Source organism: Actinoplanes sp. TFC3, from assembly GCF_001553785.1.
GTDB lineage: Bacteria > Actinomycetota > Actinomycetes > Mycobacteriales > Micromonosporaceae > Actinoplanes.
Genome location: NZ_LOJP01000001.1, coordinates 5,348,449 through 5,404,627, shown reverse-complemented (window position 1 = coordinate 5,404,627; position 56,179 = coordinate 5,348,449). Strand labels below are relative to the sequence as shown.

The following is a 56,179-nucleotide window of genomic DNA, read 5'->3' as shown; positions in this document are numbered from 1 at the left end:
GGCACGCCTGCGCATCGGGGTGGTCGACCTCCAGCAACAGGGTCTTGTCGGACTGCACGATCAGGGGTCCGCCGCTCACCAAGATGCCCTTCCACGAATTTGAGAAGACCCTCCAGTCTGACACGCCCCGGCGAACCCGCCCTATTCCTCCAGCACAGCCGCGGTCACCCGGTGCAGGGCGAACGTGTGCGAGGTCTCAGTGCGTTCGTCCTCGGCGCGCAGATAGCCGGCGCTCAGCGACACCGGGCGCACCAGCCGCGACAGGGTGGCGCCGTGCGAGTCCACGTAGCCGATCCAGACCCGCGCCTTGTCGCGCACAGCCTGCTGCAACACCGCCATGGCCTGCGTATGAGCTTGCACGGAGGTCAGCCCGGGGACGCTCTGCCCGTTGGCCGCACGCACGGTGACCGGGGCACGCCGGGCCGCGCGGGTGGCCAGATCGCCACGGCGGATCTGTTCAACCACCCCGGCCAGTCGTGGTCCAGCCAGCAAGGGGGGTCCGCCCTGGTCGCCCAGCCGAGCCGATACGGGGGTACGGGTGGGAGCGCGCCGAACCTTCGGCCGGCTGAGCACCGCCGCGCCCACCGCGTCCTCGGCCACCGGGGCGTACCCGCAATCGCGCAGGACCCCCAGCAACCGGGACAGCTGCAGCGGGCTGACCAGCACTGTAGGGGCCAGTCGGCGCAGGACCAGCGACTGCAGACGCTTGTCGACCAGCACCTCGGCGACCAGGGCCTCGTCGTCGCTGCGCAGGTAGGAACCGGCCGAACCGGTGCGCAGACCGCCGTGCTTACGGGCGGCGTCGTCGATCAGGTAGGTCAGCGCCTGCGGGATCGGGGTGCGCGAACGGCGCTGGAACAGGGCGTGCAGGTCGGCGGCGGCGTACCCGACGTCGAGCGCCCGGCGCACGCTGGCCGCGGTGACCCGGTGCACGCTGGCCCCGCCGGCGGACTCCAGCTCGGCGACAGCCTCCAGCTCGGCGGCGAGTTCGGGCTCCGGAGGACCGGGCACCACCACTGACAGGTCGGCCTGCACGAGCACGTGGTCGACGGGAGCGGGCAGCAGCGCGTCGAGGGCGCGCACGGCTTCGGAGGCGCCGGGCACGCGGCCGCCGTCCGGCCCGGTGCCGAGCGGGTCCTGGTCGTCGGGTTCGGTGCCGGTTTGCAGCAATTTCCCGTACGAGGTAAGCGCCCCCAATCCCGTCACGCCCAACGTCGCGGCCCCGCTCAGAGCGTCACGATGCGCCTGCTCGCGACCTCGCGCGCGGCGCGGCGCCTGCCACGACAGCAGCCCGAGTACGTCATCGGTCTTCGGCGCGGTGCCCGGAGGCAAATCGGTCAGCACCGCCAGCACCTCCCGCCGGGCCTGCGGCGCGCCGGCACGTTCGGCATCGGGAGCCAGCACGTTGACCGGGCGGTCCCGGTCGTCGCGCTGGCCGATCAAGCTGGGCTGACGGGTCATGGCCAGCCACGAGTTGGCCAGGGCTTCCCAGCGCTGGGCGATGCTCAGCGCCCGCCACAGGTCATAAGCTCCGGTGGGCAGAAAAATCTCGTCCGCGGCGCCACCGGCCCGGCTGGTCGTCACACCCCGGCCGGTGCCGCTGACATCGGTCTCGCCCAGCAGCCCGGACGCATGCGCAACCTCGATCAGCAGCGCGGTCGACGGTTCGTCGAGGTTCACGGCACGGCTGAGACGCTTGAGATCCCGTACGCCCAAACCTCCGGTCTTCAACCCGATGGCCGGCTCTACCGCGAGCGCGTCCAGCAGCATCTCGGTGTTGCGCACGGCCTCCATGACCTGACCGGCCCCGGCCGAGTCGACCGGCTTGGGATCGCGCTGCACGCCCGGCGGTGCGGGCGGGTGCGGGCGCAACTCACCCAGCGGACCCTCGTCGCGGCGCAGCAGCAGACCGATCTCACGCGGCAGCTCGACCAGCTCACCGTCGGCGCGGGGCGCACGGCCCACCTCGGAAACCGGGACCAGCATGTGGTTGTCGATCAGCCACTGCACCGGCTCGGCGACTTTGCCGCCGGCGGCGAGCGCGCCGACCGGGGGACCTGCGGCGAGCCGGTCCAGGATTGCGCGGGCGCCGGCGGGGGCAGCCATGACCGTACGGCGAAGCTTGGCCTTGTCCGCACAAAGAGCTGCCGCCTGGGCATCCAGGTAGTCCGCGGGGCGCCCGAGACCGGCCGGGTAGGGGGAGGTGACCTCGTCGACCGTGCCCACCACGTGCAACGCGTCGTCGGGGCCGTACAGCAGGAAACGGGCGCGTAGGCGGCCGAGCCCTGTTCGTACCTCTTCGGGGTCAATGCCCGCGGTGAGCTCGATAATCGCGGAGAGCGAGGTCAACGCGGTTTGCTCCGACCGGCTCAGCCGGGCGGCATCGAGCACGGCGAGGGTGAACTCGTCCAGGGCATCGAGGCAGCGAGCTACCGAGCCGCGGGATTGAGCCCGCACGGCGAGAGCGGACACGTCGGCGGGTACGGGCACGACAAGATCGGGGCGCAACTGGATGAGCGCGCCCAGAGCCTCGTCGGAGAGAGCCCTCAACTGATCGGCGAATGCGGTGGCCATCGCATCCAACGCTAACCGCCGTGGGAGCATGGTGAGGGGTCCGGGGCGTGGCCGGACCGTGGAAAATCCTGAGGAGTCACCCGTGGCCGCCAACAAGAAGATGCCCGGCACGTCCGTCGACGTCGGTGAAGCACGCGCTTCCCGCCCGGGACAGGTGCCGGAGTCGCCGCTCAAGGACGGGCACCTGTCGGTGTCGGAAATCGTGTCCGACCGGGCGGCCGCCCCGTCGCCGTTCGGTGACGACCAGACCTTCCCGCTGCCGGTGGAGAGCTTGACCTACACCCCGGCCACCACTCCGTGACAGCTGCCGCTCCCGCGGTCGGCTTCGATCTGGACATGACCCTGATCGACTCTCGGCCCGGCATCCGGGAGGCCTACCGGGCGCTCACCGCTGCGACCGGCGTGTATGTCGACGCCGATCTAGCGGTCACCAGGCTTGGGCCGCCGCTGCGCACCGAGCTGCGCAACTGGTTCCCGGAAGCCGACGTGGAGCAGGCGGTCACCACCTACCGCACGCTGTACGCCGAGCACGCCATCGCGCCCACGGCTCCGATGCCCGGGGCGGTTGACGCGCTGGCTGCCGTACGCGGGCGCGGGCTGCGGGTCGTCGTGGTGACCTCGAAGCTGGGCCGGCTGGCCGCGCTGCACCTCGAACATCTCGGCTTGCCGTACGACGAGCTGGCCGGTGACCTGTTCGCCGAGGGCAAGGCCACGGCGCTGGCCGGGCACCGGGTGCGCTGGTATGTCGGGGATCACGTGGCCGACATGGTGGCGGCCCGTACCGCCGAGATCCCGGGCATCGGCGTGGCCACCGGGCCGTGCTCGATCGACGACCTTACTTCCGCCGGAGCCGCACGCGTTTTGTCTGACTTGACCGGGTTCCCCGCACTCCTGGCTGAGATTACGGTTGGGACCTGAGCGTCACGCTCGATAACCTAGCCGTGAGCAATCGAGTCCATTGAGTGAAGTTGAGGTCAGCGGTGCCCACGGGTCGAGTGAAGTGGTACGACGCGACGAAGGGATTCGGTTTCGTCACCAGCGACGAGGGCGGAGACGTGTTCCTGCCCAAGACATCCCTGCCGTCCGGGGTCGAGGACCTGCGGGCCGGCCAGCGGATCGAGTTCGGCGTGATGGACGGCCGCAAGGGCGCCCAGGCCCACGGTGTCAAGGTCCTCGACGCCCCGCCCTCGGTGGCCGAGCTGCGCCGCCGCCCCGCCGACGAGCTCCACGGCATGGTCGAGGACATGATCAAGGTCCTCGAGGCGAAGGTGCAGCCCGACTTGCGGCGCGGTCGCTATCCGGACAAGCGGACGTCCCAGAAGGTCGCGCAGCTTGTTCACGCGGTGGCACGTGAGCTGGAGGTTTAGGGGTTTATCAGCTTGAGGGCCGTCCTTGGGGGCGGCCCTCTCGCTTCGCCCGGCTTTGGCCGGCTCGCCGGGCCTTGTCAGGCGAGCAGGCTGCGGACGGGCGGGGTGATGCCGGCGGCGGCGGACCGGCTGAGCAGGGCGTCGGCGGCGGCCAGGCCCTCCTTGCCCAGGTCGAGGGTGAACTCGTTGACGTACAGCTTGATGTGCTGCTGCACGACGTCGGGTTCCATCTCCTGGGCGTTGGCCAGCACGAACTCGCGGCTCGCGTCGGGGTCGGCCCAGGCCATGCTCACCGAGGTGCGGATCCACTCCGCGGCCTCCTGCGGGTCAACCTTGCCCTTGCGGGCCAGAATCGCGCCGAGCGGAATCGGCAACCCGGTGTCCGACTCCCACCATTCGCCCAGGTCGACCAGCGAGGTCAGGCCGTACCTCGGGTAGGTGAACCGAGCCTCGTGGATGACCAGGCCGGCGTCGAAGCGTCCCTCGGCCACCCCCGGCATGATCTCGTGGAACGGCACCACCTCGATGGCGGCGGGCGGGTTGCCTGCCGACCAGAGGCGGAACAGCAGGTACGCCGTGGTCCGGTCGCCGGGGACGGCAACCGTGGCGCCGCTGAGGTCGTCGTTGTGGCCCGCCTTGGTGAGCACCAGCGGACCGCAGCCCCGGCCCAGAGCGCCGCCGCAGGGGATCAGCTCGTAGTCGTCCAGCAGCCAGGGCAGCGCGGCGTAGCTGACCTTGACCAGGTCGAACTCGCCCCGCTCGGCAGCGGTGTTGGTGACATCGACGTCGGCGAACGTCAGCTCGACCGGCTCGGCGCCCGGGATGAGACCGTGCACGAGCGCATGGAAGACGAACGTGTCATTGGGGCAGGGCGAAACCGCCAGGGAAAGTGCCACGTCCCTCACCGTATCGACGGGGAGGCCCGCTGACCCGCACCGAACGGTGTCTGACTTGCCACACGTTGTCTGGGCCACATTCCGCCGCCAACTGGTTGTCCACAAAGTTATCCACAGGCTCAGTGGAGAACTTTGCCGGCTCTCTGCCACCCTCCAGTGAGGGCCCCGAAAGCTTCTTGTAGCCGCCAACTAGCCCGGTCACGGGGGCCGATGGGGTTGGAGATCGCGCGCAGTTCGAGGAAGGGCAGGCCCAGCGCTCGGGCCGCGCTGGCTACGCCGAAGCCCTCCATCGCCTCGGCCACGGCGTGCGGGTACTGAGCTTCGAGGCGAGCGGTGGTGCCGGCCGTGCCGGTGACCGTGGCCAGGGTGAGGATGTCGCCGCGGATGGCCTCGGGCAGGGCGGAGGTCACGGCGTCGAGGAGGTCGGGATCGGCGGCGATGACACTTGTGCCGAAGCCGAGTTCCTCGATGGGGAGGAAGGCGTGGCTGGAGGGGTCCTGGGTGGGGGTCTCGGCGCCGAGATCCGCGGCCAGGGAACGTACGCCGAGGACGGTGCCGCCGACTGCGGCTCGGCCGGCGAATCCGCCGGCGATGCCGGTGCTGATCACGGCGGTGCAGGGCTCGCCGCGAGCTTCGGCGAGGGCGAGCAGGCGCGCGGTGCCGGCGGCCGCAGCGGCAGGGCCGACGCCGACAGCCGCAACAGCGAAGATCGCTGCGCCGGTGCGGCCGACCTGCGAGGCGGCGGTCACAGGCTCGATCCCGCTTGCGGAGAGGCCGGCTCGGACTGCTTGGGCTTCCGGTTCTACCGCGGTGACGATGAGCAGGCGGGGGGTGGTCATCTGGGGTCGGCCTCGTCGGTGGGGGTGCCGGGGCCGTTGGTGGTTGAGGACCACCGTCGAGCCGCCGACCACCGGCAACTGCTCGACCGCACCGGAATGGTCCTTCGGGACCGTCTACACCGGCGGCTCGACGGTGGTGCACGAGAAGAGCAAGTACGGCGACCCGAGCGGCCCGGCTTCCGGTCAGGGCAAGCACCTCTGGCGGGCCCGCTACTGGACGCAGGGCTCCGAGCCCGGCTGGACGCAACAGTGGGAGGACCTCGGCCGCTGCTGAGGTCGTAGCTCCCGGCCCGTCTCCACCCTGGGTTCCTGTCTCCACCCCTGGGTTCCCGTCTCCACCCCCGGGTGGAGGCGGGAACTCCATCTGTGCGCCGATTCGTGATCGACGGTTCTGCCGGATCGTTTGACACATGACGAACTACCTGATCAGCATCGGCATCCTGGTTCTCGTTCTGACCACCGGCCTTGGCACCCACGAATACGCCAAGCACCGCCTCATCCGCCCGGTGCTCATCGTGCTCGGCGTCGCGGCGTACTACCTGCACTCGTTCCCGACCGGCGGCAATGACATCCCCCTGGTGCTGGCGTTCGCCGGTTTCGGCCTCGCCCTCGGCATCGGTTCCGGCCTGTTGGTCAAGGTCCACCGCGACACCTCCACCGGCAAGATCCTGACCACCGCCGGGCTCGGCTTCGCCACGATCTGGGCCGGCGTCACCGTGGCGCGCATGCTGTTCATCTACGGCGCCGACCACTGGTTCACCGAGGCCCTGATCACGTTCTCCCGCGACAACCTGATCACCGGCGCCGACGCCTGGACCGCCGCGTTCGTGCTGATGGCGCTGACCATGGTGCTCGCCCGGCTCGCCGTCACCGTGATCGCCGCGTCCCGCGTCCGCCGCCCCGAGTTGTCCGGGACAATGGCGCGGTGAACTCCAGCGTCGGGTACCGGCCCCTGGTCTGGGCCAGCGCGGCAGTCATCGCGGTCGACGCGATCCTGGCCGGGCTGCCCGAGCCGGGGGCCGCCCGCATCCTGCTACCGGTGCTGGTCGTGGCCGGGCTGGCATTGTGGCTCGCCGGCACCTCGCTGTGGATCCGGGCCGCCGGGCTGTCCGGGCAGGCGATCGCACTGACCGGCGCCGGGCTGTGCGGGGCGGGCATCGACCTGGTCCGCCCGGACGGCCCCGGCTATGTGCTGGGGTTCATGGCGGTGGCGGGGATGGGGTTGCGCCTGCCGCGCCGGATCGCCCTGATCTGCGGCGGGCTGGTGGTCGCCTGCACGGCCTTGGTCGAGGCGTACAACGCCCAGCACGGCATCACCGCGTTTCTCAACCTGGCCATCGGCGGCTTCTTCCTGTTCATGGCGTCGGCCTTCGCGCAAGCCAACCGGGCCGCCCGCGACGCCGCCGAGGAACGCCTCGCCCAGGAGGCTGAGACCCGCGCGGCCCGAGAGGAGTCGGCCCGGCTGGCCGAGCGCTCCCGCATCGCCCGCGAACTGCACGACGTCCTCGCGCACACGCTGGCCGGGCTGACAGTCAAGTTGGAAGGGGCACGCCTGCTGGCCACGAAGACGTCGGCCGACCCGCGGGTGATCGAGCAGATCTCCGGGGCGCACAGCCTGGCCCGTGACGGCTTGAGCGGGGCTCGCCAGGTAGTCGAGACGCTGCGCGGCGACCGGGTGCCGGGGCCGTCGCTGATCCCCGAGCTCGTGCAGAATTCCGGGGCGACGCTGACCGTCACCGGCACGCCGCGCCCGATGCCACCCGAGGACGGGCTGGCGTTGTACCGCACGGTGCAGGAAGCGCTGACCAACGCGGCCAAGCACGCCGGTCCGTCCGCTACCGTCGCGGTGTCGTTGACGTGGACCGATGCGGCTGTCGAAGTTTCGGTCACCGACAGCGGCGGCTCGCCGGTCCCGCAGTTGCCCTCGGGTGGGTTCGGGTTGACCGGGCTGGCCGAGCGCGCGGCGCTGGCCGGTGGGCAGTTGACGGCCGGTCCCGAGGGGGCAGGCTGGCGGGTGTGGTTGTCCCTTCCCTTGAAAGGCGCACAGTGACTGTCACCGTGCTAGTGGCCGACGACCAGAAGGTGGTCCGGGACGGCTTGGCGATGATGCTCGGGCTGCTCGACGACATCACCGTGGTCGGCACGGCCATCGACGGCGGCGACGCGATCCGCCAGGCCGGCGAGCACGACCCGGACGTGATTCTGATGGACCTCAACATGCCCGGCGTGGATGGGATCGAGGCAACGTCACGACTGGTGGCCTCGGGGGCGCGGGCGCGGGTTGTGGTGCTCACGACGTACGCGGATGATCGGTCGGTTTTCCAGGCTTTGCAGGCCGGGGCGAAGGGTTACCTGACCAAGGATGCGGGAGCCGAGGAGATCCGGCAGGCCGTGCTGACGGTGGCGGCGGGGGAGGCCCAACTCGACCCGTCGGTGCAGCGGCGGTTGCTGGAGGCGCTGGCCGCGGGGGCGCCGTTCGGGGTGGCTCCGGAGTCACCGTCGGGGTTGCTGACCGCGCGCGAGGAGGACGTGCTGCGCGAGATCGCCCACGGGCACAGCAACGCGGAGATCGCGGGGCGGCTGCACGTGTCCGAGGCGACGGTGAAGACGCACATCAACCATCTGCTGGCCAAGACGGCGTGCCGGGATCGGGCCGCCCTTGTCGCCTACGCGTTCCGGACCGGGCGGGCACGCTGAGCTGTCTTGCCGGCCGGCCTGTCCTACCTGCTGGCCTGTCTGCGCTGAGGTCAGCTCAGGGTTTGCGGGCCACGCCGCCATAGCCGGTGCGGGCCAGCTCCGGATCCACCCCGGCCGGCAACGCCTCGTGCGGCCAGATGTTCACCAGCCCCGGCGCCTCGAAGACGAAGTCGCCAAAGAAGGCCTCGATGCTCGGGCGGTCGCGCGGCGTGAACGGGGTGTTGGCGCGCTCGTAGATGTCGGAGATGCGGGCCATGTAGTCGGGCCGGGCGTCGTTCGCCGCGTGCGAGATGGCCAAGTAGCTGCCCGGGGCGAGGGCCTTGCGGTACTCGGCCACCGCGTCGTGCGGGTGGGCGCTGTCCGGAACCAGGTGCAGCAGGAACATCATCAGCACGGCGACCGGCTGGTCGAAGTCGAGCAGGCCGGTGACCTCGGGGTCCTGCAGGATGGTCTCGGGTTCCAGGAAGTCGCGGTGCACGATGCGCGCGCGGCCCGGGTCGGTCAGCAGGAACCGGCCGTGGGTGCAGACCACGTCGTCGTAGTCGACGTAGACCACGCGGGCGTCCGGGTGGGCCGCCTGGGCGAACTCGTGCACGTTCTTGGCCGCGGGCAGCCCCGAGCCCAGGTCGAGGATCTGACGGATGCCGCGTTCGCGGACCAGGTGGTTGACGACCCGCTCGATCAGCGCCCGGCCCGAGGCGGCGGCCGCGCGCATCTCGGGGGCCACGGCCAGGACGGCTTCGGCGGCGGCCCGGTCGGCTGCGAAGTTGTCCTTGCCGCCCAGGTAGTAGTCGTACATCCGGGCGGCGTTCGGCACATTGACATCGATGCCAGCGGGGACCGTCATGGACATCAACGTACCTTCCCCGCCGGAGGATGAGTAGCCCGGCTCTGTCGACGTAGGACACAGCCGCCGCGGAGTTCGAAACCCGGATACCGGGGTACTCGGGCGCCATGGCTTTCGGAAAGAAGCAGACCGTTGCCGATCAGCTCGTCGAGGTGCTGGTGCAGGCCGGCGTCGAGCGGATCTACGGCATTGTCGGGGACAGCCTCAACGCGCTCAGCGACGCGATCCGGCGCAACGACGCGATCGACTGGGTGCATGTGCACAACGAGGAGGCAGCGGCGTTCGCGGCGGCGGCCGAGGCCCAGCTCACGGGCAAGCTGGCGGTCTGCGCGGGCAGCGCCGGGCCGGGCAACACCCACCTGATCCAGGGCGTCTTCGATGCGCACCGCTCGGGCGCGCCGGTGCTGGCGATCGCCTCGCACATCACCTCGACCGAGATCGGCACCGGTTTCTTCCAGGAGACCGACCCGAAGCGGCTGTTCGAGCAGGCCAGCCACTGGGCCGAGCTGCTGTCCACGCCGGCGCAGATGCCCCGGATGGCCCGCGTCGCGATCCAGAACGCGGTCGGGTTGCAGGGCGCTGCGGTGCTGGTGGCGCCGGGGGACCTGCTGGAGGCGGACGCGGTCAACGAGACCGGATCGTCGGCGCCGGCCGCTCGCCGCCCCCTGCCCGCTCCGGCGCCCGAGGTGCTCGAGGACCTGGCGGCCCGGCTCAACGGCGCGGCCAAGGTGGCGATCTTTGCCGGCATCGGGTGTGCGGACGCGCGCGAGGAGGTGCTCGCGCTGGCTGCGGCGCTGAATGCCCCGGTGGGTCACAGCCTCAGGGGCAAGGACATCCTGCAGTACGACAACCCGTACGACGTGGGTATGTCAGGTTTGCTGGGCTATGGCGCGTGTTACGACGCCTGCCACGAAGCCGACGTGTTGTTGCTGCTCGGCACCGACTTCCCCTACCGCGCTTTCCTGCCGCAGAAGAACACCATCCAGGTCGACATCGACCCGTCGCGTCTGGGCCGGCGTTCCGAGCTGGAACTGGGCGTGGCCGGCGATGTGGGGGCGACGATCCGGGGGCTGCTGCCGCTGCTGACCGCGCGCGACGACCGCTCGTTCCTGGACAAGACGCTCAGGGAGCACAGCAAGAAGCTGGACAGCACGGTCGAGGCGTACACCCACGACGTCGAGCACCTGACCCCGATCCACCCCGAGTACGTGGCGTCGATCCTCGACGAGGAGGCCGCCGGCGACGCGGTGTTCACTGCCGACACCGGCATGTGCTGCACCTGGATTGCCCGCTACATCACGCCGAACGGCCGGCGGCGGCTGATGGGTTCGTGGGTGCACGGCACGATGGCCAACGCGTTGCCGCATGCGATCGGCGCCCAGCTCGTCGACCGCAACCGCCAGGTCATCTCGATGTCCGGCGACGGTGGCCTGGCCATGCTGCTCGGCGAGTTGCTGACCGTGCGCACCCACCGGCTGCCCGTCAAGGTGGTCGTGTTCAACAACTCGAGCTTGGGCATGGTCCGGCTGGAGATGATGGTCGACGGCGCTCCGCCGTACGAGACGGATCATGATGCGGTTGATTTTGCCGCTATTGCCCGGGCGGCGGGTTTCCATGCGGTGCGCGTCGAGAAGCCGGACGAGGTGCGCAGTGCCCTGCGGGCGGTCCTCGACCATGACGGCCCGGCCCTGCTGGACGTGGTGACAGATCCGGACGCGCTGTCCATGCCGCCGCACATCACGGCCGCCGAGGCGAAGGGCTTTGCGCTGTCGACGAGTAAGACGGTGCTGGGTGGCGGGGTCGGGTCGATGCTGCACCTGGCTCGGACGAACTTGCGGAACCTGGGCGGCTAGACACCGCCACGCCCGCGAACCCGGGCACCAGCCCCGGCTTCCCGCCCCCGCAGCTTGCGCAGGCTCCTGCGGGCGGCGGCCACCGGGACCACCACCATCGGCGACAGGTCCTGCATGGCGACCTCGATGGGGTGCCGAGTCGCAGGCCCCGGTGTCGAACCGGGCCTTCCGCCGTTATGAGCGGCGGCCGGGCAGCCAACGCCCCGCCTGCGGTGATGAATTTCCAAGGAAAGTGCGCCGCCGGGGAATCGAACCCCGAACCGATTGATTAAGAGTCAATTGCTCTGCCAGTTGAGCTAGCGGCGCCCGGTTTACTGCTGCGCACCCCCAGCAGGATTCGAACCTGCGGCCTCGACGTTCGTAGCGTCGCGCGCTGTCCCACTGCGCCATGGGGGTAGGAAAAGAAAAAGCCGCCGGGCAGGCCGGCGGCGGACGGAGGAGGCTGATTGTCAGCCGCTTCGCCGTGCCGGGGTGGTGCGCATTCGCTTCGTCATGGGAAAACCATAGAACAGGCCGGCGGCGTTCTTCAACGCATTTAATCGCGCCTTCTCTGCGGCCGGACCTCTCTTTTCGGCCGTGACTTCTTCTCCGGTCGGGCTGTGGCCCTCTCGCTGGCTGCTTCCCTCTGCGAGCGCACCTTGAGGCGCCCGCGAACGCGACGAACGCGACACCCTGTCCGATCGGACTGCGTAAAGTGCGCCAGGGTATTTCACGGGCATCGAAGTGAACGATCGGCGAGCCGGGGATGTCCGCCAGGGGAGATATATGGCATGCTGCCGCCGGGCTGCTCTGGGGATTCCAATGGCTCGGAACTCGGCGCCGCTCTGAGGGCTCCTCGGGCTCGAGCTACCGGACCGCTCCGAGGGCTTCTTGGCGGCCTGGAAGCACCTCGACCTGCCGGACAGCTCCGGGCGATCCGGGGAACTCTCGACCGAAGAGGACCGCCCCTCGGCGGCCGCCAAGCTCAGGCACCTTTGTAACGTGACAATTTCACGATCACCTAGACAGAGGTGGTCGCTAGGCTAACAAAACGGACATAAGACGTTTCCGGTGCGGGGCCGGGGCGTTGATTGGGGTTATGGTGCGACGCTCATCCCTGCGCGAGATCCGCGAGCAGACCTACAAAGCCAAGGACGCCTGGTGGACTGTGCTGCTGGTGGACCCGGTGGCGGCCCGGTTGGTGTGGCTCGTCTCGCCGTACCGGTGGATCACGCCGAATTTTCTCACCGGAATCGCAACCATCCTCGGCCTGGGAGCCGCCGCGGCGTTCGCCACGGGTGAGCGCTGGTGGGTCGTGGCCGGGGCGCTGCTGTTCCACGTCAGCTTCATCGTCGACTGCATGGACGGCAAGATCGCCCGGCTCAATGGAACCGGGTCGATGTTCGGGACCTGGCTCGACTTCATGTTCGACCGGGTTCGCGTGTTCATCTGTGCCCTGGCGCTCTTCGGTGGCCAGTACGAACGGACGGGCTCTGACACGTACCTCTGGGTCATGATCGCCGTGGTCTTCCTGGACCTGTTCCGCTATCTCAACGGCCAGCAGATGGCCAAGGTCCGCCAGACCATGCGCGACCAGATCGCCGAAGCGCGCGGCCCGATCCTCCCGCCGCCGCCCGAAGCTCCCGCTGCGGCCGCCGCCGTCGCTCACGGCCCGCGCGCGAAGGTTCGCCACCTGCTGCTGTCGCGGCGCATCCGCACACACCTGTTCAGCGGCATCGAGTACGAGATGACGGTCTTCATCATCGGCCCCCTGACCGGCCTGATCATTCCCTTCGCGGTGCTGGCCGGGGCCCTGATGCTGGTCTTCGAACTGCGCCTGATCTACCGCCTCTGGCAGTCCACCCGCGCCTTCCCGGTGGCCCTGGCCAAGGCCCGCGCCGCTGCGGCAGTGCTCGCCGTGCCCGAGCAGTCCCACGAGGTGGCACCCACCCCCACCCGGGGGTAGTGCCGACCGGCGGCCCGGCGCAAGCTGATCAGCATGGGTACTGCAGCTTTCCGGGCCGCCCGCGATTTCCTCATCGAGCGTCGCGAGAACTACGCCGACGCCTACGCGACCTTCGCCTGGCCCCAGCTCGGCGAGTTCAACTGGGCCCTCGACTGGTTCGACGTAATCGCCCAGGGTAACGATGCACCTGCGCTCTGGATCGTCGAAGAGGACGGCTCGGAGCAGAAGCTGTCCTACGAGCAGATGTCCCAGCGCTCAAACCAGGTGGCCAATTGGCTGCGCGCGCAAGGCGTCAAACGCGGCGACCGGCTGGTCCTCATGCTGGGCAACCAGGTCGAACTGTGGGAAACTATCCTGGCCGCGATGAAGCTGGGCGCAGTGCTCATCCCGGCCACTCCGCTGCTGGGCCCGGCCGACGTCCGCACCCGTGTCGCGCGCGGCGGCGCCCAGCATGTGGTCGCGCTTTCGAGCGCCGCGCCACGCTTCGAAGGCATCGACGAAAACGTGACGAGGGTCGCGGTGGGAGAACCGGTCGAGGGATGGAAAACCTTCTCCGACGGGTACGACCAGAGCACCACGTTCCAGCCGGACGGCCCGACCCACGCCGACGACACGCTGCTGCTCTACTTCACATCCGGCACCACAGCCCAACCCAAGCTGGTGGAACACACGCACGCCTCGTACCCGGCCGGCCACCTGTCGACCATGTACTGGATCGGCCTGCAGCCCGGAGACATCCACCTCAACATCTCGTCCCCCGGCTGGGCCAAGCACGCCTGGAGCAACGTTTTTGCCCCGTGGAACGCCCAGGCTTGCGTGTTCATCTACAACTACACCCGCTTCGACGCCGCGCGGCTGCTGGCCGAGATGCAGCGCTGCGAGGTGACCAGCTTCTGTGCGCCGCCCACCGTATGGCGCATGCTGATCCAATCGGACCTGAGCACCCTGCGCACCCCGCCCCGCCTGGTGGTGGGGGCCGGAGAGCCACTCAACCCCGAGGTCATCGAGCGGGTACGCGAGGCCTGGGGCGTGACCATCCGCGACGGCTTCGGCCAGACCGAGACGTCGGTCCAGATCGCCAACACACCTGGTCAGCCGGTACGTCCGGGCTCGATGGGCCGCCCGGTGCCTGGGTTCCGCGTAGCCCTGATCGACCCGCTGACGGGGAAGCCGGCCACCGAGGGCGAGATCTGCCTGCAGCTCGACCCGCGCCCCGTCGGGCTCATGGTCGGCTACCACGGTGACGAAGACCTAACCGCCGCAGTAATGGCCGACGGCTACTACCACACCGGCGACGTGGGCTCGCAAGACAAGGACGGATACATCACCTACATAGGCCGCACCGACGACGTGTTCAAAGCCTCGGATTACCGAATCTCCCCCTTCGAACTCGAAAGCGTCCTGATCAAGCATGAAGCGGTGGTGGAAGCGGCCGTGGTGCCATCACCCGACGCGCTGCGCCTCAACGTGCCCAAGGCGTACGTGGTGCTAGCTGCCGGCTGGGAACCGACCGAGGAAACGGCAAAAGCCATCTTCGAGCATTCCCTGACGCATTTGTCGCCTTACCAGAGGATTCGGCGTCTGGAATTCACTGACCTGCCGAAGACCATTTCGGGGAAGATCCGGCGGGTGGAGCTTCGGGAGGCTGAGCAGGCGAAGAACGGTGAGGGGAAGGAAACGCCGCCGGGTGAGTTCCGCGGGTGAGCCTGGGTTTGATGCGTTCGCTTCCACGGCGGCGCGCAACCGACTTCCTGTTCTGCTGACACCTGATTCGTCTTGCGCCTGAACCGTCCGTCTCGGTGCGGAACTCTCGATCTTGGTCCTTGTTCTGATTTCGTGCGCCCGGAGTCAATGTCCTGGATCTGGAGGCGAGGCTTCACCCCTGGAAGCCCGGCTCGGCGCGCCGCAACCAGGTAATCATGGCGTCTTGGCAGGAGGCGAAGATCTGCCACACCTCGTTGTACCGATCCAGCGCAGCCTCCTTGGTTCCCAGCGCCGCATCCTGACTCCAGCGCTCGGTGAGTTCGTGCAGCCGAGTAGCAACCCGGTCAAGCTCGGTGCTGAACTGCCGATCCTGAGCAGCCACCACCGCCGCGGCGATGCGGAAGCGGAGATCAAGGACCGCAACGTCCTCAATGTCCGCCCGCAACGAACGCTCGTCCGGCACGCCAACAAACGTCCGCATGCCGGACTCAAGAGCGTCAACAACCTTGTCGCGAGCCTGTTGCTGCAAAGCCAGCTTGCGCAGCGACGAGTCGGTAAGCCTCACCACCGTAAGGCTGACCAGAGCCGCCACCAGACCAGTGATCACAGCACTGACAAGCCCCTGCAACAAGTTCGGCCAGCCGGCGGTGACCGACTGAAACCAACTCGCCGACGTGGTCATACCGCCAAATTAGCCCGCGACCCGATCCAGGCACATATAAAGTCGCTTGCCCGACGGTCGATACCCAACCCGCTCATAGATTCGCCACGAATCCGGCCCCGAAGCCTCCAGCCAAGCAACCTCAACCCCCGCACCAAAAAGCTGCACCGTAATGGCCCCGGTGATCGCCGCAGCAAGCCCCCGCCGCCGGTACGCCGTCACAACCGCAATCCCCGTCACTTCACTGACCCCGCCATTCGCCAGCTCGCTCCCTTGCTGGCCGTCCGCTGGCTCGCTCGCTTGCCGGCCTTCCGGGCGCTCGCTTTCGCGCGAGCCGCCCAAGGGCTTGCTCTCAGCGGGCGTACCCCCTCCGCCTCCGTTAGGTGGTGTCGCCATACCACCGCCCACGCACACGCCGACCGCATCAATGGCCATGAACGCAACGCCGCCGCGGTCCTGCAAGTGCGCGATGCGTTCGGCGTCTTGCTCGGTGGCCGTAGGTTCACCCCCGAACGCCTCGTTCTGGGCATTGACCATGGCGATGCGCTGCTCGGAGTTGGCCGGCGACAGTACCCGGAAGCCGTCGGGTATCGGTGGAACCCGCAGCGAACCAGGTGAGCAGACGAGGTAGTCGTGCCGTTCCTCGACGGCGAATCCGGCGTTCAGAAGCAGGTGTTCGAGGTCGGGGGCAGTGCTGGTGACGTACTCCAATCGGGGTTTGCGTTCTGCCGTTCGGAACGCCGTCACCAGTGCGGTGATGTCGGCTGGGGTGATGGTGTGGCCCGGTCGCGGTGTGGCGTAGTTGATGCCGGGGCTGTCGGTGCCGGGGTCGACGCCGATGATGAACGGTCCGACGGCGACGGGTGCGGGCCGGGCGGCCAGGTTGTCGACCACGGACTCTTGAATGCGGGCATCCAAGCTCAAGGTGAACCTCTGCATGGTGAAGGAAGACGTGCACGGACGACGAAGAAAGCGCGGCCGCCACGCAAAGGCGCTGGAAACGAGTTCGTAGCGCGGAACGCTCAGGCGGCTTCTTGGCTCACCGAGATCACAGGCGTCATTCCTTCAAGCAGAGGGTCCATCTGCTCGCGCCGATCAGACCTTGCACCGATCGGCGGGCGGGCTCACCCCATCACGGCGACCGGCAGCCGGTCAACCACATTTTGATCAGCCGGGGCACCGCAGTTTTCGATGACTGCGGAACCGGCGCGCTTCTCCGTGCCCCTGGGTATGTCATCGCAGGGGTTCTCCCACCTCGTGCAGGTGCTTCAACGCGATGCCGTAGGACTCGATCAGGCCTGTCTCCTCGTAGGTCACGCCGATCTCCCGGCAGTAGGCCCGCACGATCGGTTGGGCGCGGCGCAGGTTGCGCGTCGGCATGGCCGGGAAGAGGTGGTGTTCGATCTGGTAGTTGAGGCCGCCCAGGGCGATGTCGGTAAGCCGGCCGCCGCGGACGTTGCGGGACGTCAGAACCTGTTTGCGGAGGAAGTCCTCGTCGCCGGTGGGGTGCGGCATGCCCTTGTGGTTCGGTGCGAAGGTCAGGCCGAGGTATACCCCGAACAGTCCTTGGTGGATCACGAAGAAAGTCAACGCCTGCAATGGTTGCAACACGGTCACCAAGGCGGTTACATAGAAGATCAAGTGAGCGGCCAGCAGCACCGACTCCCACCCGCGGCGCTTGATCGAACCGTTGAGCAGCGCCTTGATGCTGTCCTTGTGCAAACTCAGGCCGAGCAGAGTGAGCAGTGGGAAGAACAGCCAGGCCTGGTTGCGTGTGAGCCAGCGCTGCATCCGTCCGCGCCGGGTGCGCGCCGCGTCCTGCGACCAGACGAGCACCGCCGGCGCCACGTCGGGATCGAGATCGTCGTGGTTGGGATTGGCGTGGTGCCTGGTGTGCTTGTCCTGCCAGTAGCCATAGCTCATGCCGATGGCCAGGTTGCCCGCGATCATGCCTGCCCGAGCGCTCGGTGCTTGAGTCCGGAAAACCTGACGGTGTGCGAGATCGTGGGCCACGAGCGCCACCTGGGCGAACGTGACAGCCAGGAACGCCGCCACCGCCGACGTCCACCAGGACGCGCCTATGAGGAAGAAGGCCACCCAACCACCGACCAGCATCAGGGCCACGACACTCAAGCGCACTGTGTAGTAGCCCGGTTTGCGCGTCAGCAGGCCCGCGCCGGTTATCCGCCGGCCGAGCTCGGCGAAGTCCGTGGACCGTGGCCGCTGCGTGGTTGTTGTTGTCATGCGTCCACCGTCTCGCGGTTTCCGCTCATCGTCAGGAGGGCTAGCTCCCGAGTTCTGGGTAACGCTAGCCCTACCCTTGAGCGGGCTGAACCGGAGTACACATACGGGAGCCAGCACTACTGTGCCCAGCCCGGCCCGGGGCAACAATGAAACCCATGGGGATCGAGACATGGGTACGCAACGGGCTGCGCGCCGTCGGTCTCGGCTGGGCCGGGATTGCGCTGTCGGTGCTCAACCTGCCGCTGCTCGTGCTCTGGATCGTTGCTCTGGCTTTGACCCCGGCGGCCGGCATCGGCATGGTCGCGTTGCCCTTCGCCACCTCACTCGTGCGCGCTCGCGCCGACCTGGCCCGGCGGCTCGCCGCGGGTTGGTGCGTGACGATCGAGCGTCCTTATGCGCCGCGCCCGAAGGGATCCCTGCCCGTCGGCTGGCGCCGCTACAAGTGGATTCTGACCGACCCGGCGACCTGGCGCGACCTGGCCTGGCTGCTACCCGGCGCGATCATCGGTATCGCGCTGGGCGCGGTGTCGATCGCCATTCCGCTGTACGGTCTCGAAGGCGTCACCCTCCTGCCGCTGTGGCTCTATCTCGGCGTGGACTGGTACGGCTACGGACTTTTCTGGCCGATCGGAAGTTTCAGCCAAGGAGTGCTTTCCTTCCCGCAAGGTGTCCTGTTCCTGATGACCGGCCTGATCGCGGCACCCCAACTGCGCAGGGTGGAAGCGCTGTTCGCCTGGACACTTCTGGCACCTACGAAGAACGCCCAGCTACGGTTGCGCGTCGCCCAGCTGACCGAGACGCGCTCGGACACCGTGGACGCGCAAGCCGCCGAGTTACGCCGCATCGAGCGTGACCTGCACGACGGCGCGCAGGCTCGCCTGGTGTCGCTGGGCATGACCATCGGCCTGGCTGAGGAGCTACTCGACCGGGATCCGGAGATGGTCCGGAAACTGCTGGCAGAGGCGCGAGAGACGAGCGGGTCGGCGTTGGTGGAGCTGCGCGACCTGGTGCGAGGCATTCATCCGCCGGTGCTGGCCGAACGAGGCCTCGACGGTGCCGTCCGGGCGCTGGCGCTCAGCCTGCCGATGCCCATCAGCGTGGACATCGAGCTGCCGGGCCGCCCGGAAACCCCCGTGGAGTCGGCGGCGTACTTCGCGACCGCTGAGGCGTTGACCAACGTTGTGCGGCACAGCGGCGCCAACACGGCTGCGGTGTCCATCCGGCACACCGACGCCTTGCTGACTATGGTGATTCTCGATGACGGTCGTGGAGGCGCGGACCCCTCAGCGGGGACCGGGCTGAGTGGTGTGAGACGTCGCCTCGCCGTATTTGATGGGACGATGTCGCTGTCCTCGCCGCCGGGCGGACCGACAGTTGTCACCATGGAGCTACCGTGCGCGTTGTCATCGCCGAAGACCTCGCCCTTCTCCGGGACGGGTTGACCCGCCTGTTGGAGGCGTTCGACTTCGGGGTCGTCGAGGCAGTGGGCAACGGCCCGGCATTGCTACCGGCGCTGCTGAAACACCGGCCGGACGTGGCCGTAGTCGACGTACGGCTGCCCCCGACGTTCACCGACGAAGGCCTGCAAGCCGCGATCGATGCCCGCACCGAGGTTCCAGGCCTGCCGGTGCTGGTGCTTTCCCAACATGTCGAGCCTCTGTACGCTCGCGAGCTGCTGACCGGCTCCGGTGGCGGAGTGGGCTACCTGCTCAAGGACCGCGTCGCCAATGTGGCCCAGTTCGTGGACGCAGTCAGACGCGTGGCAGACGGCGGCACAGCCATGGACCCCGAAGTAGTGTCCCAGCTCCTGGCCCGCCGCGAACCCTTGGCAGCGCTCACCGCCCGCGAACGCGAAGTGCTGGCCGAAATGGCCGAGGGCCGCTCCAACGGCGCAATCGCCGCCAAGCTCTTCATCACCGAAAAGGCAATCAGCAAGCACATCACCAACATCTTCACCAAGCTCGCCATGCCACCATCCGACGACGACAACCGCCGGGTGCTCGCCGTGCTCGCTTACTTGAACGCATGACGGCAGAGGCGCAAACGCTTTGCAGTGGCGCGCTTGTGATCGGCGCTTGAGTGGCGGAAGGCGGAACGGCGTTCGGCGGGGGTCGCCCGGCCAGCCTCAGTGACTCGAGGTGGAGAGCGGGCAGCATTTGAAGCGCGGCCAGCGGTCGGGGAGCGGCCAGCGGTCGGGGAGCGGCCAGCGGTCGACCCTGGCTCAAGTGGGGCGGCCCTGGGGCTTGTTGGGTTCGGTGAGCAGGAGTTGGGCCACCCAAGCCAGACGTTGAGCTGCGTCGCGGATGTGCCGGGGGCGGGCGGGTTCGCGCAGGGGGACGAAGGCGAAGAGTTCGTTGTCCAGGAGCGTCCAGGTCGGAACTGTGCCGTCGATGTGCACGATGCGCAGGACCTGGCCGATTCGCTCGGGAGCTTCGGCGCCCAGCACGGTAAAGCGGTCCTGGAACTCTTTGCCGGCAGCCTGTCCGCGTAGGTGTACGGCCATCGGTGGCAGCGGGCGGGGAAGGGATACGCAGGCGAATACGCCGGCACCGTCAGCCTTGCCGGTCATGCGGACCAGCGACGTACTCGACCACGAGAGTTCGCCGGCTCGGACCGGCAGGCCGTCTACCCAGCCCGACCAGGCGGACAGCACCGTGATGGGGCCATGGTCCGGAACGAGGTCGACGTTTCCGGGAGCCATTGCGGGCAGGGACTTCTCCCAGGGCCAAGGACCGTCAGTGCCGACGCGCTGCCAGTCCGTCCAGGCCTCGATCTCGCGCCGGGCGCGGCGAGCACGCAACCAGGTCCACGCCGAGGCGACAGCAGCCGCCACAGCGACGGCCGCTGCTACTGCAAGCCAGATGTGCGGCGTCTCGTCGAACATCACATCGAGGTTGGATGCGACGTTGGACAGGCAGCACGAAATCACCACGAGCCCCGCGATGCCAGCGACGACCCACGCCTTGTTTTGCCACCAGCTTCCCTTCTCCGCCAAGGTCAGCGCTTCCAGCTCAACGTCGCCACGCGGCCCTGCTCACCGGAAGCCCAGCAGGCACCGCTGACGCATTGCACCGCGTCGAAGCTGCCGGCGGTGAACTTCAACCACGTGCGCCCGCCGGTGTAGGAGATGTCACTGCCTGTAGGGCCGACTGCCAACGCCGTGGAGGCGCCAATCCAGGCTGCGCCCGACCGGTACTCGCCCGGCTCGGTGCGGGCAGGTGTCCAGGTTCGGCCGCCGTCGTGGGATGTCGCTGCCGCGTCCGGGGCGGCCTCCGGCGTGGCGTAGTCGCCGCCGACTGCAAGGCCGTGCCGAGGATCGCGGAAGGCCAGGCTGTAGATGCCCGCGCTCGGACCGCTGGGGATGGCAGTGCCGGTGACGGTCCAGGACCGGCCCGCATTGACCGTACGGAAAACACGAGCTTCTTCTCCGCCGCCCGTGGCGAACCAAGCCTGGCCGGAGCCATGGTGGTCGGCAGTGACGAGGCACGTGCCGCTGGCGGCGAACGCGAACTCGCCGGTCAATGCGTCCGGCATTCCGGCGGCGGGCTGCACCGCCCAGCTGCGGCCGCCATCCGACGTGGCGAGAATGCGAAATTTGCCGCCGACCGGATCGGACAACGCCAAGCCGTGGCGGCGGTCGAGGAAGGTGACGCAGTCGTAGAACGCTGCCGGATCGGTGTTGCGGAACGTTTCCGTCCAGGTGCGGCCGCCGTTGGCCGTGGCATAGAGCCGGGACTGTTCGCCCTCGCCGATCGTCAGCGCCACTGCGTGGTCGGCGTCGAAGGCTTCGATGTCGCGGAACTGCAATTCGGCTGCGCCCGGCGGGCCGACTCGCTGCCAGGAACGCGCGCCATCGACCGTACGGAGAATGGTGCCTTCGGATCCGGCCACCCACGCGACCTTTGCGCTGACCGGGGCGAGCCCACGGAACCTGGCCGTGACGCCCGTGTCCGAGAGTTGCCACGACGGCGCTGGGGTATGTGCGGTGAAGCCGCCTGTCGCGGCGACGATGACAAGGCCGATAGCAGCCATGGATGTCTTTCGAAGCGCCGTCATGGTCGAGAACCTACCTCAGCTGTACGACCGAAGCGCGCACGCTGGTAACACGAGCAACGCAGGATAGGGGCCATGCACACCGCACCACACGAACTTGCCGTCACCGTGGCAATCACCCGTCGAGCAGATCCGTCACGTAACGCGGAGATGCTCGCCTGGGTCCGCGCCGGCGCAGCTCTGGCCGAGCACTTTCCGGGCTTCCTCGGGGTCGGCTGGATGCGCCCGCAGCTGGGCTCGATCGATTGGCACATGCTGTACCGCTTCGCCGATGCGGCTGCCCTGCACTCCTGGGAGGAGTCAGCACAACGGCAGTGGTGGCTGTCCTCGGCGCAGGGCATGGTCGAGCACACCCGCGTCGAACGACGCACCGGTATCGAGGGGTGGTTCGACCCGCCACGCGAGCACTCGATCGACGACCTGACCGTCGCCCCGGCGCCTCCACCACGCTGGAAGCAGGCGGTGACGATCTGGATCGGCTTCTTCCCGCTCAGCCTGCTCGCGGCGGTAACCATCGGCTCTCTCCTGGCGGACGTCAACGTCGTCGTGCGTACCCTGGCCACCACGATCTGCCTCACTCCCTTGATGACCTATCTGGTTCTGCCCCGGGTCACCCAGGCCCTGCAGTGGTGGCTGCATGGTGAGCGGCCGCCGTGGCGGAAGTAGTGGCCTGGAGCGCTTCGAGGAACCATTCGAGCGCCGGCCCCAACGGTTCCGACTCGGTCCATCCGTTGATCACCGACAGATGGTGCAGGTAGCGCTCCCGTCGAGGATCCTTCGCCGCCTCCAACCTGCTGATCAGCCGCTGCTGCAGTTCGTCTCCCGGCTCGAGCCCGCAAACGTCGCCGTAGTCCGCCAGCACCATGGACACGACCTGGGCCGCCTGGGGCGAGGCTGGAGGCGCGTACATCACCGGACTGGCCATGTCGCGCACGGTAGCCACAACGTCCCGCCGGAGACGCCCTCGCTGGTCGGCGGCGTGCTGTGCGGCGAGGCGGCTCAGGGAGCCGCGGAAATCGGGGTCCCGGGCGAGCTGGGCCCATTCGACCCACGCGTCGACCTGCTCGGCGGTGGGGGCGTCGGGAAGCTCAGGGGTCAGCGAGCGAGCGATTCCGTCGAAGGCCGGGTGCTCGCTGTGGTCACCGAAGACGGAGTCGAGAAACTCGTCGGCCAGGCGCCGTCGCTCATCTGTGGAGAAGGCGGTCACCTCCGACAACAGACGCGCTGATCCGCGCTGAGCGACCGCCAGCAGCGCCGCTCTCCGGAACCGTAGTGTCTTTATCTGCACGGACAGCGCCTCCGCATGGGCGGCGGCAACGTCGGCAAGAGCTAGCTCCCGATCCACGACCTGACGGATCGTGGGCAGGTTCAAGCCGAGCTCGCGCAATGTCCGGATCAAGTCGAGCCGGGCGACGGCCTCCGCGTCATAGCGTCGGTAACCAGCGGGGGTGCGCTCAGCAACAGGCACCAGTCCCCGGTCGGAATAGAACCTGATGGCCCTGACCGTCATTCCTGTTCGCTGCGCCAGCTCGCCGATTGGGATGTTCATGGGTGTCACCCTGCACCCTGCCCTTAGGGGAGACACAAATCCGATTTCCGGATTTGACCCTCGACCAAGTCGAGGCTCCACGGTGACGAGGTGCGCAGATTCGGATGGTGGCTCGGTGCAGCCACGCTGTCATCAACAGGTACGCAGGTGATGGGCTTCGCCATGGCCTGGTCAGCGGCTGGCTGGGGCGGAGCCTGGGCTGGTCTGGTGCTCACCGCCATCGTGGTGCCACGCGGGCTCCTGCTACTGGTCGGTGGCGCGGTAGCGGACCGCATCGGCGCCTGGCAGGTCATGATCGCAGCCGACGTGGCGATGGCCGGGGTGACCCTGTCCCTTGCGCTGGTCGCGTGGCGGATCACGGACCATCCCGCGGTGCTGGTGGCGGCGGCACTGGTCATCGGCATCGCCGATGCGTTCTACCTGCCGTCGACCGGGTCCATGCCTCGTCGGCTGGTGACGCCGGCGCACCTTACCCGGGCAGCATCGGCTCGTCAGCTGGCCGGTCAGCTGGCAGCTTTCGCCGGTCCGGCGCTGGGCGGTGTGCTGGTCTCGGCTGACGGTCTCCCTCTGGCAGCCGTCATCAACGCTGCAACCTTCGTGGGCATGGCCGCAGTTCTCCTGCTGATCAGGCCTCGGTCATCAATAGTGGCTCCGGAGGCTCGAAGACGTCAGCGCGTGCGCCTCGCCTCAGCTTTGGTATCACAGCGGGCAAGTTTCTCAATGCAAGATGCATCGATGCTGAAGGAGAAGGCGGAGGGGCAGGGGCAGGGGAGGTCCTCGGCAGAGGTAGAGGAGAAATCTTCTGAGGGAAGACGGGAAATCCGAGATGGCTTGCGAGTGGCGTTCTCGGACCTGGTGATGCGGCGAGCCCTCCTGCTGACCGCTGTAGCCGCGTTCTTTCTGCTCCCGGTCACCAGCTCGCTGATCCCGATCCTTGCCCACCAGCGCCACTGGCCGGCCACTGAAGCTGGGCTGATTGCGGGCATGATTGCCCTCGTCTCGGCGTTCATCGCGCTACTCGTCCTGAAAACCGGTAAACGCCCGAATCTGACCCACGGTCTCCTTCTAGCGGCTGCCGGCGCACTCGGCCTCGGCCTGGCCCGGCATCCCTTTCCGGCCATTGCCGCCGCCGTGATCATCGGTGCAGGGGTGGGGATGTTCGCCACCGGCATCGCTCCGCTTCTGCTGGCCCGGGCACCTGAAACCCATCTCGCTCGCATGCAAGCAATCGTGGTGTGGGTTCAGAGCGTTCCTCTTCTGCTTGCTCACACGGTGCTCGGGTCGCTGACCGATGTTGTCGGTGCTGGGGCCGTGCTCGTGGGATGTGCCGTACTGCTGACCATCTCGATCTTCACGGTTGGACCGGTGTAAGGGCTGTTTCCTTCAGATCGGCTCGGGTGCGCCCGATGGTGGCGGTGAGGAGGGTATCCATGCGGCTGCGTAATTGGATCGCCGTGGTCGTCAGCGTTCTGCTGCTGGTGGCTGTCGGCATCGTCGGCGTGCTCGTCAACCGGTCCGCGCTGCGGGCCGCTGACACGGTGCACCGTGCCGACACGCAGGCACTTGCGGTGAACAACGCCACCCTGGCCGGGTCCCTGCAACTGCTGTGGGCCAAGGAGCTGGCGGCGTATGCCGGAAGCTACCCTTTCAACCTCGGCGCCGGGAACGCCGGTGACTCCGCCGCCCTCACTGACTTCGTGCGCAAGTCCGACGTGTTCTCGTACGGGGCGGCCATCACGACCCCGGCCGGTTCGCCGCTGAACGCGACCACGGTGAACGCGCTGCCGCCTGCCTCCGATGCCGGCTACCAGACCATGAGCAGCACCGGATTTTCCGGCGTGATGCTGGTGCCGAGCAGCGACGGCAAGCCGGTCGGCGTGCAGGCCGTCGCGGTTCCTGTTCGCGTCAACGGCGCCACTGCCGCTGTGCTCGTGGGATACACCGAGCTGGCCAGCACGACCCTGCAGGCATACACCGCCAAGCTGAAAAGTTCCGCGCACGTCACCTTGCTGGTCGACAGCAGCGGCGTGGTCGGCTTCAGCAGCGACGCCAACGCCATCGGCACGGTGATCGACCCTCAGATCAGCGCGGCCATCCGGGCGCGAGCTTCGGGGCCCACGTTCGTCGAGTACAAGTCCGAGGGCGTCGACCGGATCGCCAGCGTGGTGAGCGGGGACGTGCTGCCGGGTGGCTGGGCGTACGTGCGCACGCAGACCATGGCCTCGTTTGACGGCGCGGTGCACAGCCGCAGCCAGACCATCAACGTCACGCTGCTCGCGATGCTGCTGATCGGCGCGGTGGGCATCTCCATCCTCGGGTACCGCACTCAGGTGCAGCGCCGTCAGGCCGACGAACGGTTCCAGGCGCTGTTCCAGCACGCCCCCGACATGGTGGCGGTGCTCGACGGTGACGGCCGGGTGGCGTTCTCCAGCCCGAGCGCGGCGAGCGTGCTGCACTTCCCGGCCGGGTCGCTGCAGGGCAGCAACGTCTTCGAGCTGGTGCATCCCGACGACCGGGCGCAGATGGTTGCGGTCTTCGAGGACCTCAAAACCAAGCACGCCGGTGTCATGCGCCTGCAGACCCGCATTCTCAACGCCGGCGGGGTGGCGACGTGGTTCGAGTTCACCGCGTCGAATCAGATGCACAACCCGGCGCTCAACGGCATCGTCATCAACGCCCGCGACATCTCGGATAACCGAGCCTTCCAGGAACGGTTGACGTACGAGGCGCAGCACGACGCCCTGACCGGTCTACCCAACCGCCGCCGCCTGCAGGACGCCCTCGACTCCTCACTTCGGCGCGACTCGGTGGCAGTCCTGTTCGTCGACCTCGACGGCTTCAAGCCGGTGAACGACGCGTACGGCCACGAGGCCGGCGACGAACTGCTGCGTCAGGTAGCTGCCCGGCTCAGTTCCTGCGTCCGCGAGCAAGACGTGCTCGCCCGCGTCGGCGGTGACGAGTTCGTGGTCCTCATGCCAGGCATCGTCGCCCCCGACGACGCCGAGTCCATGAGCGGCCGCGTCCGGCACGCCCTGAGCCGTCCGTTCCCGGTGCTCGGCCACGAGGTCACCATCGGTGCCAGCGTCGGCATACACCTGGCCGCCCCGGCCGACGACCCCGACGCAGCCCTGCGCGCCGCCGACCACGCCATGTACGCCGTCAAGCGCCGCGGCGGCGAGAAGCGACACCTTGAACCGGTCAGGACCGGCAGGCACCGCGCTGCGGACTGAGACCCGCCGGGTGCCTCGAAAGCCATGACGCACGGAAGGGCGAAGGCGCACGATGCTGAGCGAGGTGCGCGGTGGGTGGAGGCGCGCGGTGGGGTGGAGGTGCGCGGTGGGGAGGAGGCGCGCGGCGGACAAAGCACACCTGGGGGCGTGTTTGCCACTACGTTGTGATCCATGGCCACTAAGCCGCCGGCTGCTGAGGTTGAGGCGGGGGGGGTCACGGTTCGGGTTTCTCATCCGGATCGGGTGTACTTTCCCGAGCTCGGCCTGACCAAGTTGGACCTTGCGAAGTATTACCTGAGCGTGGGCGATGGGATTGTTCGCGCGTTGCGGGAGCGGCCTTGCATGCTGCATCGGTTTCCCGAGGGGCTGGCCGGTGACAAGGTGCATCAGAAGCGGGTGCCGCATGGGGCTCCGCCGTGGTTGGAGACTGTCCGGATCAAGTTTCCGCGGTACAACCGGTATGCCGATGAATTGTGTGTGACCAAGATCGGCGACGTTGTTTGGGCCGTTCAGATGTCGACTGTTGAGTTTCATCCGTGGAATTCCCGGCGAGCTGATACCGAAAAGCCGGATGAGTGGCGGATCGACCTCGATCCTATGCCGGAATGCGATTTCGCTACGGTTCGGCGGGTTGCTCAGGTGGCTCACGAGGTGCTCGATGAGCTGGGCATCACCGGTTATCCGAAGACCTCAGGCGGCCGGGGTCTGCACATCTACGTCCGGGTCAAGCCCGACCATGGCTTTTCGGACGTACGGCGGGCCGCCCTGGCATTTGCTCGTGAGGTTGAGCGGCGGGCCCCCGATGATGTGACGACGACCTGGTGGCGGCGGGACCGGGATCCGCGGGCATTATTCGTCGACTATAACCAGAATGCGCGCGATCACACCATTGCCAGTGCTTATTCGGTACGTGGAAATCAGCGCGGCACCGTCTCAGCACCCATTTCATGGAAAGAGGTGGACGACGCCGAGCCGGACGATTTCACCATTCTCACGATGCCTGCGCGATTCGCCGAGCTGGGTGATCTGCACGCGGGTATTGACAATTCAGAATACGATCTGCAGCCCCTGCTCGCCTGGGCCGAGCGCGACGAGAAGGACGGGCTGGAGGGTCCCGCCGACGCCGGCTCCGACTGACGCTGGGCGGGAAGACCGGACCGGAGGTTGACTGAGGGAACCGCTGGGCGGCTGAGCCCGGTTGACGCCGACGATCAAGCCACCCGCAGGGAAACCCAGGCGGCGGTGTCCACTTGATGCCATGGCGAGATGGCGGCAGGGGTTGGAAACACCGGGGTGAACATCGGGACTCGATGATGCGTGCAGCGAAGCAACGCAAGAAGGAGTCCCCATGTTCGGTCGTCTGCTCCTCGGCGTCCTGCTCGGTGTTACGGGCACAGCCACGGCCGTGGCTGGTCCGGCTGCCGCGCGGGAACCACAACTTCACGCTCGGCAACCACAACCTCAGCAGAGCACGCTCACCCTCGTCACCGGTGACATCGTCAATCTGACTCAGGCCGCGCCCGGGCGGTACGCCGCCACCGTCACTCCGGCCGCGGGGCGGGAGCGCATCAGCTTTCATACCTTTGAGACCGACGGCGGGTTGCGGGTGGTGCCGGCTGATGCGGTGCCTCTGATCGAGTCCGGGCGGGTGGATGCCGATCTGTTCAATGTGCAGCGCCTGGTTGCCGACGGGTATGGCGACGCGGACTCCGCCTCGCTGCCGCTGATCGTTCAGGGGGCTGCCTCAGGCCTGCGGACTACGGGGGAGGTGCTGAGCAGCATCGGTGCTACGGCGGTCAAACCCGGCAAGACTTCCCTCGCCGGTTTCTGGCAGCAGCAAACAGCCGCAATCCGCCAGCAGCAAGCAGCCGCAGAACGAACAGCGCAGCAGCCGGCCAAACACCAACGACAGCCGCAGGAAGGCACCCGGATCTTCCTCGACGCGAAGGTCAAGCCGGCTCTCGACCGCAGCACCGCCCAGATCGGTGCCCCCACCGCCTGGCAGCGCGGTTTCACCGGCAAAGGCGTCAAGGTCGCCGTGCTCGACACCGGCGTCGACGCCGCGCATCCCGACCTGGCCGGCCGGATCTCCGGCACCGCGAACTTCAGCAGCAGCCCCGATGCCGTGGACAGGTTCGGGCACGGCACGCATGTGGCATCGACCGTGGCGGGGTCCGGGGCGGCGTCCGGGGGTAGCCGCAAGGGCGTTGCCTATGGCGCCGACCTGCTCATCGGCAAGGTGCTCGGGGATGACGGTACCGGCTACGAGTCCGAGATCATCGCGGGTATGCAGTGGGCCGCCGAGCAGGGTGCCAAGGTTGTCAACGTCAGTCTCGGCGGGGAGGCGACCGATGGGCTTGATCCGATGAGCCTTGCCGTTGATGATCTCAGCGAGTCAACCGGCATGCTGTTCGTCATCGCCGCCGGTAATGAGGGCGCGGATTCCACGGTGGGCACGCCCGGTGCCGCCGCCGATGCTCTCACGGTGGGCGCCGTGGATCGGCAGGACCAGCTTGCGCCCTTCTCCAGCCGGGGCCCGCGCGTGGGCAACCTGGGTCTCAAGCCCGAGATCACCGCGCCGGGCGTCGACATCGTGGCGGCTCGCGCGGCTGGGACCAGCATGGGGGAGCCGCTGGATGCCTTCTACACCGCGGCCTCGGGCACGTCGATGGCGACGCCGCATGTGGCCGGGGCTGCCGCGATTCTCGCGCAAGAACACCCCGACTGGTCCGGGCAGCGGATCAAGGAAGCGCTGGTGAGCACGGCCAGGACCACACCCGGATCCGACGTGTACGCCCAAGGCGCCGGCCGCGTCGACGTGGCTCGCGCGGTCACGCAGCCGGTCACGGGGACGCCGATCGCCGACTACGGACAACACAAGACCGGCGATCCGAGTCAAGCCAAGACCCTCACGTACACGAACGACGGCGCAGCACCGGTGACGCTGAACCTGCAGAAGCCTGCGGCGGTGCAGCTCAGCGCGTCCACGATCACCGTTCCTGCGAACGGCTCGGCCACCGTCTCGGCGACGGTGGCGTTCGGTGGGCTCAAGCCGGGCAAATTCAGTGGCTGGATCACCGCAGCCGCCCCGGGCATCACCGTCACCACCGCGGTCGGCGCGGTCGTCACGGGGCCGACCCACAAGGTCACCGTCAAGGCCGTGGACCGTTCGGGACGACCCACCGGGGTTCCGGTGCTCAACCTGCGCGGCGATGACAGCCGGTTCGACACCCTCAGCTGGCTGGGCTCCGAGGGCAACACCTACGAGCTGCAGGAGGGTGCTTACTTCTTGGACGCGCTCGTCGAGGACAACACCCCGGACCGCGAGCAGGCCACGTTCGTAACGATCCCGGAGCTGAAGGTCGACCACGACATCACCGTGCTGGTCGATGCGCGCCGGGGCAACCCGATCCGGATCGTGACGCCGCGCCCGGCCGAGCAGCAGAACGTGATCAGCTACTACGTGCACCGCGTCACCGGCACCGGACGCAGCATCTCGCACGGTGTCATGCATTTCAGCACCATCAAGCAGGTCAACGTGACGCCGACGAAGAAGGTCGCCGAGGGCTCCTTCGAGTTCTCGTCGCGCTGGCAGCTCGTGGCGCCTATGGTGCAGCTGAAGGTTCCCGGCGTCGGTGCGGCACTCACCTCGTACCTGATGAATCTGTCTCCGGTCTTTGCCGGCACGCGGCGTTATCCGTTGGTGAAGTGGGGTGCCGGGGATGTGCGGGGCAAGGCGGTGCTCATTGCGCCGACCGATGCGGACGAGTCTGCCCAGATCGCTGCCGCGGGTAAGGCCGGAGCGGCTGTCGCGCTGCTGGTGCGCCCGGCTGGGTGGTCGGCGTGGACGGTGTGGAACCCGCAGGCCGGGGCCGCCGACCGGTACCCGGTGGTCGGTCTCACCGTCGCGCATGACGACGGCGAGCGGCTGCTGAGCAAGGCGCCCTCGATGCTGGACCTCACGCTGACGACCTCCAGCCCCTTCCTTTACGACGTGCAGCAGGTGTCCTCCGGCCGCATTCCCGATCGCATCGTCCACCACGTCACGGCGGGTAACAGCCAGCGCATCACGTCGCGCTACGCACACAACGGCGGTCTGGATTGGGTACGCGAGCAGCGCTTCACCTGGCGACCCTGGCAGACGTTCGCGTGGAACGACACGTCACGGCCGGTGAAGACGCCATCGGCACGCGAGGAGTGGGTGTCGGCCGGGGATTCGTTGTGGCAGCACGAGGTGGCCCATGTCTACCCGTCGAACACCATGGGACAGCTGCAGGACGGCTTCTTCGGGCCGGTGACCAGCTACCGCCCCGGCCGCAGCGCCGAGACGTGGGTGGGTCCGGTGGTGCGACCGTCGAACCGTGGTTCGTATCGGGCCGGCGACGTGCTGCATCTGCAGGTGCCGGAGTTCGTGGACGGCGACGGGCACTACCAGACCGCGGTGGGCGGGGACCGGGTTTCGGCCGCGTTGTGGCGCGACGGCAAGCTGATCGGGGAATTCCCCAGCGGCGAGCAGAACGTGACAACCACGCCGGGCATGGCGAGCTACCGGTTCAAGGTGAGCACGGCGCGCAGCAACGAGGACTGGATCTACGGCACCCACACGGACACCGAGTGGACGTTCACGTCGAACGGCGAGGGCAAGCTGCCGCTGCTGGGGGTGGATTACGACGTACGGCCGTACGGGCTGAATCTGTCCTTCACGGCCAAGCTGAAATCCCGCAGAGCCGAGATCTCCACCGATGACGGCCGGTCGTGGAAGCCTGCAGTACTCGCCGGCTCGACCGTCTTGGTGCCGCCGGGGCGCACCCCGGTGTCCATCCGGGTGACCGCCCAGGACACCGCGGGTAACACTCTCCAGCAAACGGTGATCCGGGCCTACGGGCGGGGCTGAGCGAGCCAGCCGCGACGGGCCGCCTGAAACGCCAGGCCGGTGCGGGTGTCCACGCCGGCCAGGTCCATCAGGCGGTCCAGCCGGCGCTGCACGGTTCGCTTGCTCACTCCCAGGTGGGTGGCGATCGACTTGTCCGGCATGCCCGAGACGAACAGTGACAACAGCAGCACCTCGGACTGCTGCAGATCCGCGCGCGACGCCTCGGCCACCAGCGGCGTCGCGCGCTCCCAATAGCTCTCGAAAAGCGCCACCATGGCGTCAAGCAACTCGCTCGACCGGATGAGCGCGGCCGTGGGTTCCCCCAGCCCACGAGATTCATCCGGTACGAGCGGGCAAATGGCCAGCGACCGGTCGGCGATCGCCAGGCGCACCGGCAGCTCCGGCAACGTCCGGGCCTCCTCGCCGTGCGCCACCGAGTCGAGGATGCTCTCCAACTCGCCGGGCAATTCCAGCAGCTCCCGCTCGTAGATGGCGCGGTAGCTCACCCCCCGATCCAGCGCCGAACCCTCCTCGGCATTCTCCGGACCGGCCATCGCCAGCGGGTTCGCCCGGCAGAACCAGAGGATCTCCCCGCGCGCCGAGTCCTGCATCTCGCGCAGCCGCTGGCGCAGCGCCGTGGCGCCCACCACGATCTCCACCAGATGCTCCGAGCTGCGCCGCCGGGTGTGGCTGCGGTAGTCCTCGCTCAGCGCAGCCACCGTACGCCGTTCGTTCTCCAGAGCCTGTTGCCGTCGCAGCAGTACGTCGCCAAGTGCCACATCCGGCGGCAGCGGGTGGAACACCGGCCCCGGACCGGCCAATCCCTTGGCCCGCAACCCTTCCAGCGCCGTCGCCGCCTCGCCGGCCGACATCGCGTCGTGCGCGGCGAGATCCTCGGGTTGGGCGCCGCCGAGGCGAACGAGCAACCGGTATGCGTGCTGCTCAGTCGCCGACAGCAGGCCCAGATCAGGCTCCATGGCAGCCACTGTACGAACCCCCCGCTCCGCGCGGATAGTCACGAGCCCCGGCACCGGCTCCCCGAACCGCCTGCTCTGCGCCAGCGCTCTTTAACCCGAACGGGTTACCTCGCGTGCTCACCGGACCGGGAGATCTTGCAGGTCACACGGGGTTTCCCGGGTCCGGTGGGGTGCTCGGGCGGTAGCCGCGCACGGACGGGCGGTGACAGCATGTGTCGATGCCCGCACAGCCGCAGTCCTGGTTCGAGCCCAGCGGCTCGTCCCCCGTGCACCGGCGCTTCCAGCTACCCGACCGCCCGCAGCAGCGCCGGGTCTCCGAATGGGCGGCGGCCCGCTGCGACGAGATAGCCGGGGACGTTGCGCGCGGCGGGCTGTGGCGCTTCACCGAGGTGGTCGCGGCCATCCTGTTCCCCGGCTTGGGGATCGCGGTCGCCGCGGCGCAGCGGGCGGCCAAGTGGGGGCCACAGCTCGTCGGGCTCAACGACGAGCGGGGCAGCGACGTCAAGATCGGGGTGGTGGGCTCGGAGCATCTGGGGCTGTGGACGGTGTTCCGGACCCGGCTCGGGCAGTCCGATCCCGGCCCCCGCCCGGCATGGTGCGCCGACCTGCCGGTCTCGCCGCTCGGCCCGGAGGGCGTACGCCGCGACGCCCGGATGATCTCGGGTCTCGAGGACGTCAAACCCGCCGACGTGTCCGCTCTGCTGCTGATCCCGCCGGCGGCCGGCGCCGACACCCGCGTGATGGCCCGCCTCGACGTGCACACCCGCGCGGGCATCCTCGCGGTCGACCCGGGAGACGGGCTGTGGCAGCGCCGGCTGTACTTCACCGTGGTGGCGGCCTCCACCCTCGGCGCCGGGCATCCCGAGCGCTACCACGTGGCCTGCCCGGTCTGCACCCGCCGCCGGCTCGCCCAGTTCCGAGGCTTCGACGTCTGCTCCGACTGCGGCTGGCTGGACTCCTGAACGCAGCTTCCCAAGAGCCCAAAGGCCGCAGAAGCGCTGAAGAAGCAATGACACGTGCAAATCGTCGGCAGTCAACCCCTGATCTGCGGCGAGCAGAGCGCCCAGCTCCGCCTGATCAACCGAGCCGACGCCCAGCGGGAGAAACGCGGCCGGGTCGGCGCCGTACGCACCGGTGGGCGGGTGGCGCCGGGGGATAGATGCGGCCCAGGCAGTCGAACTTGATCTCGTTGTCGTCCTCGTCCCAGCCGTCCTCCAGGTAGGACTGGTCGCTGAGGTAGTCGTGGTACGCCCGGCCCTCGCGGACGGTCGTCAGGATCGTCTGATAGCTGGCGCCCATCTCTCAGCGAGCCTTGCCGCTGGCCAGCAGCGTGATCGACTTGTCGAGGCGGCGGGCCCGGGTCTCCGCGGTCTTCGCGCCGGTGAGCTGCAGAACATGCCAGCTCTTGTTGCTGTACGACAACGTGTTCCAGAACGGCTCCTGCGGGATGCGGCCCATCCGGTTGGGCCACCACATCCACCGGCCCACGTCGAGGGTGAGCGCGGTGACCAGCACCGAGCGGACCACGGGCGTGTCGAGCAGCACGCCGAAGGCCACCGCGAAGCCGATCTCGGCGTTACTTCACGCGGCTGAGGGTGGTGCCGACCAGCTTCTGCCAGTCGTTGGTGAACTGGGGGTTCGCGCTGGCGCCGGACGTGCCGAGCCGATAGATCGCGTACTGGTCGACAAGGACGACGTTGGCGCGGCTGAGCGCCACGACTGCGGTGTCGGCGGTGGCGGGATGCGCCTTCTCGTACTGCTTGTTGCGCACGGTGACGAAGCCACTCCAGGAGCCCTGTTCCAGTGTGGTGGTTCGCGAAGTCTCGGTGTATGCGGGCTCATCCCGGTCGCCGGTCTTCGCGGGCCGCTGCACACTGGCCGGGCACGCCTCACCGAGCGTGCGTAGCGTGGCGACAGCCGTGTCCGCCGACACCGCATCGTCGTAGATCAACGCGTACTGCGTCAGGCTCTGCGCCCCCTTCGTGCCCTCATCGGACAGCGGCGAAGCAATGACAGACGGTTTCCCCGGTACGACCGCAGCAGCGCTGTCAGCCCCGCAGATGCTCACCAGCTCGGTGGGCGCAGCCGACTCCTGCGGCGCCTTCCAGGTCGGCCCGATCTCGGTGGCCTGCAGCAATGCCGCCCGCATGGTGTCGGCGGTGATCTTGCCGGTGTCCGGTTCGGGCGAGTCGTCGCCGGAGCACCCCGCGAACGAGGCGACGGCGACAACGGCGACAACACTGCGCAGCATCCGGGCACTCACAAGCATCCGGCCATGATGGCAGACGCTTGACTCGAACCGTACGCAATCACCACACAGTGCCGCCGCCGTCACCGCTCGTGTCAGGCCGCCGGTGCCGCGTCCCCCAGCGGCGCAAGCAGCTCCTTGCGACCCTCGAACGCGATCAGCAGCAGGTCGACCAGGCGGAACGTGTGGTCGTCGGGTCGGATCGCCGACGATGCGGCCGTGGGCCTCAGTCACCCTTGACGCGGTTGCGCCCGGCTCGCTTCGCCTCGTACAACCGGCGGTCGGCCAGCACCATGGCGGCCGGAAGATCGCCGGCGGCGGGCACGACGGCCAGGCCGAAACTGATGGTCACGCGCAGACCGGGCTGCAGACCTTCCCACGGGTACGAAGCCACCTGCGCCCGCAAGATCTCACAGCGTGCCCGGGCCTCGCCGGCATCCACCCCGTCCAGGGCAACCATGAACTCCTCGCCGCCCATGCGGGCCACCAGGTCGGTGTCGCGCACGTTGTCGCGCAGTACCGCCGCGATCTGGCGCAGCACCTCATCGCCGACGAAGTGCCCGAACCGGTCGTTCACCCCCTTGAACAGGTCCACGTCGGCCATCGCCACGCTCAGCGAACCGCCGGAGACCAGCATCTCGGGCAACCGGGCCTCGGCGTAGCGCCGGTTGGGCAGCCCGGTCAGCGGGTCCTCGGTGGCCTGACGCTGCCATGCCAGGGTTGCGACTTCCAGCTCGGCGCTGCGCACCTGGGCCAGCTCGGCTTCGAGCCGGGCGTTGTCCAGTTCGAAACGGTGCACGGCCATCCGGGCACGGGCGGCGGCGACGTGGTTGTGGGCGGTGCGTTCCAACGCGTGGAAGGCTTTGTAGTGCAGCAAGGCGGCGGGAAAGTCGGCGACTTGTTCGTACGCGTCGGACAGCTCCCGATGAATTTCCATCATCATCGGGGTCTCCCCGGCGTCGGCGGCCCGGACCAGAGCCTCGAGCAGTCCCTCGATGGCCTTGGCGCACTCGCCGCGCATCAACCGGACATGCGCCTGATGCTGCAGCGCGGCCGACTCCAGCGAGCGGTAGCCGTGAATCACCGCGATGGCCCGCGAATCCTCGATCATCCGGTCGGCACTCTCGAAGTCGCCGTCCAGCGCGCGCAGCATCCCGTAGTTGTCCAGGCAGATCGATTCCCGGTACGGGTGCCGGGCATCCCGGGCAAGCTGCAGAGCCTCATCCACGTACGTCAGCGCGTTGTCCAGCGTCTCCCGCGCCCCCGCGTGGTTGCCGTCGGCGCGCAGCAGCGGAATCTGGTAGACGGCGTTGTCGCCCAGGTTGTTGAGGATGCAGAAGCGAGCCTCGTCATCCATGCCCTCAACGATGGTCAGCGCCTTCATCAGACACGCGGTGCTGCGGTCCCGGTCGCCCATGCTGCCGTGCACCACACCCGTGCGGTTGTGCACCCAGTACAACAGGGTCCGGTCGCCCAGCTTCTGCGCGATCTCGTACGCCCGGGCCAGCGCCTCCAGGGCCTCCTCGTGCATGCCGAGGTCGGTCAGCGGCATCGCCTGCGCGGTGAGCACCTCGCAGATCGCCGGGTCGTCCTGCAGCGTTTCCAGCACCGCGACGGCCTCCCGGCACGCGGTGACCGCGGCCTCTTGCTCACCCAGGCGCAGCAACTGGTTGGCCATGGACCGCAGTGCACGGGCTTCCCCAGCGCCGTCCCCGGCGGACGCGGCGAGCGCAGCGGACTGGCGGGCCAGGGACGACCCGGCGCGGTAGTCGCCGCGCAGCCGCGCCTCTTCCGCCTGGTCGAGCAGGGCGGTGACTTGCACCGCGGCCGCCGTAACCGGGGACCGCGGCGACTCGGCGAGGCTCGTGCCGCTCATGTCGCACACCATCGCCCGGCGTACCCCGAGCCTGAGCGTTTTCGGCCGCATCGATCAGATTCTTGCAGACCGCTGCGGCTGAGGGCGGTTAGCTGCAGCTCAGCAGGCCTGCTCGGGCTTTGGCGGTCAGGACGTGGCGGGCTGCGTCGCTCACCCGGGCGGCAAAGCCGGGTGACTTTTTTGCCTCGGCGATCAGAGCTTCAGCCATCGGTTCGGCGTCCTCAGGCCGGATGGTCAGCGTCAGGTCGCCTCCCGCGGCCACGAAGCGCACCGCTCGTTCGCCCACCGCGACGATGGCTGCTGCGTCGGCTGCGCCCAGGTCGTCGGAGACCACCATGCCCTGGAAGCCCAGTTTGTCGCGCAGCAGGCCGGTGATGATCGGCTTGGAGTAGGCGGCGATTGTTGAGCGGTCGAGGCGGGGGTACCGGGCTGAGGCGATCATGACCGCCGTGGAGCCTGCTTCGATGCCGGCGGCGAAGGGTTCGAGATAGGGATCCGTGGCGCTGGCCTGGGCGTCGACCACGTTGGCGGAGACGTCGGTGTTGGCTCGCACGCGGCCCAGGCCGGGGAAGTGCTTGAGCACCGTGAGCACGCCCTCGTCCTGGAACGCGGGCACGACAGTGGTCATGGCGGCCGCCACCTTCTTGGGGTCCGATCCGTACTGGCGGCGGAACGCTCCGATCGGCGGGTTGGCCAGGCCGAGGTCGTCGGGGACCGTGTCGGCGACGGGGGCCAGGTTGAGCGTGATCCCGATGGTGCTGAGGCCGCGTGCGCTTTGTCGTACCGTATCGCGCAGTTTGTCCGAAGGCCCGTCGCCCAGGCGCTGTGCGGACGGCAGCAGCGGGAAGTCCTTGCCCTTGAGCGTCTGGACGCTGCCGCCCTCTTGATCCAGCGCGACCAGCGGCGGAACCGTGCCCGCCTTGGTGAGCGTGGCGATATCCGCCTTGAGTTCCGCAGCCGGCCTCGTGCTTCGCCCGGCGAGGAAGATCCCACCCAAGTGCAATTGCTTCACGGTACGTCCAAGGCCCAGCGGCGACCCGACCGGCGTACCGATCATCAGTAGCTGCCCGGCTCGCTCCGGCAGCGACATCCCCGCCACCGTGCGGGTCACGCAGTCAACCGCCGACGGGGACGCGCCCGGCACCGGCACAGCGCTGGGGGTGAACGCCTCCGGAGCCGGTGAGGAAGCCCGGGGCGAGCACGCCGCCAGACCCAGCACCATCGTCGCGATCAGCCATCGGGCACGCCTGGGATTCCGCACCGGCCTCACGCTAGCCGGTCCCGCTTCCTCTGGTTCACCTCAGGTTCGGCTCAACCGAGCCGATGGGGCGGGCCTTGTCAGACCTTGAGGAAGGACTCACGGATGCGCCTGCTACCCCGCGCGCTACGCCGGAGCCGATTGGTGCTGGCCGCGGTCGTCCTGACCGCGCTGCCCGTCTCGATTGCCGCCACCCCCGCTCAGGCCGCTACGGCCCTTCCCCACGCCGTCGGTGGCCTGCTGACCACCGGTGGCCGCAAAGTTGCCAGCGCCGGGATCCGCGCCCAGGAGGTGCTGCCCGCCAGCGTCGACCTGCGCGAGTATGCCCCCGCGGTCAGCGACCAGGGGCAGATCGGCGCCTGCGTGGCCTGGAGCATCGGCTACAGCATCATGGGCTACTGGGCGAACCGGACCAACGGCGCCGGCGCCCCGTACGCCCCCCTGTTCCTCTACATGCGCAACGTGGCCAAGGGCGGTGCACCGACGGCCGGGCTGGTTGCCGACTGGGTGCTCGCCAACGCGCAGTCCGCCGGCATCGACACCCAGGACGATTACTGGCAGGGCGCCACGAACTGGCAGGCCGCCCCCACCCAGGCCGAGATCGACAACGCCAAGAACTACCGGGTCAGCGGGTGGACCCGGCTGTTCAACGGGGCCAACCAGGGCTCCGGCGCGCAGACCGCGATCATGCAGGCGCTCGCTTCGGGCACCCCGGTGGCGCTGGGCATGCCGGTGTTCCGGGACTTCATGTACCTGGGCAAGCACAGCCTTTACAGCACCACGACCGGCTCGAACCTGGGCGGGCACATGGTGGCCGTCTACGGCTACGACGCCCAGGGCGTCTTCATCCGCAACTCGTGGGGTCCGAACTGGGGCAACAGCGGCGACGCCCACCTGTCGTGGGGGTTCGTGGCCAAGCAGGCGACCAGCGCGTTCACGGTCAGCGGCATCACCACCCCGGCCGAGCCGGTCGCGATCCCCCCGAGCGTGGCCGCGCTGTCGGTGCTCAAGGCAACCAGCGGCACCCCGGTGACCATCACCGGATCGGGCCTGTCCAGCGCCACCTCGGTCGCGTTCGGTGACACCCCGGCGTCGTTCACGCCAACCGTCACCGGGGGTGTGACAAAGCTGGTGGCCGTGGCCCCGGCGCACGCCGCCGGCATCGTCGACGTCACGGTCGGCAGCGCCGCAGGCACCAGCGCGGTCAGCACGGCCAGCAAGTTCACCTACATCCCGCCCGCCCCGGGGGTCGTGGCGCTGAGCCCGTCGTCCGTCACGGTCCTGGGTGGTCAATCGGTGACGCTGACGGGTACGGACCTCGGCGGCGTCACCAGCGTCAAGATCGGTACGGTCGCCGCGCCGGCCAAGTCGGTGACCGCGACGTCGCTGACGTTCACCACGCCGGGGCGCCCGGTGGGCACCTACCCGGTCACGGTCACCAACACGTACGGCACCAGCAACCCGGCCGGTCAGCTCACCTACGTGCTGCCCCCGGCGCCGGTGATCACCTCGCTGAGCCCGGCGGGCGGTCTGACGTACAAGAGCACCCCGGTGGTCATCACCGGCACCGATTTCGCCGGCGCCACCAAGATGACGCTGGACGGCAAGACGGTCGGCTTCACCAAGGTTTCGGCGACGCAGCTCAAGGCCACGCTCCCGGCGCACGCGGCAGGTTCGGTCAGCCTGGTGCTGACCACGCCGGGTGGCACGAGCACGGGTGGGGATTTCACCTATGCCGCCCCGCCGGTCCCCGAGATCACGACCCTCACGCCGAGCAGCGGAGCCACCAATGTCCGTACGGCCATCGTGGTCACCGGTACCGGCTTCACCGACTCGACCCGGGTGACGGTCGGTGGCGTGGTCACCTCGTACACCAAGGTTTCCGGCACCCAGCTCAAGCTGACCCTGCCGGTGCACGCCGCCGGCTCGGCTGACATTCAGGTCACCACGCCGGGTGGCACATCGGCCGCGGGCTCGTCGTACACCTGGATCGCTCCGCCGCCGCCGGGCATCACCGCGCTGAGCGTGGCCAAGGGCTCCACCAGGACCTCGACCTCGGTCACGATCACCGGCACCGGGTTGGCCGGCGTGACCAAGGCGCTGCTGGGCACCTCGGTCATCGGCTTCACGAAGGTCTCGGACACCCAGCTCAAGGTCGTCATCCCGGCCCGCCCGGCCGGCTCGCTGGACCTCACCCTCGTGGGCCCGGGCGGTACGAGCGAAGCCAGCACCATCACCTTCGCTTAGCCCTTCACGCCGGGCCTGGTCGCCACCGAGCGGCCAGGCCCGATCACCCCTTTGGCGGAGGTCCAGGGCCGCAGCCGTCTCGTACGGTTGCACCCGATTCGCACCACAACCGCACCCCCGGAGTTCCCATGCGTCTGCACCACGTCGCCGCCGTTGCTGTGGCGCTGCCGGCTGCCCTCGGGCTGCTGGCCGCCCCGGCCTCGGCCTCCGCTGCCTCGCCTCTGCTGGATGCTGCGCCGTACTCGTTGGCCTCCTCGGTCAGCCCGGCACCGATGACTGCGGCGGAGTGCGCGGCCGAGGCGACGTGTGTGGCGGCTCCCGCACCCAAGGGCGGCGAAGCCGACGACTATGCGGCGCTGACGCAGGCGATTACGGCGGCTGCGACGCGGACCCAGCCGACGGCGACGGTGTTGCTGCAGCCGGGGACGTACCGGCTGAGCAACAGCCTGAAACTGCCGGCGAACGTCAGCGTGCGCGGCGCGGGAATGACCGCCACGAGCCTGGTCATGGATTCTCCGAAGAATTTCGGTTACGGCTTTCTGATTCGACCGGCGGACGCGAAAGAGGCCGGCAGTCAGAACCTGGTCTCCGATCTGACCGTGAACGGCAATTGCCGCACGGACGCGGGTTCGCCTGTTGCTTCTTCCTTGCCGGGTCGCCCGGGGCAGGACTGCGATTTCCAGGCGTCGGCAAACACCGGCGGCGGGATCAAAGCCGGGGACCGCTGGACCGTGCGGCAGGTGCGTTTCACCAACCTCGGCTACTTCAAGATGTGGGTGTCGCAAACCGTCGGCGTGCGCGTGCTCGACAACCGTTTCGACAATTGGGGCGGCGCGGAATCCGGCGACGAGGACAACATCGGTGGCGGGCGCAATGACGACACCGTGATCGAGGGCAACCAGTTCGATGCCACGATCCGGGGCAACAGCTTCGACTTCGTCAACGCGGTACGCACAATCGTCCGCAACAACGTCGTGCACACCAATCCGGACGTCGCAGCCGCGCGCGGCGTCAACGAGTACGGCAACATGTACTTCGAAGGCGTGCAGAGCTCCACGGCGATCGGCAACACGCTCGAAGGCGCACACATCGTGCTTTCCTCGAACGCCAACTACCCGCACATGGCGCCGAACAAGGACATCACCAACCCGCGCGGCATGCTCGTGGCCGAGAACCGGATCCTCGACTCCTACACCACCGGCGTGGCGGTCAGCTACAACGACTACACCGACTCCGATGGCACCGGCGGCACTTCCGGCACCCTGGCCGACGAAAGCACAAGCACCACCGACCACATTGTGCGAGCCGGCGGCGCCAACACCATTCGCGACAACGTCATCGAGCGTTCCCGGCAGAGCGGCATCATCGTGTACGGAAACAGCACCGTGAAAACGGCGCCCGACACGATCACCGGCAACCAGGTCGTCAACGCAGGCTTCGGCGGCGCGACCGAGTACAACACCGGCGCCGGCCGCGTCGACACCTCCGGCATCGCCATCACCGTGGGCATCGGCGACACCGTGCAGGGCAACACGGTTGTCGACAACCAGGCCAACCCGACCACCTGGTACGGCATCTATCAGGGCGCCAAGGCCGTTCCCGGCGCCACGCTGAACGCCAACTCGGTCTCCGGCATCGTGGCCACCCCGGTGCGCACGGCTGCGCTGGCCCCCGAGGCGCCGACCGGCCTGGCCACTACCTCGTCCGCCCTGACCTGGTCGGAGTCCTACGCCACCAGCACGAACCCGATCGCCGGCTACCGCGTCTTCCGCAACGGCGTCCAGCTCGCCGACCTGCCCGTCGGCAGCGCCACCGTCCCCGGCAACCTGGTCGGTAGCGACGACTCGTGGACCCCAGGCTTCACTGCCCGTTTGTCGCGTACCGGCTCAACGCTGGCCCTGACTGCCACCGCGGCTGGGCAGATGAATGTCACCGGCAAGAAGTCCCCGGTCACCGCGGGCGCCACCTACACCTCAGTAGCCTCATTTCAGGCCGCCACCGCTGCGCGCAAGGTTCGCGCGGGCCTGGCCTTCACCGACGCGGCCGGCAAGGTTTCACGCCTTGCCACCTCGAACAAGGCCACCGTGGACGGCATCGCGGGCTGGGTGACCAGCTCCTATTCAGTCGTCGCTCCGGCCGGCGCCGTCTCGGTCCAGCCGTTTCTCATGGTCGAGGACGCCGTTGCGGGAGAAACTCACTCCCTCACCCGCCTCGGCCTGGTCACCGGCACCGCCACCGAGCAGTTCTCTTCGTCGTCTTCTGCCCTTGTCGCGGGCTCGTACCAGGTCGTCGCGTACCGGGCCGGCAGCGGCGACTTCTCGTCCGTCGCCAGCGTCACGCTTCCCTGATCTCTCATAGCTGCAATAGTGCCGGGCCAACATCAAGCCAACCTCAGGGCAGCCTCCGGTGATCCGCAAGCTCCAGCCGCACACTTGGCCCCCGCGCCAAGGCGCACACTGAAGCCGTGAGCACCTTCGCGTTGATTCACGGTGCCGGTGATTCGAGCTGGTACTGGCACCTGGTCGCAGCCGAGCTTCAATCCCATGGCCACACCGTGATCGCCCCCGACCTTCCCGCCGATGACGACTCCCTGACGATCTCGTCGTGGTAGCCCAGTCCTTCGGCGCCTTCACCGCACCCCTCGTAGCCGCCCGCCGCCCGGTTCAGGAACTCGTCCTGGTAGCCGGGATGGTCCCGAAGCGCGGCGAGACCCCGGACGAATGGTGGACCACCAGCGGCTACGCCGAGGCAGTCAAGAACCACCCGCCCAGCGACGATCCCTATGTGACCTACTTCCACGACGTCCTCCGCGAACGCGCCGAAGAAGCAATGAGCAAAGGCCGCAACCATCCCTCCCCGGCCGCCACCGCTCAACCCTGGCCGCTCGACGCGTGGCCGGACGTGCCGACCACCTTCGTGCTGGGCACCGAGGATCGCTGCTTCCCCGCCCCCTTCCTGCGCCGGCTCGCGAAGGACCGGCTCGCCGTCGTGCCCGTGGAACTTGCGGCGAGCCATTGCGTGGCCCTGAGCAAGCCGGTCGAGCTGGCGGAAGTGGTGGGTGGTCGTCGCCGTTGACGGCCACCCACTGCGGGGAGGGCCTGCAGGGCGCCGGCGAAGCGCGGGAACGCGACCAACAGACAGTGCGCCACAGGAGCCGGCTCCGACCGCCTCGGCTTTGTCCAAGACCGGGCGGACGGCCGGAAATGCGTTTCTCCGATTGCTTGTGCTCCCTAAAATCTCCGGTGATCAAGGGAGACGGCACGATGGGTGATTTCCAGCGGTTCGTGACGGACGTAACCGTACGTCTGTCCGCACTGTCCAAGGGTGAGTTGTACGTTGTCGGCGACGGTCTCGACCGGGACTCACTCTGGCTCACCTTTCTCGATTCCTTTCCCGCCGGCGCCAATCCCCGGTTCCGCGAGCGATCCCAGTACGACTGTTCGACCTGCCGCGGGTTCGTCAAGAACTTCGGTAACGTCGTCGGGATCCACGACGGCCAGGTGCGCACCCTCTGGTCCGGGGTGTCCGCATCCGACCCCGTCTTCTCCGTTGTCGCCGCGGCAATGGACGAATTTGTCGGCACGCTGCCGTTGTCCAGCATTTTCCGGTCCACCCAGGCGCAGTACGGTACGAAGACGACCCGGACGCTGCGCGATGGCCAGGTCGAGGTGTGGCACCACCTGCACGGCCAGGTGGGGAAGCGGCATCGCATCGAGGACGCCGGCGCGGCACGGGGCGCTTTCGACGGCGCGGTGCAGGTGTTCCAGCGGGGCCTGACAGAGCTGACCCAGCATGCTCTGGACGCCGTCGTCGACCTCATCGACGAGAACGCCCTCTACCGCGGCGCGGAGCATCGCCGGGCGGTGACCGAGTTCCGGTCGCTGCAGAACCGGTGGGCACAGTCGAGCGACGGGCGAGCCTTCGTTTTCGCCAACGCCCTGAACCCGGCGGCCCGATTCCGCAACACGGTGATCGGCACCCTCGTCCAGGATCTCTCCTCGGGTGTCGACCTGGAGCATGCGGTCCGGTCGTTCGAGACGAAGGTGGCACCGCAGAATTACCAGCGCCCCACGGCGTTGATCACCCCGGCCATGGTCAAGGCGGCCATGAAGACCATCGGCGATTTGGGCCTCGAGGAGTCGTTGCAGCGACGCTTCGCCCGGCTGTCCGACGTGTCGGTCACCAACGTGCTGTGGGTCGACAACGACACGCAGTCGCGGATGAAGGACGGCCTCGAAGGGCTGCTCATGCAGGCGGCCACCGCCAGGTCGTCAGGTCCGCACCTTCGTGACGCGAAGCCGGAGGAGATTCCTGTGGCCGCCTTCATGAAGAACCTCCTGCCTGGCGCCGCGAACATCGAACTGTGGGTGGCCAACAGCCACGAACCGCATCTCGTCAGCCTCACCACCGGACGGGACCCGGCCGCCCCGCGGTTGTTCAAGTGGGACAACGATTTCGGTTGGTCGTACGGCGGCAACCTCACCGACTCGATCAAGGAGAAGGTCAAGCGGGCCGGCGGCAATGTCACCGGCAAGCTGCGGGTGAGCCTGTCCTGGTTCAACCACGACGACCTCGACCTGCACGTGTTCGAACCCAACGGCGACCACATCTGGTACAAGGACAAGCGCAACAAGCTGGACGTCGACATGAACGCGGGCGCTCAGTTCACCCGTGAGCCGGTGGAGAACGTCACCTGGACCGGCCGCATCCTCAACGGCGACTACCGGATCGAGGTGAACCAGTTCAACAAGCGGGAAAGCACCCAGGTCGGCTTCGTGGTCGAGACGGAGAGCAACGGGAAAATCGAGCATTACAGCCACGAGCGGGCGGTCGGCCACAAGGAGACCGTCGAGGTGGGCCGGATGACGGTTGCCGACGAGGTGATCACCGCTTTCCGGCCAGGTAGGGACATGCAGCGGGGCAGCGCCGGCAAGGACCTGTGGGGCATCACCACCGAACAGTTTGTGCCGGTGTCCACCGTCATGTACTCGCCGAACTACTTCGACGATAACGAGGTCGGCAACCGCCACTACTTCTTCATCTTGAAAGGGTGCGTCAACGACCAGCCGACCCGGGGAATCTACAACGAGTTTCTCCGTGGCGACCTGCAACCGCACCGCAAGGTGTTCGAGGTCCTCGGCGACCGCACCAAGTGTGAGCCGTCCCCGGATCAGCTGTCCGGTCTCGGCTTCAGCTCCACGGTCCGCAGCTCTGTGGTCGCCAAGGTGACCATGACCGGCGGCCGGCGGCACCTCGTCAGCATCCAGTTCTGATTCCTTTGCCCCGACATCCTTCGAAGAGGCGATCGTGACCATTTTTGAAAAGGCCACCCGGGAGAAGTTCCGCTATCCGTCGGCTAAGGGCCTGCTGACCACGGAACAGCTGTGGGAGCTCCCGCTGACCGCCAAGTCCGGCTTCAGCCTCGACGACGTGGCCAAGGCCGTCAACTCCGAGCTCAAGGCCGTCGGCACCGAGTCGTTCGTGGCCACCGAGACCAACCCGGCCAAGGCGACCTGGGAAACCAAGCTGGAGGTCGTCAAGCACGTCATTGCCATCCGCCTCGCGGAGGAGCAGGCGGCGAAGGCGGCAGCGGCGAAGAAGCTGGAGAAGGAGAAGCTGCTGGAGGTCCTGGGTCGCAAGCAGGACGCGGTCCTGGAGAACCTGACCGAGGCGGAGCTGCTGGCCGGGATCAACAACCTTTAGCCGGGTTTCGTTGCTGACGCGGTTCGAGTAACGCACCGCCGATGCAGGAAGGGTTCAGCGGGCAGGCCATCAGCCTGCCCGCTGACTTCTCACCGCTCAGGGGCGCAGTCCGCGCTTTCCGCAGACGTCCGACCTCTGCATCTCGTGGGCGCGTCATGATCAAAGATGGCTGAAACGGAGGTATCCAGCCCGTCTCCATAGCCGGACGCTCATCGTCCCGGAAGTGCCTCATCGCCGGTCGAAACGCTCCGGCGTCGTCGTGTTCCAGCGAGGTGCGGTAGTTCTTGGTCCAGTAAACCAAAGAAACCGGATGCCGAGGAGGCATCCGGTTGCAAGGTATTGCTGGTGGGCGATACTGGGATCGAACCAGTGACCTCTTCCGTGTCAAGGAACGATCATGCTCCTTCAAGCTTGGATTGCCGTGCCCTTGACCTGGTCGAACGGTCCGCGAGCGTCCATGGTTGTCCGGCGTTGTAGCCCTTGATTGTCACCCAGTTAGACACTCACGCTTGCCAGGACGACACATCACTCAACGACGCATTCTCGATTCGGAGGTCCCTAGACCCAAGTCCAGCGCAACGAACGAGACCCAAACGGCGTAGTCGGACGAAGTCTCTCAGCTTGTAGAGCCAATGGCGTCATCGATGATCACGGTAGGCAGCTCTGAGCGCCGCGGCGAGTTGACCTCCACTCGCTCGATGACGGGCGCGATTGCGTCGTAGATCCGCTGGGCCTTCTGCGAATCGACTCCGGTGACGACCACAAACTCTTTACTGACGAGGCCAGCGGGCCTGCCCCAACCTCGTCGCTCGTTCGGCAAATACCACAGCATTTGGACCACGTCGGCCAGCCGAGGCCCAGACAACTTCACGTCCATCAACTTCAGCTCTTCGTCAACCCAAGTGCGCGTGTCCGACTGATCCTCGGACCAGCGCGCCGCCGGGGTGAGGATGCCGCCAGAGCTCCGCGTCATCTGTAGCAGCACGAAGCTCCAGGTATCGACGTGGCATCGGACGAGCACCGCGGACAGGCCCACGCATCTGTGAACCCGTGATTCATGTGCGGTCGACTCACGCTCTCTTGCCCTAAACCCATCCAGCCAACCCATGGACAACTGTCTATCATGTAACCGATGCGTAGCACAGGGTCACATGTCACGAGGGCTCACCGAGACTCGTCACGTGCTCGGCACTGCGCAGGGCTCGGCTTGACCCCTCGCTTGTAAGTCCTGGGCGCGACGTCCGTCGCTGTCTGGCCGCGTCCGTGACCTCGGACGGCTGTATGACTCCACTTCGTGCTGGTCGACGTCGTCCGGGCCGGTTGCTGTCAGCGTTGCTGTCATTGAAGGGCTCCGGCACCGCGCTCGGGCTGGCAGCCCACCGTTGCGACCTTCGACTACCGTCGTGTCGTGGTCTATCTAGGGATGGCGCTATACCAAATGCAGCTGGCCTATTCTGCCGACCAGTGGGGTGCCCTCGGTGACATGCTAGGTGGGGTCGGGTCCATCCTCGCAGTGATTGCGGCGGCATCGTTGCTTGGTGTTGAAATCCGAGGGCGGCGCATCGAAGCTGCCAGATATGCTGAAGAGCGCAGGACGCAGGCAGCAGAAGCCCGCGACCGGGAAGTGCGTCAGAGAGACGCTGACTCTTGGCGAGCGCGGATGATCATCGCCGAAATCGGCGAGTCAGAAGTGAATCCCGATGATCCCGAGACCGAACGACTATTCATCAACGTCTCAAATGAGAGCGATGCATTCGTCTTCGACGTTATCGTTCGCATCCCAAGTCATCCTCAGCGATATGTTCTGCATTACATCCGACCCGGCAAGTCTGAACTAGCCGAGTTTCGCGGGGTCTCCCCAGGCTACTACTCGGAGCAGGTCAGCTGTGGCGGTCCATTCACTCCATACCAACTGCGAGTGGTTCTAGAGTTCACTGATCCTTCCGGCCGCCGTTGGCGGCGTGAGGGCTGGGACCAGCCCAGGCGCCTTCCAGATCTACTATCTGACCCCGCGCTTTATCGTGCGCTACCGCCTTTTTCGTTTGGCGAAAGCGACTATGACGTTCTGCTCGCAGAAAACAATCTAGTAATCGACGAGAACGCCATCTCTTGGAAAGATCGTCGGCGCGCCTTGAGGCAGACGAGTGAGTAAAGGTGCACGGCCTCGATCGCGTCCGCGACACCTTGACCCCCAGGCAACTTATGATCTTGAATGAGCTTGGTCAACACGTCGATGACCTGCGGGGATCTGTCCCCAGTCGTCCGTGGAAGTCCGCTGCAATCACTAGCGATTGTCACCCAGTTAGTCACTCGGAGCTGATACTTCCGGATCGACCGTTGCGCCTCTAGCACTCTCCTGGAAGTAGCCTGGGAAGGCTAGCTTCTCTTGATTTATGAGACGTTTGGTCGGGCCACGGAAGCCTATAGCTGCCAGCATTAAGAAGACACCTGCTTTGAGCAACCTTGTCCGCGACGCAGAGGTTATGATGACTTTTCGGCTGTCATGTAGCTCAATTCCAAGCTCATCACGGACGGCTGTCATAAATCTGTGCATTCGCTTTCCAAGTTCAGCCGATGCTGTGACCATCAGTTTGTCATCTACGGCAAACTTGCTGACGTCCGAAACCAAATTTAACAAATGCTTTCCGGTAGCACGAACCGGTGAAGTCGAGAGCATTTCCAGCTCCATCGGGAGCTTAAGGACGTCTTCATCCATTGTGGGCCAAATTCCAGTCTCAAGACGCCCCTGACAACGCTCCAGTGCCTTCACCGTGGCGTAGTCGAATATCCGGGCATACAACGTACGGCGCTCTTGATCCCACCGCCGCCTGTCGTCGCGCCGGTTGCGACCACGCTCAATCCATAGAGTCACGACCTGCGCTAGGAGAACGCCAAAGAAGGCAAACAGACCAGCCACCAGCGGGATGGCCCACCAAGGAGTTGTAGCCGACGACGACACAACGCGAGGGTATGGGCGCACTGCAACCCTTGCCGAGTCTCCCTGACGAGCCTCTCGTCAAGCCGCTCTTGACAGCACCTGGCGTTGACACCGAGTCGGTGGCGGGGTTGGCGGCGCGCGCCATCTAAGGGCAGGCCATCGGCCTGCCCACGACACCTGCCCGAGGGTCGCAGAGGCTCCAAGGTCAAGGGCGGCCGGTTTGTGGCCGTCGCTCGCGACGCGAAGCGCCCTTGAGCTTGGAGGAGCGGCCCGGCACACTGCGCGCCGCCAACCCCGGCGCTCGACGGCAGCGACCCGCCCTACGGCCGCGAGGCGGTCCCCGACCGCGTCGCCCAGGCCGACCCGGTCGGCAGCCGGCCAACTCCTTCCCCACCACCACCCATGTACCTGTCGTCGCCGCGGCCCGATCCGCTTATGCACGCCAGCCGACGGGCTGCCTGCGTGGTCGTCGTGTGCGCCAGCTAAGCGGCGGACGCGCGCCCAGGCGGCGGCGTGAGCGGCCCGCTTCGGGCCGCTTTAAAGACGTACAGAAAGTTTGAACACGCTTCCTGGCTGCCGACCGGCCCCGGGGTAGTAGGTTCGATAGATGTCGGCGGTTACTGTCTTTGCATGTCCTTGATCGCGTGGGCGTACGAACTCTCCGAGCTAATACTTGCTGGCACGCTTCCTCGTCGTTGGATGCATGTGCAAGGAGTAGCCAGAAAAGCGCAAGTGCTCGCTGGTGTTGTGGGTGACGATGCCCCTTTATTAGAGGCTGCGGCCATTCTCCACGATGTCGGGTATGCGCCAGATCTCGTTCGGACGGGTTTTCATCCGCTGGACGGTGCCTACTTCCTGCGATCAGTCGATGCGCCTAAACGCCTGGTCCATCTAGTCGCACATCACTCGTGCGCGATCCGAGAGGCACGCTTGCGGGGAATCGCTGACAAGTTAGTGCCTTTTCAGGACGAAGAAGGTCCCGTGCGGGACGCTCTCTGGACGTGTGACCTAACCACAACACCCGATGGGGAACCCACAGAGTTCCGCGACAGAGTGGAAGAAATTAAGCAACGGTACGGGCCTCGCAATCTCGTGACTAACTTTATCGAGGAGGCAACGCCAGACTTAAGCGCCGCTATAGGTCGTACCCACACCAGACTTCGTCAGATTGGTCTTTCCTAACCGATGTAAGGCTCGCGCCCCTCTAGACCGTGCTGAACTCGTAAAGCCATAGATGGGTGCATTGGTAGCGATGCCAGCTCAGTCGTTGGAACCCAGCGGACTTCTACCGACTCAGCGCTGGTACGCAGGCTGCCGGCATCCGGTTGACCACGTAAACAGATCGAGAATTCCTGGCGTACTTCCCCGTCGTCGTAGGCAATCACGTGCCTAGGGTCGGAGTAGACACCGGAGATGCCCGTGATTCGGACACGCAACCCTGTCTCCTCTTCGACCTCACGTACAGCAGCTTGTGAAACCGTCTCGCCCAGCTCCTGTGCACCCCCGGGTAGGGCCCAGAAATTGTTATCAGACCGTCTAATGAGCAGTACACGCTCAGTCTCGTCACGTACGACTACTGCCACCGCAACGACCAAAGAGTTGGCCTTCGGTGCATGGGGATCGTCAAGGTAGTCAGTCTTCGGCATGTGCCTGTCCTCCGTCCTGCGTCATCGCGGCATCCCACACGGCTTCAAAACTTTCCGTGTATGCGTCGAAGAGGCCAAACGTAGATGTTCGGCGCACATGCATGGCGGGAGCCATCGGAGCAGTTTTGCCATATATATGGGGATTGACAATCATGTCATTGTCGAAGCGGTAGATGCTGTTGTATAGGACAGTGCCGTGATGCCGTAGGTCGATGTTCGCTGTTCCGATCAGGGGACGAAAGAAGGCGTCGGCCTGGTCTATCTTCGCAGAAATCGTTTCCCGGCCGATGCCCTCGTCATGGCTGCGCTGCTTCACGGCATCCGCGTTACGGTCGCCAAGAAGAACCCTGACGCGAACACCAGTGTTTGCCTTCGCTCGCAACCGAGTCAGCAGGTCTGGCTTCTCGGTAAGGAACATTCCAACATAGACCAAAATTCCGACCTCGCCAGTTGCGGCGTCAAGTAACCGGTCCCATAAAGTCGCTGGTACGGCTCCGCGGTTGTTGTAAAACTGCACTATTCCGGAGGTGTCAGTGGTCTGTGGGCTTGCCTTCCGCGCCCCTGGCCACAAAAAGTCCTCGTCCTCCTTCAAACGCTTTGCGATCTTGAAGCGAGTGCGGGGGTGCGGCACTCTGCCGCCAATCCAGCGGCTCACCGTCTTGATGTCGGTCTCTGTGTGAAGCGCAAGTTCTGCTGGTGTCACACGTGCTCGATCAAGTGCATCGCGCAGGCGTTCGTTTGCCATTGGTTCATCCGATCCAGGCGGGACGTTTCCTCCACTATAAACGTCCCAGGCGTCCCCGCAAGGCCATTACCGCGTCACTCCCGCAGCTGTCTTATTGGAGGTGCGAATCACAGATTCGCGCAGAGCAGTCGTCCACTGGGGACGCGCTCAAGACAGGGAGGTAATCCTCATGAAGCTGTATGTGGACACGACCGGTAAGCAGGTTACGGTGTCGAAGCCGACTGAGCCGAAGAACGACCAGAACGGCAACCAGCGGTCCGAGAAGGGAACGGGCCGGCTCATGTGGACGACCCAGGTCATCGTGCTCGATGAGACTGGTGGCGAGGTTATCGCTGTCACTACGGCGGGAGAGAAGCCGAACGTGACGGTGGGACAGCTCGTCGCTGTCGAGCAGCTTGAGGCCATTCCGTGGGCGACCAACGGGCGTAACGGCGTGGCGTTCCGCGCGGTGTCGCTGAAGCCGCTCACTGGTTCCTCGGCCAAGTAGGTCCTTCGCCAAGCGCCATCTGTACTACCGCCACAGTGTCCGTGGCACACCGCTACATCTCGCGGCCGATCAACCGCTGTTCTATCGCAATCTTGGTGATGCTCTCGTCTCTGCATCGCCTTCTGAGCCGCTTCTCGTGGCTGTTTCCCGAAAGTGTGGCGCGGGGTCGGTACTGGCTCCGAACCTGCCGACCTCGCCGCCTTTCCAACCTGTACGCCCTTCGAAATCAAGGGATGGTTGTCATGTCTCGTCGTCTCACGAACGCTGCCCGTCGTTCACCGGATCACAGCGACAGCGCCACGATCGCTATCACCGAAGTCCAAGCACACATGGGTCGTGTGGACACCAAAGCGTCCATCTTGTTCGGTTTCTCGCTGGCCGTTCTCACCGGAGGCATCGGATTGCTGGCGAAGAGCCACGTCGACGCTGTCGGCATCATGCCGGCTATGGCAGCCATCGCACTGATTGGCTCCGCGTTGATGCTCCTTGGTGCTGCTATCCGGCCCTCGCTCGGCGGTAACCATGGATTCGTCAGGTACGCCGCAGCCGAATCGGCGCACGCTCTTGCTGAGGATCTGCACAACATCGACACGGATAGTGCCGAATACCGGGCTCAGCAACTCTGGTGGTTGTCACGCGCGGTACAGCGAAAGTACCGACGCGTTCGCCTCGCCGTCGATCTCCTCATGGGCGGCCTCGGATGCGCCGTCGTGGCCGGTCTCGTGACCGCAATCTTCTGACTACTTTAACTGCTCACGGCATCGAAAGGGCTCGGCCATGCACATCGTCGGACAAGAAATCCTGGTGCAGCTACTCAACAAGCTTCGAGCCGAACTATTTGAAAAGCGGCCGATTGCCGCTGCAGAGACTCTGGACCTGATCGAGAAGGTAGCCGGGTCCAAGTACCGGGACTCTCTGCTGAATGTCCAGATCGACGTCGCTATCAAACGGGCTACCGACCGGTGGGAACCCGGAATGCAGATCTACGCCTAAAGACGCCACATCGCTTACTCGGTATCAGCACGATCTGAGAGGAATCCTAATTCCTACCTTCGTGCCAGATTGTCTGCTACGGCTTCTGGCCGCAAACGTTGATGCGGCTGATGGCGTCGCGGCAACGCAAACCCTCGACATGATTCGCCTTGTCGCCGGAAACGATTACGCCAACGAATTGCGTGACCAGCTCATCACGACCGGTTTGGCCCGCCTGACCGGACGCTGATCTGTCACACGTTAAGCGGGGGTCGGTACTGGCTCCGAACCTGCCGACCCCGCGCCTTCTCCAACCCATCCACCCCTCACGAGGGAGGACGTGTCATGTCCAAATCTAGCGCAGGACGCGGTTTCGGTCGACGTTCCGGAACAGTCACTGTCATCGAACAGCAGGTGCACCGCTCCTCGCAGCGCAACGCCCGGTTCGCCTTCGTCATCACCGCCGTCACCGTCTTATTGATCACTTTGGTCGTGGCAGCGCAGTACATGCACCCGCTGCTGGCTGTGTTTCCCGCAGCTTTCGCCGCCGCCTTCAGCGGCGCTGGTGCATGGGTTCTCGTCCGGATCTGGCCGGTCCTGCGGCTTCTTTGGTGGTGGGCACCGGAAATTGTGCTCACCATGAGCGCTGCATGGGCATGGACCGCCTTGGCTGTCCATACGGCTCCGTGGGTCACTCTGCTGGTCCTGATGAGCGTGGTTGGCGCTCCTGCGGTGATTCCCGGAGCGCGGAATCGAATCGTCGCTACTGCCTGGTGCGTCGTCGTACGTCACCGGCTACGCGTGTGCTTCTCCCAATTCATCATCGCCAACAAGTCCGGCAGCCTGCCCTTCGTTCTGGGCGCCTGGCCGACTCCGGTCGGCGAACGTGTCTGGGTCATGCTGCGCCCCGGGCTGTCACTGTCCTATTTGACTCAGCAACTCGACAAGATCGCCGTTGCCTGTCACGCCACCTCGGCATTCGTCCAGCAGGCCGGGACCAGCGACTCAGCATTCATTCGCTTCGACATCAAACGACGTGAAGTGCTGACCGCCACGGTCGGATCACCACTCGTTGATCTCATCGAACCCGTCGCGCCGGTCGCTGACAAAAAGCCGGCCACCGTTACCGGCCTCGACCTGCCCGACGTCGAGGACATTCCCCCTGCCACCCCGGCAGCCGCCAAAACCAAGGCGACCGCTGCCAGCAGCAACGGCCGTGAGCCAGCGGCCTCCGCCGCGACAGCCGCCGACGACGGAGACGACATCAGCGACTGGATCTAATCAACCCCGGGCAGGACGTCCCACGGTGGGCGTCCTGCACACAACCGCCCAGGAGGCGACATCTCATGTCCACCATTGCCCGAGATCCGCTCGGAACCGATGGAGTGCCTGTGTGGCCGGGGATGTCGATGTTCGACCCCATGTTCATCGGCATCGACGAGTTCGGTGAACACGTCATGCTCGACATCCCCGGGCACAACCTGCTGATGGCAGGCGAACCCGGCGCCGGGAAATCCGGCCTCATCAATACCATCACCTCCACCGCCGCGCTGTGCGACAAAACCCGCCTCGTGGCGATGGACGCCAAATGGGTCGAACTCGGCCCCTGGGCACCCATCTGCGACGCCTTCATAGGCGACGACCTCGACCAGGCCATCCGCGTCCTGCGGCGTCTGCTCACCGTCGCCCACAACCGATACCAATGGCTGCTGGCCAACCGCCGCCGCAAAGTCACCGCCACCGACGACCTGTCGGCCATCCTCACCGTCATCGACGAACTCGCCATGTACTCCACCGTGCTGGGCACCAAGGAACAACGCGAGGAATATCTGACCCTGCTCCGCGGACTGGTCGCCCTCGGCCGCGCCGCCGCCATGCCGGTAGTCGCCGCCAGCCAGCGCACCTCCTGGGACATCATCCCCGCCAGCCTGCGCGACCTGTTCGGCTACCGCTGCGCGTTCCGCTGCACCACCACCGGCAGCTCCGACGTCATCCTTGGCTCCGGCTGGGCCGAGCAGGGCTACACCGCCAGCGACATCGACCCCGAAAACCGCGGCGCCGCCTGGCTGCTGGCCGAAGGCAGCACACCCAAACGCATCAAAGCCGCCTACCTGTCCGACCAGCAGATCTACGGCATCGCCGACTACGCCGCCTGGCTGCGCCAGCCCACCCGCAACCTCTCACCCACTGACTGGGAGATGGCCGCATGACCACCCGTGAACGGACTCAAGCCCGCAACGACAACCAGAAAGCCGCCCAGTACACCGAACTCTGGATCATCGGCACACCCGAGGAAACCACCGCCCTCGTCCATGCCCTGCGCACCTCCGGACGCCTCGTGCAGGCAACCGCACCCACCATCGCCGGACCTCACGACCCCCGGCACCGCCGATACCTGCGCCTGCGCAACCGCTGACCGGCCGACAGAACCCGATCCCACGCCCTCGACAAGCACCGGGCGGGTTCTGCCGACCACCAACCAACAGCCCTTCGAAAGGACGTGGCTGCCATGAAGGCTACCCAACAACCAACCACCACGACCGACCTTGACCCCGACATGACCCCGGGTGTGCTGCTGCGCAGTGCCGCGATCTACCTCCAGCGGTACGGCTGGATCCGCAACGACTTCTTCGACCTGACGAACGAGGTCAACTTCCCGCCCGCCTGCGCCCTTGGCGCTATCAACGTCTGCGCCCACGGCCGTCCCATCCTCGGCTCCGACGACACGGCCGATGACGACAACACCGACACCGCCATCCGCGGAGTGCGCGTCTTCGCCGCTTACCTCGACCCCGAGTACGACAGCGCCGACACGGTTACCTGGAAGGCCAGCGCCTTCGACGTCGTATCCCAGTGGAACGACGAACAAGATCGCACCATCAAGGACGTCACAGCAGCCCTCAATGACGCTGCCGACGAATGGGACAGCACCCATCACACCAGGGGTGCCCGGTGAGCCTGTTCTACGTCAACCAAGCCTTGACACTCAACCCCGCCGACAATGAAAGCCGGCCCCTCAAACCACGCCGCCGCGTCGTGGTGGAGAACGACGAATACGCCGCGTTCGTGCGACGCATCATTCGCGCCTACGCCCGACGCGTCGCTACCGGTGACGTAGAAGCCCTGCGCGACATGGTCGGCCTGTCCACCCTGCTCGACGACTCCATCGGCGACGCCGTCAAAGGACTACGTACCCACGGCTACTCCTGGGCCGAAATAGCCGACCGGCTCGGAATCAGCCGTCAAGCCGCTCACCAACGGTGGGGAGGCGAGCAGTGACCACCAGCGCACTGACCAACACCTTTTTTGACGCCCTCGGCGAGCGCACCGGTATCCGCGTCGAGTTTTACGACCCCACCGGCAGCCGCTACGGCTTCCCCACCTTCCCCTTCCGCATGGCCCCCGATGGCCTGCTCACCCGGCGCCAGCTCCGCAACCAAGGGCTCTGCCCTGGTGGGCACGACCCCGTCGCGCAAATCCTGTGGCGCCACCGCACGCAACGGCGCACCGCCCTGCTCTACCGCCGTGATCTGGCCGCGCCCAAACGCACACCCAGCCCGGCCCAGCTCGGCGCCATCGGCAAAGCCCTGCTGGCTCGCCGCACCTGCGGTGTCTGCGGCACCACCCGCGACTACTACATCCCGCGCCGCACCGGCGCCTGCTTGACCTGCGAACCCGGGCGGTGACCGCCATGACCCACCACGCCGAACTACACGCCCTGTCGGCCCCCGAGCGGCTCACCCGGCCCGG

Annotated in this window: 57 protein-coding genes and 2 tRNA genes (2 of these 59 running past the window's edge); 36 read left to right on the top strand and 23 right to left on the bottom strand. The window is 67.0% G+C overall.

Annotation, left to right across the window (positions count from 1 at the left end):
- Together TFC3_RS24305 and TFC3_RS24300 are read right to left on the bottom strand one after the other, a co-directional pair.
- A protein-coding gene (locus TFC3_RS24305) for a DNA repair helicase XPB (RefSeq protein WP_067504221.1) crosses the window boundary here: on the bottom strand, positions 1-79 show its 5' end (the start). 1,583 nt of this gene lie to the left of the window's left edge; the window shows 79 of its 1,662 coding nt (coding positions 1-79); the start codon lies at positions 77-79; its stop codon lies beyond the left edge, outside the window.
- Between the two features lie 62 nt (positions 80-141).
- Positions 142-2,574, bottom strand: a complete 2,433-nt coding sequence (locus TFC3_RS24300) for a helicase-associated domain-containing protein (protein WP_067504218.1) — start codon at positions 2,572-2,574, stop codon at positions 142-144.
- A gap of 82 nt (positions 2,575-2,656) precedes the next feature.
- Between TFC3_RS24300 and TFC3_RS24295 the strand changes: the two genes are divergently transcribed.
- The 3 genes from TFC3_RS24295 to TFC3_RS24285 all read left to right on the top strand — a co-directional run bounded on the left by TFC3_RS24295 (position 2,657) and on the right by TFC3_RS24285 (position 3,941).
- Positions 2,657-2,875 carry a hypothetical protein gene (locus tag TFC3_RS24295; protein ID WP_067504215.1) on the top strand — a complete coding sequence of 73 codons (219 nt, stop codon included), beginning with the start codon at positions 2,657-2,659 and terminating at the stop codon, positions 2,873-2,875.
- Positions 2,872-3,492, top strand: coding sequence for an HAD family hydrolase (locus tag TFC3_RS24290; protein WP_369819645.1), 621 nt, complete (start codon positions 2,872-2,874; stop codon positions 3,490-3,492). Before TFC3_RS24295 ends, TFC3_RS24290 begins: the two co-directional genes overlap by 4 nt.
- Before the next feature lie 62 nt (positions 3,493-3,554).
- Positions 3,555-3,941: a cold-shock protein gene (locus TFC3_RS24285; RefSeq protein WP_067504211.1), complete on the top strand. Its 387-nt coding sequence runs from the start codon at positions 3,555-3,557 to the stop codon at positions 3,939-3,941.
- Between the two features lie 77 nt (positions 3,942-4,018).
- Here the strand turns inward: TFC3_RS24285 and TFC3_RS24280 are convergent, their stop codons facing one another.
- Both TFC3_RS24280 and TFC3_RS24275 read right to left on the bottom strand, forming a co-directional pair.
- The gene (locus TFC3_RS24280; protein ID WP_067504208.1) at positions 4,019-4,837 is read right to left on the bottom strand and encodes a 1,4-dihydroxy-6-naphthoate synthase; all 819 of its coding nucleotides are present in this window, start codon (positions 4,835-4,837) and stop codon (positions 4,019-4,021) included.
- Positions 4,838-4,956: 119 nt separating this feature from the next.
- Positions 4,957-5,676 (bottom strand): futalosine hydrolase, encoded by a 720-nt coding sequence (locus TFC3_RS24275; RefSeq protein WP_067504205.1) that lies wholly within the window; start codon positions 5,674-5,676, stop codon positions 4,957-4,959.
- Between the two features lie 43 nt (positions 5,677-5,719).
- On the opposite strand from TFC3_RS24275, the gene TFC3_RS24270 reads away from it, so the two are divergent.
- From TFC3_RS24270 to TFC3_RS24255, 4 genes are all read left to right on the top strand, one after another.
- On the top strand, positions 5,720-5,950 hold the full coding sequence (locus TFC3_RS24270; RefSeq protein ID WP_067504202.1) for a hypothetical protein: 231 nt from the start codon (positions 5,720-5,722) through the stop codon (positions 5,948-5,950).
- 136 nt (positions 5,951-6,086) lie between these two features.
- A complete protein-coding gene (locus TFC3_RS24265) occupies positions 6,087-6,605 on the top strand; it encodes a hypothetical protein (RefSeq protein ID WP_067504200.1) in 519 nt (172 codons plus the stop codon).
- Positions 6,602-7,726: a sensor histidine kinase gene (locus TFC3_RS24260; protein WP_067504197.1), complete on the top strand. Its 1,125-nt coding sequence runs from the start codon at positions 6,602-6,604 to the stop codon at positions 7,724-7,726. Before TFC3_RS24265 ends, TFC3_RS24260 begins: the two co-directional genes overlap by 4 nt.
- On the top strand, positions 7,723-8,373 hold the full coding sequence (locus TFC3_RS24255; protein ID WP_067504193.1) for a response regulator transcription factor: 651 nt from the start codon (positions 7,723-7,725) through the stop codon (positions 8,371-8,373). The genes TFC3_RS24260 and TFC3_RS24255 overlap by 4 nt, the downstream gene beginning before the upstream one ends.
- A 55-nt stretch (positions 8,374-8,428) precedes the next feature.
- Here TFC3_RS24255 and TFC3_RS24250 read toward each other — a convergent pair whose 3' ends face one another.
- On the bottom strand, positions 8,429-9,220 hold the full coding sequence (locus TFC3_RS24250) for an SAM-dependent methyltransferase (RefSeq protein ID WP_201787207.1): 792 nt from the start codon (positions 9,218-9,220) through the stop codon (positions 8,429-8,431).
- 107 nt (positions 9,221-9,327) lie between these two features.
- On the opposite strand from TFC3_RS24250, the gene TFC3_RS24245 reads away from it, so the two are divergent.
- Positions 9,328-11,073: a pyruvate dehydrogenase gene (locus TFC3_RS24245; protein ID WP_067504188.1), complete on the top strand. Its 1,746-nt coding sequence runs from the start codon at positions 9,328-9,330 to the stop codon at positions 11,071-11,073.
- Between the two features lie 233 nt (positions 11,074-11,306).
- Here the strand turns inward: TFC3_RS24245 and TFC3_RS24240 are convergent.
- Both TFC3_RS24240 and TFC3_RS24235 read right to left on the bottom strand, forming a co-directional pair.
- Positions 11,307-11,379 (bottom strand) — tRNA-Lys (locus TFC3_RS24240).
- Between the two features lie 16 nt (positions 11,380-11,395).
- Positions 11,396-11,469: transfer RNA gene (locus TFC3_RS24235), tRNA-Arg, on the bottom strand.
- Between the two features lie 682 nt (positions 11,470-12,151).
- Between TFC3_RS24235 and TFC3_RS24230 the strand changes: the two genes are divergently transcribed.
- Together TFC3_RS24230 and TFC3_RS24225 are read left to right on the top strand one after the other, a co-directional pair.
- The gene (locus TFC3_RS24230) at positions 12,152-13,018 is read left to right on the top strand and encodes a CDP-alcohol phosphatidyltransferase family protein (protein ID WP_067504184.1); all 867 of its coding nucleotides are present in this window, start codon (positions 12,152-12,154) and stop codon (positions 13,016-13,018) included.
- A gap of 33 nt (positions 13,019-13,051) precedes the next feature.
- Positions 13,052-14,722, top strand: a complete 1,671-nt coding sequence (locus TFC3_RS24225) for an AMP-binding protein (protein ID WP_067504181.1) — start codon at positions 13,052-13,054, stop codon at positions 14,720-14,722.
- 172 nt (positions 14,723-14,894) lie between these two features.
- Here the strand turns inward: TFC3_RS24225 and TFC3_RS24220 are convergent, their stop codons facing one another.
- The 3 genes from TFC3_RS24220 to TFC3_RS24210 form a co-directional block, all read right to left on the bottom strand.
- On the bottom strand, positions 14,895-15,404 hold the full coding sequence (locus TFC3_RS24220) for a hypothetical protein (RefSeq protein WP_067504179.1): 510 nt from the start codon (positions 15,402-15,404) through the stop codon (positions 14,895-14,897).
- A 9-nt stretch (positions 15,405-15,413) separates the two neighbouring features.
- A complete protein-coding gene (locus tag TFC3_RS24215) occupies positions 15,414-16,277 on the bottom strand; it encodes a GNAT family N-acetyltransferase (protein WP_369819644.1) in 864 nt (287 codons plus the stop codon).
- A 339-nt stretch (positions 16,278-16,616) separates the two neighbouring features.
- Positions 16,617-17,627, bottom strand: coding sequence for an acyl-CoA desaturase (locus TFC3_RS24210; protein ID WP_067504175.1), 1,011 nt, complete (start codon positions 17,625-17,627; stop codon positions 16,617-16,619).
- A gap of 155 nt (positions 17,628-17,782) precedes the next feature.
- On the opposite strand from TFC3_RS24210, the gene TFC3_RS24205 reads away from it, so the two are divergent.
- Positions 17,783-19,069 carry a sensor histidine kinase gene (locus tag TFC3_RS24205; protein ID WP_067504173.1) on the top strand — a complete coding sequence of 429 codons (1,287 nt, stop codon included), beginning with the start codon at positions 17,783-17,785 and terminating at the stop codon, positions 19,067-19,069.
- On the top strand, positions 19,021-19,656 hold the full coding sequence (locus TFC3_RS24200; protein WP_067504172.1) for a response regulator transcription factor: 636 nt from the start codon (positions 19,021-19,023) through the stop codon (positions 19,654-19,656). Before TFC3_RS24205 ends, TFC3_RS24200 begins: the two co-directional genes overlap by 49 nt.
- 192 nt (positions 19,657-19,848) lie before the next feature.
- Here TFC3_RS24200 and TFC3_RS24195 read toward each other — a convergent pair whose 3' ends face one another.
- Positions 19,849-20,511, bottom strand: coding sequence for a hypothetical protein (locus TFC3_RS24195; protein ID WP_236718286.1), 663 nt, complete (start codon positions 20,509-20,511; stop codon positions 19,849-19,851).
- Between the two features lie 113 nt (positions 20,512-20,624).
- Positions 20,625-21,518: an oxidoreductase gene (locus TFC3_RS24190; protein WP_236718285.1), complete on the bottom strand. Its 894-nt coding sequence runs from the start codon at positions 21,516-21,518 to the stop codon at positions 20,625-20,627.
- A gap of 237 nt (positions 21,519-21,755) precedes the next feature.
- Between TFC3_RS24190 and TFC3_RS24185 the strand changes: the two genes are divergently transcribed.
- Positions 21,756-22,346 (top strand): antibiotic biosynthesis monooxygenase, encoded by a 591-nt coding sequence (locus tag TFC3_RS24185; RefSeq protein WP_067504166.1) that lies wholly within the window; start codon positions 21,756-21,758, stop codon positions 22,344-22,346.
- Here the strand turns inward: TFC3_RS24185 and TFC3_RS24180 are convergent.
- Entirely contained in the window at positions 22,291-23,229 is a 939-nt protein-coding gene (locus TFC3_RS24180; RefSeq protein ID WP_067504164.1) for a MerR family transcriptional regulator, read from the bottom strand. The two genes, TFC3_RS24185 and TFC3_RS24180, sit on opposite strands and share 56 nt — an antisense overlap.
- Before the next feature lie 90 nt (positions 23,230-23,319).
- Here TFC3_RS24180 and TFC3_RS24175 point away from each other — a divergent pair, with 90 nt between their 5' ends.
- The 4 genes from TFC3_RS24175 (at position 23,320) to TFC3_RS24160 (ending at position 31,353) form a co-directional block, all read left to right on the top strand.
- Entirely contained in the window at positions 23,320-24,600 is a 1,281-nt protein-coding gene (locus TFC3_RS24175) for an MFS transporter (protein WP_067504161.1), read from the top strand.
- A gap of 59 nt (positions 24,601-24,659) precedes the next feature.
- Positions 24,660-26,459 (top strand): sensor domain-containing diguanylate cyclase, encoded by a 1,800-nt coding sequence (locus tag TFC3_RS24170; RefSeq protein WP_067504158.1) that lies wholly within the window; start codon positions 24,660-24,662, stop codon positions 26,457-26,459.
- 171 nt (positions 26,460-26,630) lie between these two features.
- Positions 26,631-27,596, top strand: coding sequence for a non-homologous end-joining DNA ligase (gene ligD, locus TFC3_RS24165; protein ID WP_067504155.1), 966 nt, complete (start codon positions 26,631-26,633; stop codon positions 27,594-27,596).
- Between the two features lie 211 nt (positions 27,597-27,807).
- Entirely contained in the window at positions 27,808-31,353 is a 3,546-nt protein-coding gene (locus TFC3_RS24160; protein WP_067504152.1) for a S8 family serine peptidase, read from the top strand.
- Here TFC3_RS24160 and TFC3_RS24155 read toward each other — a convergent pair.
- Entirely contained in the window at positions 31,338-32,309 is a 972-nt protein-coding gene (locus TFC3_RS24155; protein WP_067504150.1) for a helix-turn-helix domain-containing protein, read from the bottom strand. The genes TFC3_RS24160 and TFC3_RS24155 overlap by 16 nt on opposite strands.
- Before the next feature lie 218 nt (positions 32,310-32,527).
- Here TFC3_RS24155 and TFC3_RS24150 point away from each other — a divergent pair, with 218 nt between their 5' ends.
- Positions 32,528-33,271: a hypothetical protein gene (locus TFC3_RS24150; protein WP_067504148.1), complete on the top strand. Its 744-nt coding sequence runs from the start codon at positions 32,528-32,530 to the stop codon at positions 33,269-33,271.
- Positions 33,272-33,386: 115 nt separating this feature from the next.
- On the opposite strand, the gene TFC3_RS24145 is transcribed toward TFC3_RS24150, so the two are convergent.
- From TFC3_RS24145 to TFC3_RS24125, 5 genes are all read right to left on the bottom strand, one after another.
- Entirely contained in the window at positions 33,387-33,608 is a 222-nt protein-coding gene (locus TFC3_RS24145; RefSeq protein WP_067504145.1) for a hypothetical protein, read from the bottom strand.
- Between the two features lie 3 nt (positions 33,609-33,611).
- On the bottom strand, positions 33,612-33,878 hold the full coding sequence (locus TFC3_RS40535; RefSeq protein WP_369819688.1) for a YdeI/OmpD-associated family protein: 267 nt from the start codon (positions 33,876-33,878) through the stop codon (positions 33,612-33,614).
- Between the two features lie 7 nt (positions 33,879-33,885).
- On the bottom strand, positions 33,886-34,578 hold the full coding sequence (locus tag TFC3_RS24135; protein WP_067504140.1) for a hypothetical protein: 693 nt from the start codon (positions 34,576-34,578) through the stop codon (positions 33,886-33,888).
- A gap of 205 nt (positions 34,579-34,783) precedes the next feature.
- Positions 34,784-36,433 (bottom strand): tetratricopeptide repeat-containing diguanylate cyclase, encoded by a 1,650-nt coding sequence (locus TFC3_RS24130; RefSeq protein WP_153040361.1) that lies wholly within the window; start codon positions 36,431-36,433, stop codon positions 34,784-34,786.
- 88 nt (positions 36,434-36,521) lie between these two features.
- Positions 36,522-37,694, bottom strand: a complete 1,173-nt coding sequence (locus TFC3_RS24125) for a glycoside hydrolase family 3 N-terminal domain-containing protein (protein ID WP_236718284.1) — start codon at positions 37,692-37,694, stop codon at positions 36,522-36,524.
- A 102-nt stretch (positions 37,695-37,796) separates the two neighbouring features.
- On the opposite strand from TFC3_RS24125, the gene TFC3_RS24120 reads away from it, so the two are divergent.
- The 6 genes from TFC3_RS24120 to TFC3_RS24100 all read left to right on the top strand — a co-directional run bounded on the left by TFC3_RS24120 (position 37,797) and on the right by TFC3_RS24100 (position 45,641).
- On the top strand, positions 37,797-39,938 hold the full coding sequence (locus TFC3_RS24120; protein ID WP_067504133.1) for an IPT/TIG domain-containing protein: 2,142 nt from the start codon (positions 37,797-37,799) through the stop codon (positions 39,936-39,938).
- 128 nt (positions 39,939-40,066) lie between these two features.
- On the top strand, positions 40,067-42,286 hold the full coding sequence (locus TFC3_RS24115) for a right-handed parallel beta-helix repeat-containing protein (RefSeq protein WP_067504130.1): 2,220 nt from the start codon (positions 40,067-40,069) through the stop codon (positions 42,284-42,286).
- A gap of 116 nt (positions 42,287-42,402) precedes the next feature.
- Positions 42,403-42,549, top strand: coding sequence for an alpha/beta hydrolase (locus tag TFC3_RS39585; RefSeq protein WP_236718283.1), 147 nt, complete (start codon positions 42,403-42,405; stop codon positions 42,547-42,549).
- Entirely contained in the window at positions 42,543-43,013 is a 471-nt protein-coding gene (locus tag TFC3_RS24110) for an alpha/beta hydrolase (protein WP_236718282.1), read from the top strand. Before TFC3_RS39585 ends, TFC3_RS24110 begins: the two co-directional genes overlap by 7 nt.
- Positions 43,014-43,201: 188 nt before the next feature.
- Positions 43,202-45,211: a hypothetical protein gene (locus tag TFC3_RS24105; protein WP_067504127.1), complete on the top strand. Its 2,010-nt coding sequence runs from the start codon at positions 43,202-43,204 to the stop codon at positions 45,209-45,211.
- 34 nt (positions 45,212-45,245) lie between these two features.
- Complete coding sequence (locus TFC3_RS24100; RefSeq protein ID WP_067504125.1) at positions 45,246-45,641, top strand: hypothetical protein; 396 nt, start codon at positions 45,246-45,248, stop codon at positions 45,639-45,641.
- 616 nt (positions 45,642-46,257) lie between these two features.
- Here TFC3_RS24100 and TFC3_RS24095 read toward each other — a convergent pair.
- The gene (locus TFC3_RS24095; RefSeq protein WP_067504122.1) at positions 46,258-46,677 is read right to left on the bottom strand and encodes a hypothetical protein; all 420 of its coding nucleotides are present in this window, start codon (positions 46,675-46,677) and stop codon (positions 46,258-46,260) included.
- Between the two features lie 372 nt (positions 46,678-47,049).
- Here TFC3_RS24095 and TFC3_RS37300 point away from each other — a divergent pair, with 372 nt between their 5' ends.
- The gene (locus TFC3_RS37300) at positions 47,050-47,793 is read left to right on the top strand and encodes a hypothetical protein (protein WP_153040360.1); all 744 of its coding nucleotides are present in this window, start codon (positions 47,050-47,052) and stop codon (positions 47,791-47,793) included.
- Between the two features lie 150 nt (positions 47,794-47,943).
- On the opposite strand, the gene TFC3_RS37295 is transcribed toward TFC3_RS37300, so the two are convergent.
- Entirely contained in the window at positions 47,944-48,600 is a 657-nt protein-coding gene (locus tag TFC3_RS37295; RefSeq protein WP_161952669.1) for a hypothetical protein, read from the bottom strand.
- Positions 48,601-49,209: 609 nt separating this feature from the next.
- Here TFC3_RS37295 and TFC3_RS36190 point away from each other — a divergent pair.
- Positions 49,210-49,761 (top strand): HD domain-containing protein, encoded by a 552-nt coding sequence (locus tag TFC3_RS36190; protein ID WP_082772265.1) that lies wholly within the window; start codon positions 49,210-49,212, stop codon positions 49,759-49,761.
- On the opposite strand, the gene TFC3_RS36185 is transcribed toward TFC3_RS36190, so the two are convergent.
- Together TFC3_RS36185 and TFC3_RS24090 are read right to left on the bottom strand one after the other, a co-directional pair.
- Complete coding sequence (locus tag TFC3_RS36185; protein ID WP_082772264.1) at positions 49,758-50,225, bottom strand: NUDIX hydrolase; 468 nt, start codon at positions 50,223-50,225, stop codon at positions 49,758-49,760. The genes TFC3_RS36190 and TFC3_RS36185 overlap by 4 nt on opposite strands.
- The gene (locus TFC3_RS24090) at positions 50,212-50,970 is read right to left on the bottom strand and encodes an XRE family transcriptional regulator (protein WP_067504119.1); all 759 of its coding nucleotides are present in this window, start codon (positions 50,968-50,970) and stop codon (positions 50,212-50,214) included. Before TFC3_RS24090 ends, TFC3_RS36185 begins: the two co-directional genes overlap by 14 nt.
- Positions 50,971-51,139: 169 nt before the next feature.
- Between TFC3_RS24090 and TFC3_RS24085 the strand changes: the two genes are divergently transcribed.
- The 10 genes from TFC3_RS24085 to TFC3_RS24040 all read left to right on the top strand — a co-directional run.
- Positions 51,140-51,457: a hypothetical protein gene (locus tag TFC3_RS24085; RefSeq protein ID WP_067504116.1), complete on the top strand. Its 318-nt coding sequence runs from the start codon at positions 51,140-51,142 to the stop codon at positions 51,455-51,457.
- Positions 51,458-51,699: 242 nt separating this feature from the next.
- Positions 51,700-52,197, top strand: coding sequence for a Pycsar system effector family protein (locus TFC3_RS24080; protein ID WP_153040358.1), 498 nt, complete (start codon positions 51,700-51,702; stop codon positions 52,195-52,197).
- Positions 52,198-52,234: 37 nt separating this feature from the next.
- Positions 52,235-52,450 (top strand): hypothetical protein, encoded by a 216-nt coding sequence (locus tag TFC3_RS24075; RefSeq protein WP_067504110.1) that lies wholly within the window; start codon positions 52,235-52,237, stop codon positions 52,448-52,450.
- Positions 52,451-52,774: 324 nt separating this feature from the next.
- Positions 52,775-53,710, top strand: coding sequence for a hypothetical protein (locus TFC3_RS24070; RefSeq protein WP_067504107.1), 936 nt, complete (start codon positions 52,775-52,777; stop codon positions 53,708-53,710).
- Between the two features lie 65 nt (positions 53,711-53,775).
- The gene (locus tag TFC3_RS24065; protein WP_067504105.1) at positions 53,776-54,639 is read left to right on the top strand and encodes an FtsK/SpoIIIE domain-containing protein; all 864 of its coding nucleotides are present in this window, start codon (positions 53,776-53,778) and stop codon (positions 54,637-54,639) included.
- Positions 54,636-54,845, top strand: coding sequence for a hypothetical protein (locus tag TFC3_RS24060; RefSeq protein ID WP_067504101.1), 210 nt, complete (start codon positions 54,636-54,638; stop codon positions 54,843-54,845). The genes TFC3_RS24065 and TFC3_RS24060 overlap by 4 nt, the downstream gene beginning before the upstream one ends.
- Positions 54,846-54,938: 93 nt before the next feature.
- Positions 54,939-55,385 carry a hypothetical protein gene (locus TFC3_RS24055; protein ID WP_067504099.1) on the top strand — a complete coding sequence of 149 codons (447 nt, stop codon included), beginning with the start codon at positions 54,939-54,941 and terminating at the stop codon, positions 55,383-55,385.
- A gap of 2 nt (positions 55,386-55,387) precedes the next feature.
- Positions 55,388-55,708 (top strand): hypothetical protein, encoded by a 321-nt coding sequence (locus TFC3_RS24050; RefSeq protein ID WP_369819687.1) that lies wholly within the window; start codon positions 55,388-55,390, stop codon positions 55,706-55,708.
- Complete coding sequence (locus tag TFC3_RS24045; protein ID WP_067504096.1) at positions 55,705-56,115, top strand: RRQRL motif-containing zinc-binding protein; 411 nt, start codon at positions 55,705-55,707, stop codon at positions 56,113-56,115. The genes TFC3_RS24050 and TFC3_RS24045 overlap by 4 nt, the downstream gene beginning before the upstream one ends.
- 5 nt (positions 56,116-56,120) lie before the next feature.
- Positions 56,121-56,179, top strand: the 5' end (the start) of a protein-coding gene (locus TFC3_RS24040) for a hypothetical protein (protein ID WP_153040357.1). The gene runs 124 nt beyond the window's last position; only the first 59 of its 183 coding nucleotides appear in the window; it begins with the start codon at positions 56,121-56,123; its stop codon lies off the right edge, out of view.

Bases quoted from the DNA above. Each gene is read 5' to 3' on its own strand.
- TFC3_RS24300 (WP_067504218.1), bottom strand. From the start codon at position 2,574: ATGGCCACCGCATTCGCCGATCAGTTGAGGGCTCTCTCCGACGAGGCT.
- TFC3_RS24275 (WP_067504205.1), bottom strand. From the start codon at position 5,676: ATGACCACCCCCCGCCTGCTCATCGTCACCGCGGTAGAACCGGAAGCC.
- TFC3_RS24265 (WP_067504200.1), top strand. From the start codon at position 6,087: ATGACGAACTACCTGATCAGCATCGGCATCCTGGTTCTCGTTCTGACC.
- TFC3_RS24250 (WP_201787207.1), bottom strand. From the start codon at position 9,220: ATGACGGTCCCCGCTGGCATCGATGTCAATGTGCCGAACGCCGCCCGG.
- TFC3_RS24245 (WP_067504188.1), top strand. From the start codon at position 9,328: ATGGCTTTCGGAAAGAAGCAGACCGTTGCCGATCAGCTCGTCGAGGTG.
- TFC3_RS24230 (WP_067504184.1), top strand. From the start codon at position 12,152: ATGGTGCGACGCTCATCCCTGCGCGAGATCCGCGAGCAGACCTACAAA.
- TFC3_RS24225 (WP_067504181.1), top strand. From the start codon at position 13,052: ATGGGTACTGCAGCTTTCCGGGCCGCCCGCGATTTCCTCATCGAGCGT.
- TFC3_RS24220 (WP_067504179.1), bottom strand. From the start codon at position 15,404: ATGACCACGTCGGCGAGTTGGTTTCAGTCGGTCACCGCCGGCTGGCCG.
- TFC3_RS24210 (WP_067504175.1), bottom strand. From the start codon at position 17,627: ATGACAACAACAACCACGCAGCGGCCACGGTCCACGGACTTCGCCGAG.
- TFC3_RS24205 (WP_067504173.1), top strand. From the start codon at position 17,783: ATGGGGATCGAGACATGGGTACGCAACGGGCTGCGCGCCGTCGGTCTC.
- TFC3_RS24195 (WP_236718286.1), bottom strand. From the start codon at position 20,511: ATGTTCGACGAGACGCCGCACATCTGGCTTGCAGTAGCAGCGGCCGTC.
- TFC3_RS24185 (WP_067504166.1), top strand. From the start codon at position 21,756: ATGCACACCGCACCACACGAACTTGCCGTCACCGTGGCAATCACCCGT.
- TFC3_RS24180 (WP_067504164.1), bottom strand. From the start codon at position 23,229: ATGAACATCCCAATCGGCGAGCTGGCGCAGCGAACAGGAATGACGGTC.
- TFC3_RS24170 (WP_067504158.1), top strand. From the start codon at position 24,660: ATGCGGCTGCGTAATTGGATCGCCGTGGTCGTCAGCGTTCTGCTGCTG.
- ligD (WP_067504155.1), top strand. From the start codon at position 26,631: ATGGCCACTAAGCCGCCGGCTGCTGAGGTTGAGGCGGGGGGGGTCACG.
- TFC3_RS24160 (WP_067504152.1), top strand. From the start codon at position 27,808: ATGTTCGGTCGTCTGCTCCTCGGCGTCCTGCTCGGTGTTACGGGCACA.
- TFC3_RS24155 (WP_067504150.1), bottom strand. From the start codon at position 32,309: ATGGAGCCTGATCTGGGCCTGCTGTCGGCGACTGAGCAGCACGCATAC.
- TFC3_RS24150 (WP_067504148.1), top strand. From the start codon at position 32,528: ATGCCCGCACAGCCGCAGTCCTGGTTCGAGCCCAGCGGCTCGTCCCCC.
- TFC3_RS24145 (WP_067504145.1), bottom strand. From the start codon at position 33,608: ATGGGCGCCAGCTATCAGACGATCCTGACGACCGTCCGCGAGGGCCGG.
- TFC3_RS24135 (WP_067504140.1), bottom strand. From the start codon at position 34,578: ATGCTTGTGAGTGCCCGGATGCTGCGCAGTGTTGTCGCCGTTGTCGCC.
- TFC3_RS24130 (WP_153040361.1), bottom strand. From the start codon at position 36,433: ATGAGCGGCACGAGCCTCGCCGAGTCGCCGCGGTCCCCGGTTACGGCG.
- TFC3_RS24120 (WP_067504133.1), top strand. From the start codon at position 37,797: ATGCGCCTGCTACCCCGCGCGCTACGCCGGAGCCGATTGGTGCTGGCC.
- TFC3_RS24115 (WP_067504130.1), top strand. From the start codon at position 40,067: ATGCGTCTGCACCACGTCGCCGCCGTTGCTGTGGCGCTGCCGGCTGCC.
- TFC3_RS24105 (WP_067504127.1), top strand. From the start codon at position 43,202: ATGGGTGATTTCCAGCGGTTCGTGACGGACGTAACCGTACGTCTGTCC.
- TFC3_RS36190 (WP_082772265.1), top strand. From the start codon at position 49,210: ATGTCCTTGATCGCGTGGGCGTACGAACTCTCCGAGCTAATACTTGCT.
- TFC3_RS36185 (WP_082772264.1), bottom strand. From the start codon at position 50,225: ATGCCGAAGACTGACTACCTTGACGATCCCCATGCACCGAAGGCCAAC.
- TFC3_RS24090 (WP_067504119.1), bottom strand. From the start codon at position 50,970: ATGGCAAACGAACGCCTGCGCGATGCACTTGATCGAGCACGTGTGACA.
- TFC3_RS24085 (WP_067504116.1), top strand. From the start codon at position 51,140: ATGAAGCTGTATGTGGACACGACCGGTAAGCAGGTTACGGTGTCGAAG.
- TFC3_RS24080 (WP_153040358.1), top strand. From the start codon at position 51,700: ATGTCTCGTCGTCTCACGAACGCTGCCCGTCGTTCACCGGATCACAGC.
- TFC3_RS24075 (WP_067504110.1), top strand. From the start codon at position 52,235: ATGCACATCGTCGGACAAGAAATCCTGGTGCAGCTACTCAACAAGCTT.
- TFC3_RS24070 (WP_067504107.1), top strand. From the start codon at position 52,775: ATGTCCAAATCTAGCGCAGGACGCGGTTTCGGTCGACGTTCCGGAACA.
- TFC3_RS24065 (WP_067504105.1), top strand. From the start codon at position 53,776: ATGTCCACCATTGCCCGAGATCCGCTCGGAACCGATGGAGTGCCTGTG.
- TFC3_RS24060 (WP_067504101.1), top strand. From the start codon at position 54,636: ATGACCACCCGTGAACGGACTCAAGCCCGCAACGACAACCAGAAAGCC.
- TFC3_RS24055 (WP_067504099.1), top strand. From the start codon at position 54,939: ATGAAGGCTACCCAACAACCAACCACCACGACCGACCTTGACCCCGAC.